Genomic DNA, 45,798 nt, shown 5'->3' with positions numbered 1-45,798 from the left:
ATCGGTAAGCAGCCCGCCGGCAAAGGCGCGCGCCTCGGCCAGCGTCTTGTTCATTTTCCAGCTGGTCCCGATCCAGAATTGCTTCGGCTGCGGCATGCGATGGTTCACTCCGTTGCGCCGACCAGGGCCCGGGCCGTCGGCTCATCGGTGATAAGGCCCTTCAACCGCGCGCTCTTCAGCACCGCACGTACTGCCTCGATCTTCGTGGGGCCGCCGGCGATGGCGATGATGCGGCTTTCTGCCGGCCCGTCCAGATCGACGGCGAGCGTGCGGGCGGTCAAGGTTGTCTCCAGCACCCGGCCGCGCGTGTCGAAAAAATGGCCGAGCATTTCGCCGACGCCACCGACGGCAGTGATCTCGGAGATTTCACGCGGCTCGATCATGCCGGTCGCCACAAGCTGGGCGCCGGCATCCGCCGTGCCGATGCCGACGAATTTCAGTCCCGCCCGGTTCGACATCTCGAATATCTCCCGCACGCCGCGCTGCGCCAGGAGTACTTCGCGGTCGTCTGCGGAATTGGCAAAAAAGGGGACCGGCATGACGTAGGCCTGTGCGCCGGTCTTTTCGGCGAGTCGGTGCATGACGTCGTGCGGATTGGCGGCATAGTTGCGGGTCAGGCCGCCGAGCAGCGAGACGAAGCGGACGCCGGCTGCCTCGAAGCGCGGCAACTGATGCACCGCGGCGGCGAGCGTGCGACCATGCCCGATACCGATGACCCTGTCTTCGCCGCGCTCCATCTCGCGACGCAGGAAACTGGCGCCCGCCAGCCCCAGCGCCCGCAGCGGCAAGCCTTCCTCGCCCAGATCCGGCGCAACCTCGCAGAAATCCAGTCCGAACCGATCGCAGAGCTGGTTCTCCAGCAGGACGCATTCGACGATAGCGCCGTCGATCGAGACTTTCACCGCACCGTCGGCCACCGCCCGGGCGATCAGACGATGCGCCTTCACCGAAGGCAACCCGAGCCGCTTGGCCACCTCGGCCTGAGTGAGACCGCCTGCATAGTGCAGCCAGGCGGCGCGGATCGCGAGCGACCCTTCCGCGTCCAGTTTACCCGGTCGTTTCACATGCAGTCCTTTATCGCGCGTTTGGGCATCATCGGCAGCCGGCTCAGATATTCAGGCTTTGCACACCGGTGTCGATATGCGGCGCCCAGAAAGCTATGCTCTCGGCGATCTGAGCGATGACCTGCCGATCCTCCGGCTCACGCTCCTTGAAACTCAGCTCCAGGCAGATCTCGTTCTCGACGGCGCCGCCTTCGGCCAAGGCCTGCAGCAGCGGCTTAGGTTGGATGCGGCCCCTGCTGTTGAACGCGACGGTGAAGGGGCGGTGTCCACCCTTGTCCATAAGGCTTTGTTTGATATGGATGATCGGCGACACTTTGGGCACCGCGCGCGCCCAGGCATAGGGATCGTAATCATCCGCATCGGCACTGGTCACGTCGCCGTGGTCGATGTCCGCCATCATCCACATCGGCACCGCCATTTCGGCTTTGGTCAGCCTGTCCTGCAGCTTCAGGCATTCGGCGATCGTCTGGCCGAACTCGCGCCCGATGCTCATCGGTTCCCAGAAGACGTATCGCAGCCCGGCACCTTTGGCATGCTCCGCCACCTCTGCCCAGCAGTCGATGGCGATCCCGATCAGCTCCTCGCGCCGGACCGGATCGTCATAATCCTTGAAGGTGAAGATGGCGAACTGGGTGCCGATGCAAACGCCGCCGAGGTCGGCGGTAATGTCGGCGAAAGTTTTGAACCAGTCGACATAGTATCGGCGAACGTCGCGGTCGGGATGACCGAAATGGTTGAGCCGGCCGTACGGACCGGTCATGCCGCTGGTGACGCGCACGCCGGTGCGCCGCAGGGCCGCCGTCATCTGCCGGGTCAGCCGCCGGATTACGGGCGCTGGCCAGCTCGGATTGATGAACTCGTGCGTCAGCTGCAGGTCGCGCAGCCTGAGGTCGCGGGCGACCGTCTCGATCAGGTCGTCTGGCTCGGCAAAGCGGTTGACCAACGGGTTGGTGTTCAGCGAAAGTGTCAGCGCCATGGCGCGTGGGTCCGGAACGTGGTTGCGGGTCAAGGTCGCATCGGATTTCACGCGGCCTCGGCCAGGTGCTCGGCGTCAAACCACATGGCGAAGGCGTCCCGTTCGGCCTCGGTGAGATGCAGGTGGTGCTTGGTGCGCCGCAGCAGGATGTCGTCGGGCGTGCGCGCCCATTCCCTGGCGACGAGATAGCGCACCTCCGCCTCGTAGAGCAGGCCGCCGTGATGACGTCCAAGGCCATCGAGCCCGGCCGCGTCTTTGACGAGGTCCCTGGTGCGCGCACCGTAGAGCCGCCCATAGTGATGGATGAGATTGCGCGGCATCCACGGATAGGTCTCGCGCAGACCGTTGGCGAAGGTCTCGTAGTCGGCGTTGGGGATTTCGCCGCCGGGCAGCGGCGCGGTCTCGGTCCAGTCCCCGCCCATCTTCGGGAAAATATGCTTCAGCCGGTGCATACCGCGCTCGGCCAATTCGCGGAAAGTGGTGATCTTGCCGCCGAAGACGTTGAGCAGCGGCGCGCCGCCGCTCTCGTCGAGGTCGAAGACATAGTCGCGCGTCACGGCGGAGGGATTGCCCTTGCCGTCATCGAACAGCGGCCGCACGCCGGAGAAGGAGTAGAGCACGTCCTGGCGCCGCAGCTTCTCCTTGAAATAGCGGTTCACCGCCGCCAGCAAATAGTCGATCTCGGCCTCGTCGGCCCTGACGTCCTCGGCGCGGCCGCCATAGGCGATGTCGGTGGTTCCGATCAGCGCCATGTTCCCCTCATAGGGATTGATGAAGATGACGCGTTTGTCATGGTTCTGCACCAGATAGGCATTGGCGCCCTGCCAGAACTTAGGCACGATGATGTGGCTGCCTTTGACCAGGCGCACATTGCGCGACGAGTTCGATCCCGCGACTCGGCCGATGACGTCCGAAACCCACGGACCGGCGGCATTGACGAGACAGCGGGCGCGAAAGACGCGCGTTTCCCCCGTCATCGCGTTTCTCGTCGTCACCATCCAGGCGCCATTTTCACAGCGGGCGGAGACGGCAGGCGAGCGGGTGAGCACCTCGGCCCCGCGTTCGGCGGCGCCGACAGCGTTGAGCACCACCAGCCGCGAATCGTCCACCCAGCAGTCGGAATATTCGAAGCCGCGCGTATATTGGTCGAGCAACGGCGTTCCTTCCGGATCGCGCTCGAGGTCGAGCGTGCGCGTGCCTGGCAGCCGCTTTCGGCCGCCCAGATGGTCGTAAAGGAACAGGCCGAGCCGCACGAGCCAGGCCGGCCGATCCTGCGGGCTGTGCGGCAGCACGAAGCGCATCGGCCAGATGATATGGGGCGCGGCCTTGAGTAGAACCTCGCGCTCGATCAGCGCCTCGCGCACCAGCCGGAACTCGTAATATTCGAGATAGCGCAGACCGCCATGCACGAGCTTGCCGGAGCGCGAGGACGTGCCCTCGGCAAGGTCGTCCTTTTCGCACAGCACGACCGACAGGCCGCGGCCTGCTGCGTCCCGCGCGATGCCGGCGCCGTTGATGCCGCCGCCGATGACGAAGAGGTCGACCGTTTTCGGCTCAGGCCCCATCCTATGCTCCTTGCGGCGTTTCGGCGGCAGCCGTGTTGCGGCGCTGGGCGGCGAGCATGTCCCAGGCTGGCACCAGGGCATGGCGTGCCGCGCCGAATGCGGGAAATAGCCCGTCATAGACACTCATCAGCGCCGGATCGGGCGCCTCGGCGGGCCCGAGCAGCGGCGTGATCCAATCGGCGATGCAGGCGCCCATGTCGGGGTAGGCGCCGATGGCGACCGCCGCCATCATCGCGCAGCCGGCGGCACCCGCCTCCTCGCGCGATGAGACGCGCACCGGCGCGTGAACCGCCGCCGACAGGATGCCGCGCAATCCTTGCGAGCGGGCCGCGCCGCCCGACAGCCGCAACTCCGACGGCAGCTCGCCCATGGCAGCGTAGCAGTCGCGCATGGCAAGCCCCAGTCCCTCGATGACGGCACGCACCAAGCTCGGGTAGCGATGGTTGACAGACAGGCCGACGAAGCCGGCGCGGGCGTTGGCGTTGACGAACGGCCCGCGCTCGCCCGCCTCCGAAATATAGGGGTGGTAGACGATCTGGCCGGGCTGGCTGTCGCCGAGCCAGTGATCGATGCGGGCGACCAGATCGCGATGACCGGCCTCCTGTCCGAATTCCTTCAGCACATCCGCGGCAAGACCGAGAACCCAGTCGATGTTGAGCGTGGTCGCCATGTTGGTCTGGACCTGCGTCACCAGATCCGAAACCGGGAGGGTGATGACGTAACCGGAGCCCTCCTTGTTGAGGTGCACGGCGCCCGTCGGCACGGCGCGCATGTGGACGCCGGTCGAGCCCACGATCGAGCAGGCGACATCCCCCTCGCCGCCGCAGACCCCGGCGCCGAGCGCGGTCATGACCATGTCGACATAACCGAGGCTGACGGGAGTGCCGGCTTTCAGTCCGGTCTCGGCCGCTGCCGCTGCCGTCAGCGGATGGGTCACCATGGTGCCGTCGATGATCTCGGGCAACAGCTTGCGCCGGCCGGAAAGGCCTAGCGCCTCGATGACGGCGTCGTCGTAGCGGCGGGTACGGAAATTGCCGAAGGTGAAACTTGATTCCGAAGGATCGGTGGCGCGCACGCCGGTCAGGTTCAGATAGAGCCAGTCCTTGCAGTGCAGCGCCACTTCGGCACGGTCGAGAAGCTCGGGCGCGTGCCGGTCCATATGGGCCATCTGACTGCCTTGCTGGCAGGTGTTGAGCCCGGTTCCCGTCGCCTCAAAACGGGCGCGGCTAAGCGGGCCGGCAGCCAAGCGCTCGACGGTGGGCGCCGCGCGGGCATCGAGCCACAGCCATGCGTCGGCGACCGGCGTGTCTTGCCGACCGACGAGCCAGGTGCCGTCGCCCTGCGCGGTCACCGCGAGCGCCACGGTGCGCGCCACTAGGTTTTCAACCTTGTCGCCGAGCCCTCGAAGCGCAGCGGTGCAGTCGCGCCAAGTCTGGGAGAGCGACTGCGTCGCCGAACCGTCGGCGCCGGACGCGTACCGGTTCGGAACCGAAGCGGACGCGATCTGGCGGCCGTTCAGCTCGAAGGCGACCGCCTTGATCACCGACGTGCCGGAATCGATACCTATGATGACGTCAGCGCCGGCCACGGATCTCTCCGCTTCCGATGCGACCATGCCTGGATCGGCAACAGGGCAATGTCCGTCTCCTCCTGATTTCCCGCCCGAAGCCCGCGGCGAACGGGGTGGCGGCGAAGATACGCCGTTGTGCACTCCTCCGTAACGGCACCTACTCAGTTCACTCTAAGTTATCACGGAAATAACACAATGCATGATTTTTTTTGCAGACAACGAAAATTTTTTCAGCTACGCTGATATCAGTCAGGAGGGAACTCAATGATCCGCCCTCCGTCGTCTCCGGCAGGCGGACAGGAAAGCGGACAAACGGCGACCGAATGCTTCAGCCTTGTTTTCAACTTGCGCTGCAGCACAGTACGGCGTGCGTAACAATGATATAAGTCAATCGTTTACCTCTGATAAATTGACCGCCGCAGCATTTTTCTGCCGTGCCTGCGAGATGGATCATCTCAATGATCGGCCATAGGATCAATCGAATGCGCGAGGCTGTTCCGAGAGATGCCGGTTTGAAAATCGTATGGCTAAAAGCCCCTTTCGACCGGTCACAATCGGCACCGAAGCGGAATTCCGATCTATCATGCTTGACGCAAAATATAACACGAATATAACATGTCGGTCGTAGAATGGACGTCAATGCAGCGGGAGGAAGACGCCTCATCGCCGGTCAAGGGTGGAGGAAATCGATGCAAGCAATGACCCGACTATGCCGTATCACCATCCGGCGGCAGGCCTGCGTCGTGCTTCCGCGACCATCGTTGCATCGGCCCCTGCCCGCCTCGTTTCATCGTCGGCAAGGCTCTGAATGATGAATGCCATGTCGACCCCGAAGGCCCCCGCCGCGCCACGCCGCAGTCTCACGATCGCGATCGGTCTCGGCGTCGTGGTCCTTGCCGCGATCGCGCTCGACACGAAGGTGGTCCGGATCGGATCGTCTGCCGACGTCGGCCAGGAGGCGTTTTCGCCCGACCGGTTCGGCGAAAAGGAGTTCCCGCGCATCCAGGCCTTCGTCGTCGAGCACGCCGTCAACGCCGCCACCTTCGGACCGGCGGTGATGGCCGACAAGAACGCGGCCGCCAAGCAATACGGAACCGCCTCGTCGACCGGCGCGATCATCCCGATCAGGCTGACGGCGGTGGCGGGCGAGGCGAAATCCGGCGTCTACGAGCTCAAGGCCGACGGCGTACCGGCCGACATCCATATTCGCGTGCAGGCCGGCCCGGCCATCAACGGCACCGATCTGCGCGATGCGACGGGTGACATCGTCTTCGGCAAGTTCAAGAACCAGATCGAATACCAGGACGCCGGCTCGGGCATCAACCGCGCCATGAAGAAGGCGACCCTCGACGCTATCGACACCGCCGGCCTCTCCGGCAAGACGCTGGAGATCTTCGGCGTCTTCCGCCTCATCAACCCTAAGAACTGGCTGATCACGCCGGTGAAGGTCACCGTCAAATGAGCGACGCTGCGACCTCCCGGACGGCCGGCGAAGTGGTTCTGGCGGCGCGCAACATCGCCAAGTCCTACAACGGCGTGAGGGCGTTGAAGGGCGTGAATTTCGACATCCACCGCGGTCAGGTGACGACGCTGTTCGGCGAGAACGGCGCCGGCAAGTCGACGCTGATGAAGATCCTCTCCGGCGTGGTGCAGCCGACCTCCGGCGAGATCGTTCTCGACGGCCAGCCCATCGTGTTTTCCTCCTCCACCGACGCGCGGAACCACGGCATCTCGATCATTCATCAGGAGCTTAGCCTCGCGCCCAATCTGTCGGTTCGCGACAACATCTTCATGGGGCGCGAGATCACCGGCCCGACCGGCGTCAACTACGCCGAGGAGGAACGCCAGGTCCGCAGGCTGCTGGCGGAACTCGAGGAGGACATCGATCCACTCACCCCTGTCGAGGAACTGCGCCTCGGACAGCAGCAGATCGTCGAGATCGCCCGCGCGCTTTCGGTCGACAGCCGTATCCTCATCATGGACGAACCGACATCGGCGCTTTCCGCCACCGAGGTCGAGGTGCTCTTCAGCGTGATCCGCGACCTGACCGCCAAGGGTGTGTCGATCGTCTACATCTCGCATCATCTGGAGGAGGCGCTGCAGATCACCGATCATGCCGTGGTGCTGCGGGACGGCAACATGACCGCCTACGCGCCGCGCGCCGATATCGATCTCGAATGGATCGTACGCAACATGGTCGGCGAGAACTATGATCTGGGCAGTCCGCCGACCGGCCATGATTTCGGTCCGGTCATGCTCTCGATCCGCGAACTGACCGTGCCGGATCCGGCCGGCGGCGGCTACAACGTCGTCGATCGCATGTCGCTCGACGTCAGGGCCGGCGAGATCGTCTGCATCTATGGCCTGATGGGGGCCGGCAGGACGGAACTGCTCGAGACCGTCGCCGGCAAGCTGAGTGCGACGTCCGGCGAGATCGTGCTCGAGGGCAAAGAGATTTCCCACCTCCCCATCGGCGAGCGCATCTCCCGCGGCCTTGCGCTCGTGCCCGAGGATCGCCAGCGCTACGGTCTCGTCCAGACGATGTCGGTCGGGCAGAATCTTTCGCTCGCCTCGATCATGGAATTCACGCGCGGGATCTTCACCTCAGTCAAGCTCGAGCGGGCGCTGGTCCAGAAATCGATCCGGGACGTGACGGTCAAGACCGATGGACCGGACGTGCCGATCGGGTCGCTATCCGGCGGCAACCAGCAGAAGGTGGTCATCGGCAAGATGCTCGCCACCGATCCTAAGGTCATCCTGCTGGATGAACCCAGCCGCGGCATCGACATCGGCGCCAAGGCCGAGGTGTTCCGGATTCTGGCTCACCACGCGGCGGCCGGGCAGGCCGTCGTGTTCACGACATCGGAAGTCAACGAATGCCTGTCGATCGCCCACCGCATCATCATCATGCGGCGCGGGCGGATCTCGGCCGAGTTCACTTCGGACATCACCAAGGAAAAGATCATGGCCGCCTCGGGCGAGGCCGTGGCGGCCTGAGCGGAGCACGGGAAAAGAATAATGACGCAACCGAGCGCCAATGGCATCTCTTCCCCGGCCGCGGCCGTGAGGGGGACGACAATCAGCCCGATCAAGCTCTTGCTGAAGGGCCGCGCCTTCTTCGCGCTGATCGCCATCATCATCGTCTTCTCGTTTCTGTCGCCGAACTACCTCACCGTCTCAAACCTGCTGATCATGTCTTCGCATGTCGCCATCTACGGCATCCTGGCGATCGGCATGCTGGTGGTAATCCTGAGTGGCGGCATCGACCTGTCGGTGGGCTCGATCCTGGCGCTGTGCGGCGTGGTTGCCGGCGCGCTGATGCAGGGCGTCGAACTGACGCCGCTCGGTGTCATCCTGTTTCCACCTGTATGGGCGGTGGTCGTGCTGACCTGCGCGCTCGGCGCCTTGCTCGGCGCGCTCAACGGCATCCTCATCGCCTGGTTCAGGGTGCCCGCCTTCGTCACCACGCTGGGCGTCATGTACATGGCGCGCGGCATCGCGCTGCTGCAGACCAACGGCCTCACTTACAACAACCTCGCCGGCCGGCCGGAGCTCGGCAACACCGGTTTCGACTGGCTGGGCTTCAACCGGCTATTCGGGGTGCCGATCAGTGTGCTGGTCCTGGCCGCCCTCGCCGTGCTGACCGGGCTGATGCTCAGCCGCTCCTCCTTCGGCCGCTGGCTCTATGCCGCGGGCGGCAACGAGAACGCAGCCGACCTGTCGGGCGTGCCTGTCAAGCGGGTCAAGATCACGGTTTACACACTCTCCGGGATCCTGTCGGCCATCGCCGGCCTAGTGCTCTCTTCGCAGTTGACGTCGGCCGGGCCGACCGCCGGCACCACGTACGAGCTGACCGCGATCGCGGCGGTCGTCATCGGCGGCGCCGCGCTGACCGGCGGCCGCGGCACGGTGCGCGGCACCATGCTGGGTGCCTTCGTCATCGGCTTTCTTTCGGACGGCCTCGTGATCATCGGCGTGTCTTCCTACTGGCAGGCCGTCTTCACCGGCGCCGTCATCGTGCTCGCAGTGCTCATGAACACCATCCAATACGGGGCCCGCGGCATCCGACAGTGACGCCGCGCCCCGCCCAAGAGCTTCTCCGGGACCGCAAGGAGACTGTGCCGGAAAGAAGGCCGAGACCAATCGGCAACCGCAATCCGAAACCGCAATCTGTACAGGGAGTGAGAGAAATGATCGATAAGACCAGAAGGATCCTGTTGGTCGCCGCCGCGGCGCTGCCGTTGATGGCAAGCCAATCCTGGGCGGCCGGCTTGATCAGCATCATCGTGACCGATCCGGCCAATCCCTATTGGCTCACCGAAGGCCAGGTCGCCAAGGCCACGGCCGAGAGCCTCGGCTACACCGCCAATGTCAGCGCCCACAAGGGCGACACCAACACCGAAAGCACGATGATCGACACCGCCATCACCAACAAGTCGGTGGCGATCATCCTCGACCCAGCCAATGCCGACGGTTCGATCGGCGCGGTCAAGAAGGCAATCGCCGCCAACATCCCGGTCTTCCTGGTCAACGCCGAGATCAACCAGGACGGTCTCGCCAAGGCGCAGCTCGTCTCCAACAACGCCCAGGGCGCCGCGATTGGCGCGCAGCAGTGGGTCGAGGCGATCGGTGACAAGGGCAACTATGTCGAGCTGTTCGGCAACCCGGCCGACAACAACGCGGCGACGCGCTCGAACGGCTACGAAACCGTGCTCACCCAGTATCCGGATCTCAAGAAGGTCGGCAAGGAAGTGGCCAACTGGGACCGCACCCAGGGCTACCAGAAAATGCAGTCGCTGCTGCAGGCCCATCCCGACATCGTCGGCGTCATTTCCGGCAATGACGAGATGGCCCTCGGCGCCATAGCGGCGCTGAAAGAAGCCGGCAAGCTATCCCAGGTGAAGGTCGGCGGCTTCGACGGCTCGCCGGACGCGGTCGCCGCCGTCAAGGCGGGCGAGATGCAGTACACGGTGCTGCAGCCGGTGGCGGTCTTCTCGGCCGAAGCCGTGAAGCAGGCCGACAAGTTCATCAAGACCGGCTCCACAGGTGCTGCCTCCGAGAAGCAGCTTTTCGACTGCGCCCTGATCACCAAGGACAATGTCGACAAGTACACCGGGCCGTTCACGCTCTCCCAGTGAACCTTCGGACTGGGGCGCGCGGCGTTGCGCGCCCTTTTTCCTGCCGCGCAAAAGGCATTCGATGCGCAAAACCCTGCCCGCCCCCGAGGTGCCCGCTTGCCATCGGCGCCAGATGTGCGAATGGCATCGGCAGGAGAGGCTTGGATGACAGATCGCGAGATTCGGCCCGAGCAGGCCTTGAAGACCCTTGCCGGGGATCAGGTGCCCGCCGACAGCCGCCACGCGCGCCAGCTGGCGCGCCGCCGGATGATTGCCGAGGCCGTCATGGTCGAGGGCACGATGCGCATCGAGGATCTCACCGAGCGCTTCGGCATCAGCCTGATGACCGCGCATCGCGACTTGGACGAACTGGTCGAGAAGGGATTGCTGCGCAAGACGCGCGGCATCGTCTCAGCCGCCCCGACCAGCCTCATCGAATCGAGCGATGCCTACCGCTCGTCGCGCCAGGCGGCGGAGAAGCGCGCGATCGCGCAGGCAGCCGCGGCCTTCCTGGAACCTGGCCAGGCAGTCTTTTTCGACGATTCCACCACCGTCCTGCAGCTCGTTCCGCACCTTGCCGCGCGCGTGCCGCTGACGGCGATCACCAATTCCATCACCCTGATGAACGCGCTCAAGGACACGCGCGACATGACGCTGCTCGGGCTCGGCGGCCAGTTCTACAACTGGTGCAATGCCTTCATGGGGCCGGTGACGGTCACGGAGATCCGGCGGCTGCGGGCCGATCGCGTCTTCATGTCAATGTCGGCCATCACCGACGGCATGGTGTTCCACCAGTCGCCGGAAATGGTCGAGACAAAGCGCGCGATGTTCGACAGCGCCGCCATGCGCATCCTGCTGGCCGATCACACCAAATTCGAGCGCCGGGCGCTGCATGCCATGTGCGCGCTGAACGAGTTCGACGTCATCATCGTCGACGATGGAACTCCACCGCGGCAGGTCGAGGAGATGAAGGCTGGCGGCATGACGGTCGTCGTCGCCGCCGCGCGACCAGAAGATGTTACAGTCGCCTGATTGTAACATCCGTTGATGTTAATTTCACATGATGCTATGCGAGAACCTCAGGAGATGCACGCGACGTGCATGGCGAGGAACGCATGCCCTGTCTGCTGGGGATCGATAGCGGCCTGACCGTCACCAAGGCGGTGGTTTTCGACGAGGCCGGCGCGCCGCTGGCCGTAGCCCGCCGCCGCTTGCCGCAGATCATCTCCGAACCGCGTCATGTCGAGCGCGACATGGACGAGCTGTGGCGCGCCGCCGCCGAGGCAATTGCGGAAGCGCTCTCCGGCTGCGGCAGGCCGGGCTCGGACATTGCTGCCGTCGCCGCCACCGCGCATGGCGACGGGCTCTATATGCTGGGTCGCGACCGCCGACCGCTCGGACACGGCATCCTGTCGCTGGACAGCCGGGCCGGAGAGGTCGCCGCCCGCTGGCAGACCGACGGTACGGCCGCCAAGGCGTTGTCGCGGACCGGCCAGACGCCGCACGCCTCGGCGCCATCTTCGCTGCTGGCCTGGATGCGCGAGCGCGAGCCGCAGCGCTTTGCCCGCATCGGCCATGTGCTTGCCTGCAAGGACTGGCTGCGCTTTTGCCTTACGGGAAGCCTGGGCACCGACCTCACCGAGGCCAGCACCTCGTTCACAGCCGTCGACAGCCAGGCCTACGCGCCGGACATCCTGCAGATCTTCGGTCTCGAAGCGCTCGGCGACGCGCTGCCGCCGGCGGCGCGGCCGGACGAAATCGTCGGAGCCGTCACGGCGCAGGCGGCCCGATCCACTGGCCTGCTTGCCGGCACCCCGGTCGTGGCCGGCCTGCACGACGTGACCGCTTCGGCGCTCGGCATCGGCGGCTATGGCGAAGGTGTAGTCGCGATAGTTGCCGGCACCTATTCGATCAACGAGACGGTCTCCACCGCGCCGCGCATCGACGCCCGCTGGTTCTGCCGCAACGGCTTGAAGCTCGGCGAATGGAACAACATGTCGATCTCGCCCGCATCGGCGGCAAATTACGACTGGTTTCTCGACACACTGTGCGGTTCCGAGCGGGCGGCGGCCGAAACCGACGGACGCTCGATCCACACCATCGTCGGTCCGGAAATCGAGGCGGCGTTGGCGCGGCCCTCGACGCTGCTCTTCCATCCCTATCTGTTCGGCTCGCCGCATGGCCCGGCCGCCAGCGCCGGCTTCCTCGGGCTGCGCGGCTGGCATGACCGCGGCGACATGCTGCGTGCGGTGATCGAGGGCATAGCCTTCAACCATCGCGTCCACGTCGATGCGCTGCGCGAAGGTTTTGCCCCGCGCGAGGCGCGGCTGACCGGCGGCATTTCCCGCAACCCGGTCTTCGCGCACATCTTTGCCGATGTGCTCGGCATGCCGATCACGGTGACCGAGACGGAAGAAGCCGCCGCATGGGGTGCTGCGCTCTGTGCCGGCGCCGGCGTCGGCCTGTTCGCCTCGCCGCGGCACGATCCGCGCGACGTCGCAGCGCTTGGCCGCACCTACCGGCCCTCCCCCGAGCGCAGCGCCGCCATGGACAAGCGGTACCGGCTGCACTGCGACATCGCTGACCGCCTGGCGCAAGCCTGGCCGTCAATCGAAGCGCTGGCGGAAGGGGGGGAGCGATGAACGCGGACAATCGCCGGCAGGACATTGCCGACTATGTCATACAGCATGGCGAGGCGCGCATCGACGAGCTCGTGACGGCATTCGGCGTCTCGCGCATGACCATCCATCGCCACGTCGACGAGCTGGCGCGCCAGGGTGTGCTGCGCAAGCTGCACGGCGCGGTGAGCGCGCAGCCGTCCGGCGTCTATGAAAGCCTCTTCCGTTTCCGCGAGACGCATGCGGCGGCGGCCAAGCGGGCGCTTGCCCGCGCGGCCCTGGCCGAGATCGAGCCGGGTCAGGTCGTGCTGCTCGACGATTCGACCACCGCCAACGCGCTCGGCCCGCTCCTGCCGCAGATCGCGCCGCTAACCGTCGTCACCAACAGCCTGTCGCTGGCGGAGCAGCTGGTGGACAAGGACGAGCTGAAGCTGATCCTGCTCGGCGGCGAATACCATCCGACCTACAATGCCTTCATTGGCCATATTTGCGAGAACGCGCTGCAGAAGATCAGGGTCAATCTGCTCATCTGTTCCGCTTCGGCGATCGACAAGACGGCGACGCTGATCCAGGACCCGCAGGTGGTGCGCGTGAAGCAGGCGATGGCCGCGGCGGCCTCGCGCAGCGTGCTGCTCATCGATTCCTCCAAGTTCGGCAAGTTAGCGCTGCACCTGTTTGCGGACCTCACCGACTTCGACCTGGTGCTCAGCGACGACGGCCTTCCCGAAGAGGTCGCCGGCAACTTGCAGGCGGCCGGGGTCAATCTCAAGATCGTGCCGGTGCAATGACCGGGACGACACGCGATGTCGATGTCCTCATCATCGGCGCCGGCATCAACGGCGCCGGCCTGTTTCGCGATCTGTGCGAACAGGGTCTCAAGGTCGCGATCGTCGACAAGGCGGATTTCGGTTCCGGCACCAGCGCTGCGCCGTCGCGGCTGATCCATGGCGGCATCAAATATCTCGAAACGGGTGAGCTGGGCCTCGTCGCGCAATCGACGCTGGAGCGCAACCTTTTGCTGCGCAATGCCCCGCATGCCGTGCGCCCGCTGCCGACCGTCATCCCGATCTTTTCCTGGTTGACCGGCATCGGAGCCGCGCTGCGCACCCTTTTCGGCAGCACGACCGCGCCGCGCAGCCGTGGCGCACTGCTGATCAAGATCGGCCTTGCCATGTATGACTTCTACGGCGCCCGCCGCCGCGTCATGCCGCGGCACAGCATGTGGTCGAAGGCGCGGGCGCTGAGCGAGATACCGCCTTTGACACCGGGCATCGTCGCCGCCGGCACCTATTATGACGCCACCGTCCGTCATCCCGAGCGGCTGGTGCTTGAACTTCTCCAGGATGGCGTCAGGGCCAGCCCTCAATCTATGGCTCTCAACTACGCGCAGTTGCTGGGCAGCGACGGCAGCGTTGTGCGCTTCGCACTGCCCGACGGCGGCGAGTTTGGTTTCCGGCCACGCATCGTCGTCAATGCGGCTGGGCCATGGATCGATCATGTCAACGCGGCGCTCGGCGCGCCGTCTCGGCTGATCGGCGGCACCAAGGGCTCGCACATCGTGCTCGACCATCCCGAGCTGCTGCAGGCGCTGAACGGCCGCATGATCTATTTCGAGGCCAATGACGGCCGCATATGCCTGGTGTTCGACTATCTCGGCCGGGCACTGGTCGGCTCGACCGACACCCGCGCCGCCGAACCCGACGCGGTACGCTGCGAGGATGATGAAATCGACTATTTCCTGGCAAGCTTGCGCGAGCTCCTGCCCGGCCTTGCCTTTGGGCGCGAGCAGATCGTCTATGCCTATTCCGGCATCCGCCCGCTGCCGGCATCGGACGGCACTGCGCCGGGCCTGATCAGCCGTGACCACTCGGCGCCCGTCATGGAAAGCGAGGGCGACCGGACCTGGCCGATCATCTCATTGGTAGGTGGCAAGTGGACGACCTTCCGCGGTTTCGCCGAGGAGGTGGCGGACATGCTGTTGTCCAGGCTTGGCCAGCCCAGGCGGGTGAGCACGCAAAGCCTCGCCATCGGCGGTGGCCGCGACTTTCCGGCCGATGCAGCCGCGCATGGCCGCTGGATCTCCGCCGTCACGGCTGAGACAGGCGCGTCGCCGGCCCGCGCGGAAGCAATGCTCGACCGCTATGGAACGACGGCCCATGTCATTCTAGCGCACGAAGCTGGACGGCAGGCCGAGCCGCTTGCCGGCTCATTCGAATACACGCAGGCGGAAATTGATTGGTTGGCGCGCAACGAACGCGTCGTCCATTTGGCAGACATTGTCATGCGACGAACGGTGCTGGCGATCACAGGCCGGCTCAATCGCAGCAGCCTTGCACAAATTGCCGACACGGCAGCGGCCGCGCTGGAGTGGAATGCCGAACGGCGTGAGAAGGAGCTGGAAGCGACTTCAAAGGAACTCACGGAGCGGCACCGATTTTGCTTTCAATAGCCGAGCTCCCATGACGGTCGATGCCGACGAGTTGAGCCGTGCCTAACGGCCACCGCGGCGGCGGCCAAAAGCCGCAAAGCCGCCGTGCCACCCTCCCCAACCGACCGCATCAAGATCGGCAATGCGGACGCGAGCGGCCAAAGCGCGCATTTCGTCGTTTGGCTTCATCTTCAGGTCGACGAAGGCGGCACACAGACCGGTCAGGAATTGGTGGTGTCGGTGCCATATGACGCGCAGATGACATTCGACGGTCTCGCCACCCAGGCTTTCGAGAAGGCGCACGCCATGCTTCGCGCCTGCTGCGAGATTGACGAGACCATGTGGTGGAAGCAGTTCAACCGCAGCCTGGCGCCGCTGCCCGAGTGGACGCCCGGCGCCCAGTAGTGGCAGGCGCCGAACCAAGCGCACTGAGGGCGGGTTCGATTTCGCATCGCCTGCCTCTGGCCCACGACGAAGTCCGGCATTGTCACCCTGCGATGCCCGCTCCGGGCGAAGGCAAAGCTCTGCTTGAATGGCCGACGTCAGGCGCAAAGCTGGGCGCCAAACTCAGGCAGCCGTTGTAAACTGCTCCTTCGACCTTCGAGATAAGAAAAGGCGAGCAGATTGAAGACGTGCTCGTCTTTTCTGGATAGCTATCTGGAGGCGTTGAGCGACGCGGCGTTGTCACAGCTTTGGGTCCCAATCCAAGGGGGCAATCACGATGAAACGCGATTGCCTTTTCCCAAACGGCTCTAACTACCAGGGCGCTGAAAAGTCAGCGAGCTGTCCGTTAATCCCTGCGAAGATGGTGGACCCAAGTCGCGCCTTTGCTCCAACGCCCTCAAAATCCTGATCTAATAATGATTGTGTTGAATGCGTTTCGCTGATTAGCTGTCTTGCATAAGTCCGGGACAAGGTTGGCAATGTTGTCCGGGGAGGACCGCGATGCCGGTGCTTGAAGTTCGCCATGTTTCCAAGAACTTTGGAGCCATCCAGGCCCTGACCGACGTCAGCTTCCAGGTAGAGCGGGGCGAAGTCGTGGGTCTCATGGGGGACAACGGCGCCGGCAAGTCGACGATAGTCAAGACAGTGGCCGGGAACTTCCCGCCGAACGACGGCGAAATCGTAGTGGACGGCGAGGTTTGTCAATTCCACAAACCCGTCCAGGCCCGTGCCAAAGGAATCGAAGTCGTCTATCAGGACCTGGCGCTTGCCGACAATCTAACGGCCGCGCAGAACGTCTTTCTTGGCCGTGAGATCAAGAAGGGCTTCTGGCCGATCAGGGTGCTCAATAAGCAGGCGATGATCGACCGCTCGGCAGCGCTGTTCGAAGAACTCAAATCGGAAACCCGACCGCGCGACCTGGTCAGGAAGATGTCGGGTGGGCAGCGCCAGGCGGTAGCCATCGCACGAACCCGGCTTTCGAACGCCAAGCTGGTGTTGATGGACGAGCCGACCGCCGCAATCTCCGTACGCCAGGTGGCGGAAGTGCTCGAATTGATCCGACGCCTCAAGGCGCAAGGGGTCGGGGTCATGTTGATCAGCCACCGCATGCCTGACGTTTTCGCCGTCGCAGATCGTATCATCGTGCTGAGGCGAGGTTCGAAGGTTGCCGACAAGCAGGTCGACAACACCTCGCCCGAGGAAATCACCGGACTAATAACGGGGGCCATCCGTGGCGAATAGTGCTCGGCAGTCGGTTAGCGTCAGGGAGTCGCTCGTGGAAACCAGCCGCCCGGCCATGGCGGACTTCATCCCGACCAAGGAGAAGACGGCACTGCAGCGTGTGGTTTCAAGTCAGCCATTCTGGGTGACAATCGCGCTCATTGCTCTCGTCATGTTGATGACAGCCATCGAGCCGAGCTTCGGCACCTCCGAAAACGTCGCCAACGTCACGCGCAACTTCGCACCTTTCGGCCTCATGGCGCTCGGCATGACGGTGGTGATCATCACCGGTGGCATCGATCTGTCGGTCGGCTCGATCATGGGCCTAGTGGCCATCGTCGCCGGCCTGTTCCTGACCTGGCACTATCCTTGGTACGTCGCCTTCGCTATCGGCCTTTTCTCCGGCCTGGCCTGCGGCGCGGTCAACGGGTTCTTTGTTGCTTATGTCGGAATGCCGTCCTTCGTGGTCACCCTCGGGATGCTGTCCGTGGCGCGTTCGCTGGCGGTCGTGTTCTCGGCCAACCAGATGCTTTACCAGTTCGGGCCCGATGCTCCGATCGTGAAGGCGATCGGCCAGGCGAGATGGCCACTGCATGGGCCGCAGGACTGGGCACCGCACTGGATACCGGGACTGTCGTCGCAGTTCTGGACCATGGTGATTCTGGCCCTGATCGTCGGCTTCGTGTTCAATTTCACTGCCTGGGCCCGACATCTGTTCGCCATCGGTGGCAACGAGGAGGCCGCCCGGCTTACCGGCGTGCCGGTCGACTGGATCAAATTCCAGGCCTATGTCTTCTCGGCTTTCACCGCCTCGCTCGCCTCGCTGCTGCTGCTTGGTTACAACGGCTCGGCCATCAACGCCATGGGCCAAGGTTATGAGCTGCGCGTGATCGCCGCGACAGTCATTGGCGGAGCCAGCCTCATGGGCGGCGCCGGCACGGCGTTCGGCGCGATAATCGGTTCGGCCTTCCTCGAGGTGATCAGGAATGCACTCCTGATGGCCGGCATCGATTCAAACTGGCAGGGTGCCTTCGTGGGCGCCTTCATCGTTCTTGCGGTTCTTTTGGGCATGCAAACCGGCGGCAGATCGATGCTCGCAGCGTCGCTGGCAGCCTTGATGCCCAAACGAAGCCGTTAGAAACCCGCCGGCGGGAGGCCTGCGGGATCACACCAAAGGAGGAGAACGTCCCATGAAAAAACATCTGCTCACGGCGGCCGTGGCGCTTGGCGCAATGGTGCTCGCCGTTTCCGGCGCCCAGGCGAAATACACCTTCGCCCTGGTGCCGAAGAACATGAACAATCCTTTCTTCGACCAGGCACGCGACGGCTGCAAGAAAGCCGAAGCCGAATCGAATGGGGCCTTGGAGTGCATGTATATCGGCCCCGGAGAGCATGGCGGCGGCGACGAGCAGGTACAGATCGTGCAGGACCTCGTTGCCAAGAAGGTGGACGGCATCGCCGTGTCGCCATCGAATGCCGCGGCGATGGCAGTCGCGCTGCAGGCCGCCAAGGAAGCCGGCATCCCGGTCCTCACCTGGGATTCCGACCTCCTGCCCGAGAACAAGGATCTTCGCGCCGCCTATATCGGGACCCACAATTATGAGATCGGCGTGAACCTTGCCAAGCTTGCCATGCAGATTAAGCCCAAGGGCGGCACGATCTGTATCCAGTCGGGCGGCGCGGCGGCGGCCAACCACAATGAGCGCATGCAGGGCATTCGCGATACGCTTTCGGGCACCAAATCGGCAGCCTCGCCCGGGGACCGGCTGACGGGCCAGAATGGCTGGACCGAAATCGAAGGCTGTCCGCTCTATACCAACGATGATTTCCCGCTTTCGGTGCAGCAATTCGAGGACATCATGGGGAAAAACCCGAACCTCGACGCATTCATCCCAACCGGTGGCTTCCCGCAGTTCATCCCAGACGCCAACCGAGCTGCGGTAGCCCCGTACAAGGACAAGATCGCCTCGAAGGCCCTGGCCCTCGTCGTCGCCGACACGCTTCCCGTCCAGATCGATCAGATGAAGGAAGGTCTCTCCCTTGGCCAGGTCGGCCAGCGGCCGTTCGAAATGGGCTACAAGACGATGATGGCATTGAAGGATATGAAGGACGGCAAGGCTCCGCCGGCTGACCCGACCTACACCGGCCTCGACGTCTGCACTCCGCAGACGGCGGATACCTGCGTCGCCAAATAGGGCTTTGGGCGGGAGGAACTCCCGCCCTTTCGTTGGAGCGAGATGCGGCTAAACTGAAGCATTCTCATCTCGCTCCAGGGGTTTCAATGTCGGAATTGTTCTCGCTCAACGGCCGTGTCGCACTGGTCACGGGTGCTTCGCGCGGCCTCGGCTTCGCCATGGCCAAAGCACTTGCGGAAAACGGTGCGACGGTAATCGTCAACGCTCGCGGCATGAACGCCCTCTCCGCGGCGGCGGAAAGGATCGGGGCCGAAGCCCTGCCGTTCGACGTTACCGACGCGGCGATCTCAAGGGCGGCGCTCCAAGGGATCGTCGAACGCCGCGGCCGCCTCGATATTCTGATCAACAACGCCGGCATCCAGCATCGCAGGCCTTTGGTCGAATGGGAGGACGAGGATTTCGACCGTGTGATTGCGGTCAATCTTTCGGCCTGCTTTCGCATGATGCGTGATGCAGCGCGCCTCATGCTGCCAAACAAATTCGGGCGCATCATAAACACTGGATCGGTTGCGGCGATCCTTGGCCGTCCCACCATTCACGCCTATGTGGCGGCAAAGGCGGGCCTGCACGGGCTGACGCGCTCCGCCGCCGCCGAAATGGGCCGTCACGGTATAACCATCAACGCGATCGCCCCCGGCTATTTCGCCACCGAGCTCAATACCGCGCTTATCAACGATGAGGCTTTCACCAAGTGGGTCGAAGCACGAACCCCTGCCGGCCGCTGGGCGCAGCCTGAGGAACTCGGCGGAGCCGTGGTGTTTCTCGCCTCTAACGCTGCCGCTTACGTCAATGGACATGTGCTGACGGTTGACGGAGGTCTATCGGTTTCCCTCTGACTTGCGAACCGCAGCCCGTCAGAGCCTATTCCGGAAGGCATTGTCGGCTTCGACGTCACGGCCGCGCGAAGGTGGCGGATCAGGTGCGGTGTTATTTATACCGGCTCGCCCGCCACGATCGCGAGCTGGTTTGGCAGGCGATTTTCGGAACTCGACGCTGATTCATCTGTCGTCAGGTCGAGGGCCACTGAAAGACCGTTCGCACCCTCGACGGGCCGCCTGTCTATTCCCGCGATTCGGCTGATCGACCCCATTATGAATGATCACGAACTCGTCACCGCCTAGTCTGGCAACAGTGTCGTCCTCGTTGTGGCTGTATTGAACACTGATCGACCCCTACGGCCAGGTGAATACCCGTGGAATGATATGTCACGGCCTCTGCGATGCCGAAACAAGCTCCGCTTTCAAGCGCGCCGTCTCCATCCCGACTGCGATGAAACGGCGCGCATGGCGGGCAAGCTCCATATTATCGGTCCACAGATTGCGCCAGATCGCTGTCTTCCTCGACAGGTTCTCGTCGACGATCTCCGAAGAGAAGGATTCGAAGCTGAGATCGTCGTTGTAGCCTATAGCCGTCAGCGCGTCGAAGATCGCGGCGAAATCGATGCTACCGGTGCCGAGAAAGCCGCGGTGGCTCTCGCCGATATGGACATAACCGATCTTCTTCGCGGCATGGCGGATGGCCAGCCCGACATCGGCCTCCTCGATGTTCATGTGGAAGGTGTCGAGATGCAGGAAGATGTTGTCGGAACCGGTGTCCTCGATGAAGGCCAGCCCCTGCGCGGCGGTGTTGAGCAGGTTGCTTTCGAAGCGGTTGACGATTTCGAGGTTGAGCGTGACTCCGGCCGCCTTGGCGGTTTCCGCGACCCTGGCGAGTGTCGCGGCGCTGCGGTTCCACTGGTCACGCGTCGGCGCCTCGGTTTGCAATCCGTGGCTGGTCGAGAGAATGCCGCCGACTTTTTGGCCGCCGAGATCGCGCGTGAGCGCGATCGTGCGGTTGAGGATCTCGACACCGCGGGCGGCGACGGCCTTGTCGGCGCTGGAGATGTCGCCCTCGGCCGGCAGGCCGATGCTGATGGCGACGCCAAGGCCGAGATCGGCGATGCTTTTGGCCAGCTTGCCGATATCGACATCGGCCGGATCGAGATAGGAGAACTCGATCAGGTCGAAACCGGCTTCTTTCGTGTTGGCCAGCGTGCGTTCGAGATCCGCCTGCGCCGAGCTCGCAGACCAAACGAAAGAGTGGATTCCAATACGCGACATGATCATCTCCATCCGATGGATAGGGCGCGGCCGGGTCGAACGACCCAGCCGCGCCAGCCTTGGGAGCAGCGTTAGCGAGCCGCCGTCCAGCCTTTGTAGTCCTTCAGGTTCTCGGCGGTGATCAGCTTCGGATCGAGCAGCACGGTCGGCTCGGCCGGCTTTTTGCCGGCAAGCACCTCTGCCGCCATCGTCAGCGACTGACCGGCCATGACATAGGGATCCTGCGAGGCTGAGGCCTTGATCATCGAGGTGCCGGATGCGAACTCCTTCTCGATGTCGGGGGCGCCGTCGACCGCTGTGATGATGAATTCCGAGCGATTGAGCTGCTTGGCGGCGAGCTGCGCGCCGATCGCCGTCGGGTCATTGATGGCGAACACCGCGTCGATTTTGTCGAAGCGAGTGAGCAGCGACTGGAACACTTTCAGGCCGCCGTCGCGCGAGCCTTCGGCGTTCTGGTCATCAGACAGGATCTTGATGTCCGGATGCTGCGACAGCACGTTCTTGCAACCCTTGACGCGCTCCAGGATCGAGGACGAGGCCGGGCCGTTGAGAATGACATAGTTGCCTTTGCCGCCGGTGTGGTCGACCAGGTACTGGCAGGCTTCCTCCCCGGCCTTGACGTTGTTGGTCATCACGGTGACGTCGGCGCCTGGCGCCGAGACGTCAAAGGCGGCGACCACAATGCCGGCCGCCTGCGCCTTCTTGACAGCGGGCGCGATCGCCTTGGCATCGACTGCATTGAGCATGATGACGTCCACGCCTGCGGCGATGAAGGAATCGATCTGCGAGACCTGCTTGTTGAGGTCATAGTCCGCCGACACCGACGTCACCTCGACCTTGGGATTGATCTTCTTGGCCGCGTCCTCGATGCCCTTGATGGTGGCGACGAAGAAGGGATTGCCGAGCAGGCCGACCGAGATGCCGACCTTGTTTAGGTCCTTGGCCGATGCCGGCGCGATGACGAGGGCCGCGAGGGCTGCGCCGCAGAGCAGTTTGGCGATGGTCTTCATTTACTTGCTTCCTCCGATTGCCCCGCGCCTCTCACGGTGCGTTACACAATCCGGCTCGTCTGGGCCGGCGACCAAGGTCAATCACGTTCTTGCTCCGGCCTGCAGCCGGTAACGGTCGAGGGCGACCGCCACGATGATGACCAATCCTTTGATGATGTACTGCCAGATGTCCGAGACACCGGCCAAAATGAGCCCGTTGGAGAGCACGGCGATGATCAGCCCGCCGATCAGAGTGCCCCAGATCGAACCGACGCCGCCGACGAAACTGGTGCCGCCGAGAATGACGGCGGCGATTGCATCGAGCTCGTAGGACTGGCCGAGTTGCAGGCCGTTGGCGGCGTAGAGCCGCGCCGCCGACATCACGCCGCCCAGGCCCGCGAGCAGGCCCGACACGCCGTAGACGAAGAGCAGCACCAGCGGCACCTTGATGCCGGTGAGGCGCGCCGCCTCGGCATTGCCGCCCACGGCGTAGATCCAGGTACCGAGCACGGTGCGTTTGAGCACCAGCCAGGACAGCACCACCACCGTCAGCGCGATGATGACCAGCCAGGGAACCCCGAACAGCGAGCCATTGCCGATAAAATCGAAAGGCAGATCGGGATTGAAGACTGTCGTATCCTCGCCGAGCAGGCGGGCGACGCCGCGCACGGCGGTGAGCGAGCCCAGCGTGACGATGAAGGGCGGCAGCCTGATGTAAGCGATAAGCAGCCCGTTGATGATGCCGAAGCCGAGGCCGAGCAGTATAGCGGCCGGAATGCCGAGCATGCCCCAGTCCGGCACCAGCGACACCAGCACCGCGACCATCGCCGAGGCGGCGAGGATCGAGCCGACGGAGAGGTCGATCCCGCCGGTGAGAATGACGAAGGTCATGCCGGCGGCGAGCACGATATTGATCGACGACTGCTGGGTGACGATGAGCAGGTTCGTGCCGGTGAGGAAGCGTGGATTGATGAACTGGAAGCCGACGGCAAGCAGGAGCAGAACCGGCAGCATGCCGAGCGCGGCGAAGGCCGTGCGCAGCCGCCTGCTCCTAACCGCTGCCTGATCCGCCGCCTTCGTCGCTGCTGAGCTGTCGATCATCGCTGGGCCGCTCCCGTCGCAAGTTCCATGATCTCTTCCTGACGCAGCGGCCTGCCTTCCGACGCCGTCACCTCGCCGGCGATAGTCCCGTCGCGCATGACCAGCACGCGGTCGGCCACCCCGATCACTTCAGGCAGTTCGCTGGAGATCATCAGGATGGCGATGCCCCTGCCGGCGAGGCTGTCGATCAGCCGGTAGATTTCCGACTTGGCGCCTACGTCGACGCCACGCGTCGGCTCGTCGAGGATGACGACCTTGGGTTCGGTCTCCAGCAAGCGGGCAAGCAGCACCTTCTGCTGGTTGCCGCCCGACAGCGACCCGGCATTGGCCTGCGCCGAACGGGTGCGGATCGACAGGTCGGCGATGGCTTTGGCGGCACGCCGCTCGGCATTGGCGAAGTCGCGAAAACCGCCGGCCCGCGCATCCCTGGTCAGCACGCCCATATTGATGTTGTCCGAGATGGACATGTCGAGGAACAGGCCGAGTTCCTTGCGGTCCTCGGTGAGATAGGCAATGCCGGCATCGAGCGCTTCACGCGGCGAAGCGATGGCGATCGGCTTGCCGTCGAGCTCCAGCTCACCTGTGCTGCGCCGGTCGGCGCCGAAGATGAGCCTGGCGAGCTCGGTGCGGCCGGAGCCGACCAGCCCCGCAAGCGCCAGCACCTCGCCGTGGTAAAGATCGAACGAGCAGTCCTTCAGCAACCCGCCGTCCGACATGCCGCGCACCGACAGCGCAACCCGGCGCTGGCTGTCCGGCGGTCGGTGATCCTTCTTGTAGAAGGCCGAGAGATCGCGGCCGACCATCATCGAGACGAGGCGCGAGGCGTTGAGATCGGCGCGTTCCAGAGTGCCGACATAGCCGCTGTCGCGCAGCACGCTGACGCGGTCCGCGAGCTGGTAGACCTCCTCCATACGATGGCTGATATAGATGATGGCGATGCCTTGCGCCTTCAGCGTGGCGATCACCTCGAACAGCCTATCGGTCTCGCGCGACGTCAACGAGGTCGTCGGCTCGTCCATAACAATGATGCGAGCGCTGGTCGATAGCGCGCGGGCGATCTCGACCAGTTGGCGCTCGCCGAGCGACAGGCTAGAGACCAGGGCGCGCGCGGAAAAGGAGACGCCGAGCCGCTCGATGATTTCTTTGGCGCGACGGTTGCACTGGTCGCGATCGACGATGCCGAACCTGCGCGGCTCGTTGCCGAGGAAGATGTTCTGTGCCACCGTCAGGTTGGGTGCAAGCGACAGCTCCTGGTAGATCACGGCGATGCCGTGGGCGCGAGCTTTGATCGGGTCGCCCGTGGCGACCGGCGCTCCGTCGATCAGGATCTCGCCGCCGGGATCCGGCCGATAGGCACCGGAAAGCACTTTCATCAGCGTCGACTTGCCGGCGCCATTCTCGCCCATGAGCGCATGCAACTCGCCGGCATTGACGGTGAGCGACACGTCCCGCAGCGCCCGGACAGGACCGAAGGTTTTGGAGATATGGCGCATCTCCAGCACCGGCCTTTGCGGCGCGACATGGGCGGCGGCGCTCATTGCGCACCTCCTGCCGCCGCGCCGGCGATGTGGCGCCCGGCAATGAGGTCGCGCCAGTCGTTGCGGTAGCGGTCCAGGCCCCTGAAGTCCGCGGCGCGTACCGGCTCCGGCGTATCGGCGGCGAATTCGCGGCCGATGCTTTCGAATGCGAGCGCCGCGGCGCCCGTGGCGCTGCCTTCAATCGTGGCGCCCTGCATGAAGGATTGCCCCGGCCGCAGTGCGGCCAGGAGAGCGGCAAGCAGCCCATCGGCATTCAGTCCGCCATCAACGATGACCGTATCTCGCGAACGGATCAGGTCGAGCGACAGATCGATCATCAGCGCCACATAAAGCAGCGCCGCGGCCGCGCGCTGCCCGGCATCGGAAATGGGCCCGACGATTTCGCCTGTCCGGCCCGGCAGCGGTCCGCCGGGGGCAAAGCTCGGCAGGGCCATGGTGCCGGCGTCGATCGTCCGCTGTATCGAGGCCGGCGCAATCGCGCCCTGCCAATTGCCGCTGATCACAGCGAATTCGCGCCCGCCCATGAAGCGGATCGTGGGCACCGGGCCGCCATCGACATCGACATTGACGAGCATGTCCCGTTCACGGTCGAGCGCCTCGAGCGGGCAGTCGGGGTTGAGCACGATGACCCAGGTGCCAGTCGATACAACGGTGAGCGGCCCGAGCTCCTGCCGCCGATAGGCATGCAGCGCGGCGTTGCTGTCATGGACGCCATTGTGGATGGCGACCGGCCTGCCGGCCCGGCCAAGCCGCCGCTCCCCGGTGACCACGCCGGCGCGCGCGAAGACGGGCATGTGGCCGCGCCAGCCTTCGGCGTCGACCAGCGAGGAGAAGTCGCGCCTGCGCGGCGCCCACAGATGCGAGTGGCAGCCGAGATAGGAGACTTCCGAAACGGCGCGACCGCCAAAGCGCCAGCTCCAATATTGCGGGTAGCCGAGGATGGCCTTCGCCGCCGAAAAGGCGTCGGGCTCCACTTCCTTCAGCCACAGCATATGGCGGCCGTAATTGAAGCCGAGCGGCAGGCGCGGCGAGAAGGTCTCGGTGTAATCGGGAATGCGGGGATCAATCCGCGCGGCGATGTCGGCCGGCGGCTCTTGTTCGTAGTCGAGGATCGGATGCGTCAGCGCCGTATCGCCGACTAGAGCGAAGGTGCAGCCATGGCCGGACACCATCAGGCTTTCGATGCCATGACCGTCAACGGCCCGGTTGACGGCGTCGAGCGCCCAATCATGCAGCGCTGCCTCGTCGAGCACACTGAGGCCGCCCTTGCGTATCCATTCGGGCTTCGTGCGCTGTTCGCTGAGGATGCGGCCGTCCTGGCCGAAAACGAACAGCTTGGAATTGGTCTTGCCGAAATCGAGTACCGCCACCTTCACTGGACGGCCCCCGATGAAGGAGCGATGCGCACGGCGACCCCGGCATCCTCCAGCATGCGCGCATCGGCGTCGGAAAGGCCGTCATCAGTCACCAGCGTGCCGATGCGCGACAGCGGCAGCGCGACGTTGCGGGCGTGAATCGACAGCTTGCGGCTGTCGGCCAGCACCACGATCTGGTCCGCGCACAAGCTGAGATCAATGATCGAGCGCACCAGCAGCGGATGCGATTCCAAAACGCCCTCGGGGCCCAGTCCCTGGGCGCCGAGAAAGAATTTCGAGGCATAGAACGGCACGGCCTGGGTGAGTGAATGGATTATGCCGGGCTCGCGGTGCAGATCGCCGCCGGCAATCGTCAGGCTGCAATGGCCGTGATCGCCGAGATACGCAGCGAGCGGCATGGAATTGGTAAAAAGGCGGATGTTGCGGTCGGCAAGCTTGACGCCGAGATGAAAACACGTCGATCCGCCATGGACGATAACCGCATCGCCATCGCGCACCATGGTGGCGGCGACGGCGGCGATCTGCCGTTTGGCATCGACTGCCAGATCGCGGTTCTCGTCATAGGGCCTGGCATAGGCGATGCCGGCCTGCGATGCGCCATCGAGCGCCGAAATGCCGCCATAGACTTTCCTGGCCTCACCGGCCTCGTCGATCTTGTCGATGTCGCGCCGGACTGTCGCCGCCGAAACGCCAAGCCGCTCCTGCAGCTCGCGCACCGAAGCGAACGGGCGGTCCCGCAAGAGCTCGACGATCTGACGCTGGCGGCCGGAGTCGCTCAACTCTTTCCTCCCGATGATGCCCTTTTGCACGGCATTTGGTGCAACTTACTCAACATCGGGCGAATTGCAAGCCGATTTGATCATACTAGATCACTATTGACGTAAGTCGCTCGGGTCTGCGATATCAGCGCCAACCGCGCTCCCGCGATGGGGAATTGTTCAAGACCGCCGAGCCGTTGGAGGAAGCCATGCCGACCACGACCGATGCGCAGGAAATGGCTGCCCTGCGAGCGCTTTCGGCCACCATCGGCGCCGATCCGCATCTGACCCAGGCAGCCGGCGGCAACACATCGCTGAAAGCCGGCGACACGCTATGGATCAAGGCCTCCGGCACATGGCTGAAGGACGCTCTGACCGACGACATCATGGTGCCGGTGGCGATGGGTCCGCTCCTCGAGGCGGTCGAACGACGCGATCCGACCGCGGACAAGCCGCAGGCATTTGCGATCGGCGCCCTCAACCCGCGCGGCTTGCGGCCGTCGATCGAGACCACCGTGCATGCGCTGATGCCTCAGCGGGTGGTGCTGCATGTCCACTGTGTCAACACGATCTCGCTCGCCGTCCAGACCGATTGCGAGGCCGAGGCCACGCGGCGTCTCGATGGCGTCGCGTGGGCTTATGTTCCCTATCGCCGGCCGGGCCTGCCGCTTGCGCAGGGTATTGCCGAGCGCCTCAGGCCCGGGACCGACGTGCTGATCCTCGGCAATCACGGACTGGTCGTCGCGGCGGAGACTGTGGCCGAGGCGGAGCGTCTGCTGTATCGGGTGAGATCGCTTCTGGCGCGTCCGGCGCGGGAGACGGCGATCCCGGATACCGCGGCGCTGAGAGCGCTCGCCCGTGACAGCGGCTACCGGTTGCCGGCAGAAGCCGAGGCGCATGCAGTGGCGCTCGATGCGGACAGTTGCCGCATAGCAGAGGCCGGCAGCCTCTATCCGGACCACGTCATCTTTCTTGGCCCTGGCTCCGCGGTGGCAAGACCGGGCGAGCAGGTCGCCGACGTCGTTGCCCGGCTAGGTACGGACCCTGTCGCGATCCTCTTTCCGGGCGCCGGCGTGCTGATGCGCGGCGACGCAAGCTCCGGCGCGGACGCCATGCAGCGCTGCCTCGCGGATGTGACCGCGCGGGTCGACATCACGGCGCGGCTGAATTATCTCACCGCCGCCGAGAATGACGAGTTGGTCAACTGGGATGCCGAGCAGTATCGCCAGAAACTCAACACTGCGGTTTAGGCGAATGGTGTCGCTTGCATTAGGCATCGACATCGGCACGTCCGGGTCGCGCGCCGTCGCGATGCGTCCGGACTTCTCCATCGCCGCGAGCGCCGCCGTGCCGCTCGAGCGCTTCGGAGCGAACGACCGCGATCCCGCCGTGTGGTGGTCCGCGGTCGGAACGACATTGCAGGAGTTATTCTCGCAAATCGATCGCAGAGCGGTGCGAGCGATCGCCGTCGACGGCACGTCCGGCACCGTGCTGCCGGTCGATCGCGTCGGGCGGCCGCTGGCCGAACCGCTGATGTACAACGACAAGGTTTCGGATGCCGCCATACTCGCCGCAATCACCGATGCGGCGCCGGAGGCAAGCGCCGCGCATGGAGTTACGTCCGGTCTCGCCAAGGCGCTCTGGTTCCAGCGCCTGCCGGACATCCATGCCGTGCTGCATCAGGCAGACTGGATCGCCGGACAATTCTCGGCTCGCTTTGACGTCAGCGACGAGAACAACAGCCTCAAGACAGGCTACGATGCCGAGGCGCGTCGCTGGCCGGAATGGATCGCGGCGACCGGCATGCGCATGGAGCTTCTGCCGACCGTCGTCAGGCCGGGCACCCTGACCGGCAGGCTTACGGCCGCCGCCGCCGATCTGTTCGGGCTGCCGCGCGACGTCGCGGTGGTTGCCGGCACCACTGATGGCTGCGCCTCTTTCCTGGCGACGGGCGCGGCGACCGCCGGCGACGGCGTCACCGCGCTTGGATCGTCGCTGACTATCAAGATCCTGTCCGACCGGCCGATTTCGGCGCCGCGCTACGGCATCTACAGCCATCGGCTGGGCGACGCCTGGCTGGCAGGCGGCGCGTCGAACACCGGCGGCAAGGTGCTCACGCAGCATTTTTCGCTCGCGCGGATCGTCGAGCTCAGCGCCGCGATCGATCCCGCGACGGAGACCGGCCTCGACTATTATCCGCTCGGTTCGGCCGGCGAGCGTTTTCCTGTCGCCGAGCCAACACTCCAGCCGCGTCTGCTGCCCCGACCCGAATCCGACGCCGACTATCTCAAGGCGATGCTGGAGGGCATGGCGGCCATCGAGGCGCTCGGCTATCAGAGGCTCGCCGAACTCGGCGCGCCGAAGCTCACCTCGGTCCGAAGTGTCGGCGGCGGCACTGCCAATGCTGCCTGGACCGCGATCCGGCAGCGCAAGCTCGGCGTCGAATTCCTGCCGGCCCTCGCCGACGAGGCTGCGGCAGGAACGGCAAGGCTGGCGCTGGCCGGCGCAAAGGAAGCGGGGCTGCTGTGAGCGCGAGACAGGCCGTACATCTCGACGGGATCGCAGCGCTCGCAGAGCGCTATGACGTGTTCCTGCTCGATCAGTTCGGCGTGCTGCATGATGGACAACAGCCCTATCCCGGCGCGGTCGAAGCGCTGTCGGCGCTGAAGCGCGCCGGCAAGACGGTGACGTTGATCTCGAATTCCGGCAAGCGGGCGGAGCCCAACGAAAGGCGGCTGTTGAAGCTTGGTTTCGAAGCGGGAAGCTGGGACCATTTCGTCTCATCCGGCGAGGTGGCCTGGCGCGTCTTCAGGAATATGACGAACTTGGGCGAGCTGCGGGCTGGAACAAGATGCCTGCTGATCAGCCGCGATGGCGACCGTTCGGCAATCGAGGGCCTGCCCCTTGTTCTGACCGAGCGCGGCGAGAACGCCGAGCTGGTGCTCATCGCGGCCAGCGAAAGCGACCGCTACGACCTCGATCACTACCGCGGGCTTCTCGGCCCGGCCGCGGCACGGAAGATACCGTGCTTCTGCACTAACCCGGACCGGATCATGCTGACCGCGATCGGACCGCGTTTCGCCGCCGGCGAGATCGCCGATATTTATGAACGCCTCGGCGGCAGCGTCACCCGTATCGGCAAACCTTATCCGGCGATCTATGAGGCCGCGCTGGCGCTTTCGGGGAATCCGGCGCGCGGCAACGCGATTTGCGTCGGCGACAGCGTCGAGCACGATATAGCTGGAGGACGTGCTGCCGGCGTGCCGACCGCGCTGGTCAAGTCGGGTATATTGGCCGACAGCGGCGACCTGACCGCGCTTTTCGAAGAGCTTGGCGCGTGGCCCGACTTCACTCTGGACGCGTTTCGCTGGCGTTGACGGGGAATTGCAGCATCGATTTTGATCCGGAATGTAGGCGGCGGTTCGCGGTCTTCCTGCGAGAACGTTTGCCAGATGGCGAGCCTCGGCTGATCGTAGCGTGGCAAGCTTGCGGCTCCGTTGCAAATTTCAGTCCCGGCACAGAAACTGGCGCAAAGAGCTTTACGCCGCGGCGATGATTTCAAGCTGTTCAGCAATAGACGGATTAAGACTGTAGGCGTATCTCGCCTGTCGTTTGCGCATCATGTGGATCATCTCGACCCGGCCAGGGTTGCAGTCGCGCTTGCGAACGACTCGAAGCCGAGCATCGGCCGCACCCGGCGAACGCCGTCTCCAACTTTCGCGGACCGAGCCGGGTGAGCGCACTATTGTCGATGCCGGCCTATTGCTCGCATTCTCGGGCACGTCCACCATGCGGTCCAACCCAGACCCGTCCGGAGCAAGTTTATAGCGTTTCTTCACAGCCACATCCTCTTTGACCAACATGGAATGAGAAGACGCCGAAAAGCGGCTGAGACCGCCGACGTCGTCGCGACTTTCTCGCCAACCGCTGGCCGAACTGAACTGGTTTCGACGATTTTCGCTTGCAAGATGTTATTGGGCGAAGCGCCCCCTGAACTTGTTATGTACTTCTGCGCCGAATCAACGACATACTGAGCCAGGGCCTATCGCAACGGAGTTTGCTGGCTACATGGCCCCTTGCGCTCCGACGATCGTCGACATCCCCCAAGCCCCCCACCCGCTCGGCGATCGTCGTTCCTCTCAATGTGGTCTGCAAAAAACGCGCGCTGCCGTTCCGAAGAGCACAGCTCCCTGATCCAAGAAGCGAGCTATTCGGAGTCGGGTTTAATGCCGACCGTGTTGCCGTCACCATGCACCGCGTAGCGGTCCCAATCGTTGGTCTTGCCAGGCGTTTCGGCGGCCGCTTCCCGTTTTGCTTGACCAGTATCTTTGGGCGGCTGGTGCTGCTGCTTTTCCGTATGTTTAGATTTGTCGCCGCGGGGCATGCAGACCTCCTTAGGGAGGCACCAAATTTCTTAACCGACAGGCCAACGAACAGTTCCAGGTTGAACCCACCACTGCGCCTCGCGTTGCAAGCTCAGAGGAAGCCACGCAGGGAGACAAGCGATGCCTCGGATCGCGACCTTCAACGTCAATGGCGTCAACGGCCGCCTGCCGGTGCTCCTGAGGTGGCTTGGCGAGACCAGCTATGACGTGGTTTGCCTTCAGGAGCTGAAAACGTCCGACAACAAATTTCCGGTAGAGGCCATCCGAGGCGCCGGCTATGGCGCTGTCTGGCACGGCCAGAAATCCTACAACGGGGTAGCTATACTGGCGCGTGGGAGGGATCCGGTCGAGCGCCGCCGCGGCTTACCGGGCGATCCCGATGATACGCACAGCCGCTATCTGGAGGCCGAGATCGACTCGTCGTCGGCTGCATCTATCTACCCAATGGCAATCCGGCACCAGGCCCAAAGTTCGATTACAAGCTCCGCTGGTTCGAACGTCTCATCACCTACAGCAAATCGCTGCTAGGCGAGCGCACCGTCCTTTGTGGAGACTACAATGTCGTGCCCACGGAGATTGACGCCGTAGTACCTGCGCGATGGTTGGGAGATGCCGTTTTCTTCCCGGAAAGCAGGAACGCCTATGCCCGCATGGTGAGCTTGGGCTGGGTGGACGCGATGCGTCGGATCCATCCGGGCAAGGGCATCTACACCTATTGGAATTTCTCCTATCGCGGAGGCTACGACCGAAGCTCCGGCCTGCGCATGGATCATCTGCTTGTAAGCCCGTCACTTGCGGAAACGATTCAAGCTGCAGGTGTCGATGTCGAGACCCGTGGGTGGGAAAAGCCGAGCGACCACGCGCCAGCCTGGATTGATGTGGGCGGACAAAGCAGGTCGCGCTGACCCATTCCTGCGCCTTCGGCCCGGCCTTTGCGCCTTTCCTCAGATCGTGGTGGCCGCTGCCGGATAGATCACTGACCCGTCGTCTCGAAGAACCGCGCCAGCCGTTGGTACGGCCTTCTCGACCCGGCCATTGCCCATCAGGTGGAAGACCTCTTCGCCATGGGCGAGAAGATAATCAGCTATAATCCGGCGGTGGCACCGCCACCAGACCGCCTCCGAGCACATTATCGCGCAGCGACGCGGCCGGAGTGCGAGCAGGCGATCGAGTCCGCTTCGAAATTCCGCCGAGAACGCGTAATCCGCGTAGTGGTGGAAGCTTTGGTTTCTCCACGCGCCGTTCGTTTCGGGCGGAACCTCGTCCACTTTGCCGCGGCGCCCGCCGAGCGGCACCACAATTTCATAGGCGATCTGCGCCTCAGCGAGTGACGTAGCCAGGCGTTCGCTATCGAACTGCGGGTAGGCGCGGGACCCGGGCAGACGCCTCACGTCGACGACGATGCCGATCCTCCCCTGCCGAAGGATATCGATGAATTCCTCAATTTTGCGGTTCGAATGCCCGACGGTGAAGAAGGGTATATGCGAGCGGTTGGTCGACTGCTTGGAATGCATCCTACATGACGTGGCGGCCGCTTCATTGTTCCAAGCACCCCAGGGTTAGACCAAATCTCGGGACGAGAACTGAACTGGCCGGATACGGAGCATCTTCGGTCGCCGTGATCCGCCATGGCTGCGCCACAGGAAGCTAGAGGGTGCTCGAAGTCGGCTCGCGTAACTTCCTCGTGACCTGGAACGCGGGCCGGAACAATCGAAGAGACCTCCAGTTTGGGCTAGCTCAATCAGCTTGAGGCAGACCAAGTCCAATCGAATGGAGCATGCCATGAGATTCCCCCGCTGCACGACGACTGCGGCCGCCGTTTTTATATTCGCGACTTTCCCTGCTCTCGCCCAGACAAACGCAACCCCTGGGCCTACCCCGGCGACCGAGCAGCCCGGAGCCGGGCAGTTGCCGAATGTAAACGGACAAGCGGGCGGCCCGACACGTGAAATGATCCGCCAGATGGTTGACCAAGCCATCCGGGAGAGGATGCAACAGGATCGAAGCTCCGAGCTGGCCAACAATCGTCAAGAAGAGGATGACAACGCTCGGGACGATGCAGATCGTCATGGCGATCGTTGGCATAAAAACCGTGATGGCGGTCCGGCCGGTGAGCACAGGATGGCTGCACACCATGGCCCGCGTATGATGCGCGGCGCAGGAATGCGACTGATGTTCGCGTTTTTGGACACGAATGGCGACGGATCATTGTCTGAGAACGAGGTTCAGGACGCTGTCGGGCGGATCTTCTCTGCAATCGACCAGAATGGCGACGGCAAGATCGACATGGATGAGGTCCAGTCCTTCTTGCACGGCTCTGGCGGTGAAGACATGCAGTAGTAGCTCTCCCAGCAACCAGGCCAATACGGCGCTTCGCGATGCAGGCGTGCCAATCTCTGCATCGCTCGAATGGAGATGCTTAGAGGGCCCCGACAAGCACTACGCCCCACGGCGGATGGAGAATACCTATGCGGGGCACTCATTCATAAAGCTAAGCCTTGTCGAAGGCTCTCTTAGCGACTTCAGAAATTGCGGATGCTGCGAATGCTCCCGATCTTGGGCGCAGCACTAATCATTGACTGGCGGCGACGGAACTGCCCGTACGTTTCGTCGATGACGGGGGCTAACGGTCGTCCCGATATGTAGCGCTGACGCCGGCTCTGAGAGCGTCGAGATCAAGCGCCATCGGCAGTCCGGCTCAGCACAAAAGAAGCGGCGCAGCTTCCATCGGCGATCCTTGACGCCGAAACAGCCTCCACCCCGGAACAGCTTGCAAGGTAGTGTGCTGGGAGTTCTGCAAATTCGCTGAGAGGGCCCGTTACGAGAAGGTGCGCGAGGCCGGCATCGTCGTGAGCCAGGCGGTGCTGATCGCGGTGGGCATCGACTGGGACGGGCGGCGCCAGATCCTGGCCGTGGAGATGGCCAATCGGGAAAGCCGCTCGGCCTGGAAGGACTTCCTCGTGGCGCTCAAGGCGCGGGGCCTCAGGGGCGTTGAACTGGTCGTGTCCGACGATCTGCCGGCCTGGTCGCGGCGATCGGCGAGGCGATCCCGGAAGCGGCCTGGCAACGCTGCTACGTGCACTTCCCCAAGAACGCGCTCGATCACCTGCCGAGGAAACATGGCGACGACTGCCTGCAGGAGCTCAGATGGCTCTACGACCGGCGCGATCTCGCCGAGGCCAAGGCCGATCTCGCCGCGTGGCTTGCCAAATGGTCGGGCCGCTATCCCAGGCTGACGACGTGGGTGGAGGAGACCATCGAGCGCACGCTGACCTTCTTTCGCCTGCCGCGCCAGCACCGCAAGCACCTGAAGTCGACCAACATTCTGGAACGCCTCAAGGAAGAGATCAGGCGCCGCACTTATGTCGTGCGCATCTTTCCAACGCCGAAAGCTGCCCTCCCCCTTGACTCCCGTAAACGCATCTAAGAAACATATCATATGAATAGTATGAATAATAGAAAAGCCTTCAGCACGGCGCGCGCGTCGAGATCAGCAGTCGTGGTTTCGAGCGGCTCCACAGCGCTGCACGCCACCGTCGTCGAGCAAATCGGGCTCAGGATTGTGCAAGGCGACTTCCTGCCCGGCGAGGCACTGCCCAATGCCGACGATTCCAGCGAGATGCTGGGCGTCAGCCGCACGGTCCTGCGCGAGGCGATCAAGGTATTGGCGGGCAAGGGGCTCGTCGAATCGCGGCCGAAGACCGGCACTCGGGTGCGACCGCGCTCCGATTGGAATTTCCTCGATCCGGACGTTCTGTCGTGGCGCTACGCCGGCCGCGTCAGCGCCGACGATGTCCGCGCGCTGTTCGAATTGCGCCGTGCCATCGAACCGGTGTCGGCCGCACTCGCTGCCCAGCGGGCAACGCCGGCGCAGATCGCCGAGATATACGCCGCACTGGCCGAGATGGAAGCGGTAAGCGATGACGGTGACCGCTTCACCAAGCCCGACCTGGTGTTCCACCAGACCATTTTGCGCATGACCGGCAACGAGCTGATCGGCTCACTGGCTGCACTGGTCGAAACCGCGTTGGTGATGAGCTTTCGCCTCTCCAACGACAATCCGGAAGGGCAGCGCCATTCCTTGCCGTTGCACCGCGAAGTGGCCGAGAAGATCGCCGCCGGTGACGCGCTCGGTGCGCAAAAGGCACTGCTGGTACTCATCGACAATGCCGAGGACGACGTGCGCCGCAGCGTCGAGAATCGCAACAAACGCCCCAATGGTCGGAGCCGGCAATCGTGAGCGAACCGAAACGCAAACTGCGGTCCCAAGCCTGGTTCGGAGGCGAAGGCAAGAACGCTTTCATGCACCGCAGCTGGATGAAGAACCAGGGCATACCCGCCGATGCCTTCGACGGCCGCCCGGTGATCGGCATCTGCAACACCTGGTCGGAACTGACCCCTTGCAACGCCCATCTGCGGGCGCTGGCGGATCACGTCAAGCGCGGCGTCTATGAAGCCGGCGGCCTGCCGCTGGAGTTTCCGGTGATGTCGCTGGGCGAGAGCAATATGCGCCCCACCGCCATGCTGTTTCGCAATCTGGCCAGTATGGATGTCGAGGAATCCATCCGTGGCAATCCAATAGATGGCGTGATCCTGCTCGTCGGTTGCGACAAGACCACACCGTCGCTGCTGATGGGGCCGCCTCATGCAACCTGCCGACCATCGCCGTCTCAGGCGGGCCGATGCTCAACGGCAAGTTCCGCGGCCAGGATATCGGCTCGGGCACGCATGTCTGGAAATTCGCTGAGGAAGTAAAGGCCGGTCGCATGCCGGTTGCCGATTTCCTCGCTGCCGAACAGGGCCAGAGCCGCTCGGCCGGCAGTTGCATGACAATGGGCACCGCCTCGACCATGGCCAGCATGGTGGAAGCGCTCGGCATCGGCATGCCGGACAATGCCGCAATACCGGCGGTGGATTCGCGCCGTGGGGTGCTTGCCCAGATGGCCGGGCGTCAGATCGTCGATCTGGTCCACCGCGACGTGAAGATCTCGCAGATCCTCACGAAGCAGGCCTTCGAGAACGCCATCCGCGTCAACGGCGCAATCGGCGGTTCGACTAATGCGGTTCTGCACTTGATCGCCATCGCCAACCGGATCGGTGTTGATCTTAGCCTTGAAGACTGGGACCGCCTCGGCCGCGACGTTCCGACCATTGTCGACCTGATGCCATCGGGCCGGTTCCTGATGGAAGACTTCTACTATGCCGGGGGGCTAGCTGCGGTAATGGCGTCGCTTGATGAAGTGGGGCTTCTTCATCGTGACGCCATGACCATCAGCGACAAGACGATCGGGGAATTGATCGGCGGGGCGGCCAACTACAGCAGCGAAGTCATCCGTCCGTTGAGCAATCCGCTCACCAGGCAAGGCGGCATCTCGATACTGCGCGGGAACCTGGCGCCCAATGGAGCCGTCATCAAGCCGTCGGCGGCAACTCCCGAACTGATGCAGCATCGCGGCAAGGCGGTCGTCTTCGAGAACATCGAACATTTCTATGCCCGCATCGACGATCCCGAGTTGGATATCGACGCCTCATCGGTGATGGTGCTGAAGAACTGCGGACCGCGCGGTTATCCCGGAATGGCCGAGGTCGGCAACATGCCGCTGCCGGCCAAGCTGCTCAAGCAGGGCGTCTCCGACATGGTGCGCATCTCGGACGCGCGCATGAGCGGCACCGCCTTTGGCACCGTCGTGTTGCATGTGGCGCCCGAGGCCGCAGCGGGAGGCGCGCTGGCCCTGGTGCGCGACGGCGATCTCATCGAGCTTGATGTCGCCGGGCGCCGCCTGGAGTTGCTGATATCGGATGAGGAACTCGCCATCCGCCGCCTTGACTGGAAGCCGCCGGCACCACCGGAAGGCGGCTACCAGAGCCTCTATGTCCAGCGCGTGCTGCAGGCTGACAAGGGCTGCGATTTCGACTTTCTCGTCGGCCGGCGCGACGCCGGCATCCCCCGGCATTCGCACTAGAGAGGCGCGCGATAATGGATCAAATCGGCGCCTACGCGACCTATCCGAGCCTCAAGGGGCGCAGCGTCTTCATTACCGGCGGCGGCAGCGGTATCGGCGAAAGCCTGGTGCGCCATTTCTGCGCACAAGGCAGCCACGTCGCGTTCGTCGATCTGGCGGAAGAGCCTTCACGACGCCTGGTGGAGGCGATCGCGGCCGAGCGACATGCCGCACCGCTGTTCATTCCCTGTGACCTGCGCAACGTCGAAGGTCTGCAGGCCGCCATCGCACAGGCGGCACGGCACAACGGCCCGATCGAGGTACTGTGCAACAATGCCGGCAATGACGACCGCCATCAGACTAAGGACGTGACGGTTGCCTATTGGGACGACCGCATGGCGGTCAATCTGCGCCACCAGTTCTTCGCGGCTCAGGCAGTGCGCCCGCAGATGAGGGCCCAGGGCGGCGGCTCGATCATTAATTTCGGGTCAATCACCTGGATGGTCGGCGATCCCGATTGCCCTGCCTATGTCACCGCGAAAGCCGCCGTCTATGGCATGACGCGGGCGCTGGCCCGTGAGTTCGGGCCGGAGCGCATCCGCGTCAACTGCATGGTGCCGGGCTGGGTGATGACGGAGCGCCAGATGCGGATGTGGCTGGATCCGGCCGGCGAGCGCCAGATCGAGGAAAGGCAGTGCCTGCCCGAGCGGCTGCATCCCTCCGATATCGCGCGCATGGCGCTGTTCCTCGCCGCCGACGACAGCCGCATGTGCACAAGCCAACAATTCATCGTCGATGCGGGCTGGGTGTGACCGGTACTGCAGCAAGGAGAAAAGGGTATTTCATGCGTCTTGTTCAGTTCAGAATGCCGGACGGCAGCAGACGGGTTGGCCGCGTTTCCGATGACGGCAATCACCTGCACCCGCTCGAAAAGACCGGCAGCGTCCTGGAACTCGCCGAAGCGGCAATCACGCAGGGCGCGTCCATCGCGTCGCTGGTTGAGAAGCGGACGCGCGATGCGGTTGTCGACTATGACGAGATCTTGCGCGACTGCCGCGTGCTGGCACCGGTCGATCATCCGGAACCGGCGCGTTTCCTGGTCACCGGAACCGGCCTGACCCATACCGGAAGTGCCGCCGCGCGCGACAAAATGCATGTGCTGACCCATGGCGAGGACGCCGAGGAATCGGATTCGCTGAAGATCTTCCGCATGGGCCTGGAGGGCGGCAAGCCCGCCGCCGGGCAGATCGGAATTCAGCCCGAATGGTTCTACAAGGGCGTCGGCACCTGCGTCGTGTCGCCTGGCGCCGACCTGCCCATGCCGGCCTTCGCACGCGCCGGCGCGGAGGAAGCCGAGATCGTCGGGCTTTACCTCAACGGGCCGGATGGCCGCCCCTACCGCATCGGCTACGCGCTCGGCAACGAATACTCCGACCACGTCACCGAGGCTGAGAACTACCTCTATCTCGCCCACTCGAAACTCCGCTCCTGCTCGATCGGCCCGGAGCTCTTGGTCGGCGACCTGCCCGACGAAGTGCGCGGCCACTCCCGCATTCTGCGCGACGGTGCTGTCATCTGGGAGCAGGAATTTCTGTCGGGCGAAGCGCACATGTCGCACTCGATCGCCAATCTCGAACACTTCCATTTCCGCTACCCGATGCATCGCAGGGCAGGCGACTTGCACGCCTATTTCTTCGGCGCGGCGGTAATGAGCTACGCCTCCGGTATCAAGACGGTTCCCGGCGACGAGTATGAAATCCAGGCACCGACATTCGGAAAGCCGCTGCGCAACCGGATGGTTTCTGTGCCGGACGAGGGACTGGTCGTCGCCACCCAACTGTGAGGGCAGAAGTCCTGAAAACCACGGTCCACCAGAACGAAAATGGGAGATTAAAATGGGTCTGAAGAAACTGTTTGTGACAATGGCGACGATCGGGCTCGGCATCGGCCTGATGACGTCGGCGGCGCTGGCCGCGAACCTGCGCGTGCTGGCCTGGGACGGTTACGCCGATCCGGACTGGGTGAAGGACTTCACCGCCAGCACGGGCATCGGCGTCGATGTGGTCTTTATCGGCAGCGATGACGAGATCTGGGCGAAGATCAAAGGCAGCGAAGGACAGGACTTCGATGTCTTCGCCGTCAACACCGCGCAGTTGCAGCGCTACATCAAGGCCGACCTGGTGTCGCCGATCGACCTGACCAAGCTGCCGAACCAGAAGGAGGTGTTGCCACGTTTTCGTGACCTGAGCACGGTGAGCGGCGTCACCAAGGACGGCAAGGTCTATGGGATTCCGTTCTGCTTCGACTCCATCGGGCTGATCTACGACACCGATAAGGTCAAGCCGGCGCCGACCTCGATGTCGGTCCTGTGGGATCCGGCCTACAAGGGCAAGATTCTTGCCTACGACAATGGCGAGCACAATTTCTCGTTCACCGCGCTGACGCTCGGCTACAAGGATCCATTCAATCTAAACGCGGAGCAGATGGCGGCGGTCAAGGCCAAGCTGATCGAGCTCAAGCGCAATGTGCTCAGCTTCTACACCACCGCCGACGAGGCGCAGCAGATCTATCAAAACAACGACGTTGCACTGATCTGGGCCAATTACGGCCAGCAGCAGGTCAAGGCGCTGCAGAAGATCGGCGCGCATGTCGCCTACGTCAATCCCAGCGAAGGCGCGCTCGCCTGGCTCGACAACTGGGTCATTTCAAAGGGTGTGCGCGACAATGCGGCGGCCGAGAAATGGATCGACTTCATGCTGAGCAAGAAGATCGGCGCAGAGCTTTCCGAGCGCACCGGCTTCGGCAACACGGTGACGCAAACCAGCAGCGCCGGCGGCAACGACAAGCTGGTCTGGCTCAACAATGTCGAGGATCCACTCAAGCGTTCGGACATGTGGAACGAGGTCAAGGCAACGCCCTGACTTGGCTGTCCCAACTTCAGAGACACGGCGGTCCGAGACGTTTCGGACCGCCGAAGCGTAAGCGGAAGCATTCCATGAACCAGAACACCGACCTGCTGACGCTGCGGGGCGTCTCGAAATCCTACGGCATGGTTTCCGTGCTGCACGATGTCGACCTGTCGATCCAGGACGGTGAGTTCCTGACCGTTCTTGGACCGTCGGGCTCCGGCAAGACCACAGTCCTGCGGCTGATCGGCGGGCTGGAGCCGCTGACAGCAGGCGAGATCCGCCTGGACGGCCAGGACATCAGCCGCATGCCGATCAACCGGCGGCCGTTCAACACCGTGTTCCAGGATTATGCGCTGTTTCCACATATGACCGTTTCCGGCAATGTCGGGTACGGGCTTTCGGTGCGCCATGTCCAGCGCAAGGAGGTCGCGCGCCGCGTGGCAGAAGCCCTCGAGTTGGTCCAGCTCGGGCGTTTTGCCGATCGATTTCCAGCCCAGCTCTCCGGCGGCCAGCGCCAGCGCGTCGCGCTGGCCCGGGCGCTGATCTGCCAACCGCGCCTGATCCTGCTCGACGAGCCGCTCGCCGCACTCGACCTGGAGCTGCGCCGGCAGATGCAGGAATTCCTGAAATCCATCCAGCGCGAGATCAAGACCACCTTCCTGTTCGTCACCCACGACCAGGAGGAAGCCATCGGCATGGCCGACCGGATCTGCGTCATGCAGGCCGGTCATATCTGCCAGCTCGGCACGCCGCATGAGCTTTACTACAAGCCGAACTGCGAGTTCGTGGCCCGCTTCTTCGGCGAAAACAATCTGGTGGCCGGAAAACTCGGGGCGGTTGAGGGTGAGCAGCGGCCGATTGAGACGGCACTTGGCCGCCTGATCTGCTCGGTAAGCGATCAGCCGCTTCTGAAGGCCGCGCCGGATGGCGCCAGCGCCTTCGCGGTGTTCCGTCCCGAGGCCTTGCGCCTTGCAGGGTCCACGGAAAGCGACAATCGTTTTTCCGGGACCATCGCCGACCTGGCCTTCGCTGGCTCATCGACGGTCGCCACAATCACGGTGGGTACGGACAACGCCGCGCAACGGCTTCGGCTGCGCGTGCCGAGCCGGATTGACGGCAGCGCGCTGAAATGCGGCGAAACGGTCTCACTTTCGTTCGCGCCGCATGAAGGCCATCTGGTGCTGGCATGAGCAAAGCTGGATCGACACACATCGAGGAGCGGCGCTTGTCGCTGCTTGCGGCGGTGTTGGCTTTCGCTCTGCCTGTCGTCTTTGTCGTCGTGCCGCTGGCGCTCTTCCTCGTCTACAGTTTCTTTAGCGTCGACCAGGGTACGATCGTCTATGCGCCGACGCTCGGCAACTATGTCAGGTTGGTCACCGACTCGATCTTTGTGCCAGTGTTCTGGAATACTATCGTGCTGTGTGTGTCGGTGGCGATCATCTGCATCCTGATTGCTTACCCCGCCGCCTATTTGCTTACGACGCTGAAAGGGCGGTGGCGCTATGCCTTGCTCATGCTGCTTCTGGTGCCGTTGCTGATGAGCTACGTGATCAAGATCTACGCCATCCGCAGCATCCTTGGCCTCAACGGCTTCCTCAACAAGGCACTGGTGGCGCTCGGCATCCTGCAGCAGCCGTCGACGCTTTTCGTGTTCAACATGAACGCCATCCTGCTGACGCTGAGCGTGCTTTTGATCCCCTTTGCCATCCTGCCGATCTTCCTGTCGCTGGAGCGAATTCCCCAGACCCTGTTGCGCGCCTCGGACGACCTTGGCGCGAGCGGCTTGCAGACGTTCCTGCGCGTTACCTTGCCGCTCAGCTTGCCCGGAGTCGTCTCGGCGGCGAGCTTCGTCTTCGTTCTGGCGATCGGCGATTTCCTGACGCCGCAGATGGTCGGTGGGGTCAGCGGCTTCACCTTCGGCCGCATCCTCTATAGCCAGTTCGGCACGGCCTATAACTGGCCGTTCGGCGCGGCTCTGTCGGTGGCGCTTGCTGTCGTGGTGATCTGTGCAATCCTTATCGGCGAACGTTTCGGACGAAACCGGGGGACGTCAGTATGATCGCCCTGCCCCGGCCCTCCACCCTCTTCCTGGCCGCGATCACGGCGCTGGTGGCCGTGCTGCTCTACAGTCCGCTGTTCGTGCCGATCGTGTCGTCGTTCTTCACGATCTCGCATGGCGACGTCGACTGGTCGTCGCCGACCCTTTCGAGCTATCAGGCGCTGGCCGGGAACCACGACATACTGGCTGCCCTGCGCACCACGCTGATCGTCGGCCTTTGCACCGTCGTGCTCTCGGTGGTCAGCGGCACGCTGCTGGCGCTCTACTATCACGGCGGCCGCTCAGGACGCTCAATCCTGCAGTTCATCATCTTCCTTCCATTCCTGATGCCGCCGATCATCAGCGGCCTGGCGCTGCTGATCTTTTTCCGCGAGATCGGCCTCGAACGCTCGTTGCTGACGGTCGTTATAGGCCACACGGTCTTCGTGCTTGCGATCGTCTATCGCACCGTGCTGATGCGGCTGCAGTCGATGAGCCGCACGCTGGTTGAAGCATCCTATGATCTCGGCGCCACCGCCTGGCAGACCTTCTGGCGCGTAATCCTGCCAAACCTGTCGAGCGCGATGGTCGGCGGCGCCATCCTGGCCTTCGCCCTGTCGTTCGACGAAACGATGATCACCATCTTGGTCACCGGTACGCAAAGCACGCTGCCAGTCAGGCTGTGGGCGATGATGCGGCTTGGCTTCTCGCCCGACATCAATGCGCTGGTCGCGCTGATCCTGATGTTCACCGTGCTGCTGTGCGTGCTGGCCGCCCGTTTTCTGGTCCCCCAGCAGATGGCGCAGGAACGGAGCTGATCTCGCTCTGCGTGTTAACTAAAGGGCGGAAAGAAGTTGGGAGGCGTCAGGCTGCGATAGGGACCAGATTGTGGTCGAGAGGCCGGTTTCTGTGCTCGTCAAGCTAGGAGGTCCCGCCGCGCCATGGCGGCGGCGTTCTGCAAGGCGTCAGGGCGGCCGCAATGCCCCATGCGCCGGTCTGATCGAGCCGCGCGGCATGGTCCTCCCTTGCTGGTTCATCGGGCGCGACCAGCTGGCCCTGCTGCTGCCCAGTAAGGCTATAGGCGGAGATGTCAGACCCACAGAAACACCCAGCATAGGCACTCTGATTTCGCGCTGTACGGCTCAGGATACAGCGCCTCTTGAACCGCTAATTGCTCGAATTAAATCAAGGAAGCCGGCTGCCAGGAAGGGGCCGGCAGCGTTGGGTGGTTTGAAAACCGCTTCGCGACGCGAGACAAACTTGTATCCATGTTGCTCATAAGGAGGATGTGGCTATGAGGACCACTTTCGACTTTGCTCCTCTGTTGCGATCGACCGTGGGATTCGATCGCACGCTCGACGCACTGCGAGCCACGTGGCGTCGATGGACAATTGGCCGCCTTACGACATCGTCAAGTCCGGTGAGGACGACTACCGCATCAACATGGCGGTGGCCGGCTTTACGCAGGACGAGCTGACCGTCACGCAAGAGCAGAACATGCTGATCGTGGCGGGTGAGAGGTCGGGCGATCAGGAGGCGAACGGAGGATACCTGCATCAGGGTATTGCCAGCCGCGCCTTTCAGCGCCGCTTCGAGCTGGCCGAACACATGGAGGTCGTCGGCGCGAGTCTGTCGAACGGTCTGCTCATCATCGATCTGAAGCGCGCGCTTCCCGAAGAAATGAAGCCGCGCCGCATCGCCATCGCCTCGGGCGAAGCGCTGCCGAAGGCCGAGACCAAGCAGATCGAGGCAGAGAAGCTGGCGGCCTAAAGGCATTCCCGTCAGCGGTTTTCTGCAAGGCGCCAGGCGGCACGCAGGCGCCAACGGGGAAGCTTTTGAAATCGACAGAACAGAAGGGAGATAAACCATGAGTGTCCGTGATCTGATCCCGTGGGGCCGCTCCAGCAATCAGGTTCTCACGAACCTTCGAGCCGACGATCGAAACCCGTTTCTCTCGCTCCATCGCGAGGTGAACCAGCTGTTTGACGACGTGTTCCGCGGCCTTGACGGCCGTCTGCCCACATTGGGTTCGCTGTCCTCCTTGAGCGGAGCTTGGCCGAGCGTCGAAATCTCCGAAACCGACAAGGAGATCAAGGTGGCGGCCGATATCCCCGGCCTCGAGGAAAAGGACATCGAGGTGCTGCTTGACGATGGCGTGCTGACGCTGAAGGGCGAGAAGCGCTCCGAGACGGAGGACAAGGCCAAACAGTTCTCCGAACGCTTCTACGGCCACTTCGAGCGACGCATTCCGCTTGGAACGGAGGTCGAGGAAGACAAGATCGACGCGCATTTCAAGAATGGCGTGCTGAACATCGTGCTTCCCAAGAGCGCGAACGCGCAGTCGCAGGTGAAGCGCATCGCGATCAAGAGCTGACAGGAGGCGTCGGGCCGGCGACGGCCGAATCAGGCGTCGCCGGCCTGCGTCCATCGCCACCAGGGAGGGATGAACGATGCACGAATATGTCAGGCAGACACAGAATATAGGAACGACCTACGCAACTGCGACACGGCCCTCCAACGATAATCGGCGGGCGCCGCTTGCGATGGGCCGCTCGCTGTTCCCCCAGGATGCGGTCGCCCGCATTGACAAGCCGTCCCGGTCGGTCATGACGTCCGGGAGGGTACGGACGAAGGGCTGGCGGCTGACATTCGAACGGCGCGCAGCTCCCTTTATCGAGCCGCTGATGGGCTGGACGGGCGGTGGCGATACGTTGACCCAGATCGAGCTCAACTTCCCGACCCGGGAGTCGGCCATTCGCTACGCTGAGCGGCAGGGTCTCCGCTACACGGTTCAGTGCGCTGACGCCGCGGCGGATCGCAAGCGCCGTGCGACGGGCTCTGCTCATGCCTTCTCCGACGCGACGCTGAAGAAGCTCGGCCTGGAAGAGCTTCAGGAGAGCTACGGGCATGCCATCGATGGCTCTGCAAATCGCAGCGATCCTTCGGGGCCTGAAACCTGGGCGTCACCGATGGAAGTGGTGCGCGATCGGGCGCTGCCGCTCGAGGCCAAGCGCTCGATACTCATCAATTGGGCCTGGACCGAATACCTGATCGATCAGGCGACCAATGAGGGCATGCCGGAGAACAATCGGCCGTCGCGTCTCGACGAGGTCGAGCAGGCGCTGCTCGCGCTCGAGCGGCAGGTCGCGGACGGCCGATGCGCGCCGCTCGCACGCAACGCAGCATGAGGTGCGGTCATGGACTCCCTCGTCGTCTTCGATTGCGCACAGGTAATTCCGAACAGGTTCGCCTTGACGCTGGCTGCTGCCGCCCGCAGCCGGGCCCTTCACAGGGGCGCGGAGCCGCGTTCGAACAGACCGGCAGCCAGCGCGAGCGATCTTGCGCTCCACGAAATCGCGGAGGGCGCATTCACGCCGGCCGAGTTGGGACTTTTTCTCGAAGGAGAGAGCGCACCGCGGCTGCTCCTCGCCCACCGCATTGGAACAAAAGCTTCGCGGCGGGGGG

General features: G+C 63.7%; 38 protein-coding genes and 7 pseudogenes. 31 read left to right on the top strand and 14 right to left on the bottom strand.

Annotated elements, in window-relative coordinates:
* From LB528_RS30480 to LB528_RS25965, 5 genes and pseudogenes are all read right to left on the bottom strand, one after another.
* Window positions 1-96, bottom strand: a pseudogene (locus LB528_RS30480) (triose-phosphate isomerase); the annotation flags it as partial.
* Window positions 97-104: 8 nt separating this feature from the next.
* Window positions 105-1,046 carry a sugar-binding transcriptional regulator gene (locus tag LB528_RS25980; protein WP_224517383.1) on the bottom strand — a complete coding sequence of 314 codons (942 nt, stop codon included), beginning with the start codon at window positions 1,044-1,046 and terminating at the stop codon, window positions 105-107.
* A 61-nt stretch (window positions 1,047-1,107) separates the two neighbouring features.
* Entirely contained in the window at window positions 1,108-2,040 is a 933-nt protein-coding gene (locus tag LB528_RS25975) for a sugar phosphate isomerase/epimerase family protein (protein WP_224716785.1), read from the bottom strand.
* Between the two features lie 47 nt (window positions 2,041-2,087).
* Window positions 2,088-3,605, bottom strand: a complete 1,518-nt coding sequence (locus tag LB528_RS25970) for a glycerol-3-phosphate dehydrogenase (RefSeq protein ID WP_224716784.1) — start codon at window positions 3,603-3,605, stop codon at window positions 2,088-2,090.
* Window position 3,606: 1 nt separating this feature from the next.
* The gene (locus LB528_RS25965; protein ID WP_224716783.1) at window positions 3,607-5,193 is read right to left on the bottom strand and encodes an FGGY-family carbohydrate kinase; all 1,587 of its coding nucleotides are present in this window, start codon (window positions 5,191-5,193) and stop codon (window positions 3,607-3,609) included.
* A 793-nt stretch (window positions 5,194-5,986) separates the two neighbouring features.
* Here LB528_RS25965 and LB528_RS25960 point away from each other — a divergent pair.
* The 13 genes and pseudogenes from LB528_RS25960 to LB528_RS25900 all read left to right on the top strand — a co-directional run bounded on the left by LB528_RS25960 (window position 5,987) and on the right by LB528_RS25900 (window position 20,034).
* Entirely contained in the window at window positions 5,987-6,637 is a 651-nt protein-coding gene (locus tag LB528_RS25960) for a DUF2291 family protein (RefSeq protein WP_140755045.1), read from the top strand.
* Window positions 6,634-8,172: a sugar ABC transporter ATP-binding protein gene (locus tag LB528_RS25955; protein ID WP_224716781.1), complete on the top strand. Its 1,539-nt coding sequence runs from the start codon at window positions 6,634-6,636 to the stop codon at window positions 8,170-8,172. Before LB528_RS25960 ends, LB528_RS25955 begins: the two co-directional genes overlap by 4 nt.
* Window positions 8,173-8,268: 96 nt before the next feature.
* Window positions 8,269-9,249: pseudogene (locus LB528_RS25950) on the top strand (ABC transporter permease); the annotation flags it as partial.
* A 116-nt stretch (window positions 9,250-9,365) separates the two neighbouring features.
* On the top strand, window positions 9,366-10,313 hold the full coding sequence (locus LB528_RS25945; protein WP_224517250.1) for a D-ribose ABC transporter substrate-binding protein: 948 nt from the start codon (window positions 9,366-9,368) through the stop codon (window positions 10,311-10,313).
* Between the two features lie 144 nt (window positions 10,314-10,457).
* Window positions 10,458-11,324 (top strand): DeoR/GlpR family DNA-binding transcription regulator, encoded by an 867-nt coding sequence (locus LB528_RS25940; protein WP_224517252.1) that lies wholly within the window; start codon window positions 10,458-10,460, stop codon window positions 11,322-11,324.
* Window positions 11,325-11,407: 83 nt separating this feature from the next.
* A complete protein-coding gene (locus LB528_RS25935) occupies window positions 11,408-12,934 on the top strand; it encodes an FGGY-family carbohydrate kinase (RefSeq protein WP_224517254.1) in 1,527 nt (508 codons plus the stop codon).
* Window positions 12,931-13,698 (top strand): DeoR/GlpR family DNA-binding transcription regulator, encoded by a 768-nt coding sequence (locus tag LB528_RS25930; RefSeq protein WP_224716779.1) that lies wholly within the window; start codon window positions 12,931-12,933, stop codon window positions 13,696-13,698. The genes LB528_RS25935 and LB528_RS25930 overlap by 4 nt, the downstream gene beginning before the upstream one ends.
* Window positions 13,695-15,359, top strand: a complete 1,665-nt coding sequence (locus LB528_RS25925) for a glycerol-3-phosphate dehydrogenase/oxidase (RefSeq protein ID WP_224716778.1) — start codon at window positions 13,695-13,697, stop codon at window positions 15,357-15,359. The genes LB528_RS25930 and LB528_RS25925 overlap by 4 nt, the downstream gene beginning before the upstream one ends.
* Window positions 15,360-15,443: 84 nt before the next feature.
* Window positions 15,444-15,743 carry a hypothetical protein gene (locus LB528_RS25920; RefSeq protein WP_224517259.1) on the top strand — a complete coding sequence of 100 codons (300 nt, stop codon included), beginning with the start codon at window positions 15,444-15,446 and terminating at the stop codon, window positions 15,741-15,743.
* A 540-nt stretch (window positions 15,744-16,283) separates the two neighbouring features.
* Window positions 16,284-17,024 (top strand): ATP-binding cassette domain-containing protein, encoded by a 741-nt coding sequence (locus tag LB528_RS25915; RefSeq protein ID WP_140839132.1) that lies wholly within the window; start codon window positions 16,284-16,286, stop codon window positions 17,022-17,024.
* 34 nt (window positions 17,025-17,058) lie between these two features.
* Window positions 17,059-18,141: an ABC transporter permease gene (locus LB528_RS25910; RefSeq protein WP_224517261.1), complete on the top strand. Its 1,083-nt coding sequence runs from the start codon at window positions 17,059-17,061 to the stop codon at window positions 18,139-18,141.
* A gap of 52 nt (window positions 18,142-18,193) precedes the next feature.
* Window positions 18,194-19,198: a sugar-binding protein gene (locus LB528_RS25905; protein ID WP_140839134.1), complete on the top strand. Its 1,005-nt coding sequence runs from the start codon at window positions 18,194-18,196 to the stop codon at window positions 19,196-19,198.
* Between the two features lie 86 nt (window positions 19,199-19,284).
* Window positions 19,285-20,034 carry a glucose 1-dehydrogenase gene (locus LB528_RS25900; protein ID WP_224517263.1) on the top strand — a complete coding sequence of 250 codons (750 nt, stop codon included), beginning with the start codon at window positions 19,285-19,287 and terminating at the stop codon, window positions 20,032-20,034.
* Between the two features lie 369 nt (window positions 20,035-20,403).
* On the opposite strand, the gene LB528_RS25895 is transcribed toward LB528_RS25900, so the two are convergent.
* From LB528_RS25895 to LB528_RS25870, 6 genes are all read right to left on the bottom strand, one after another.
* Window positions 20,404-21,297 carry a sugar phosphate isomerase/epimerase family protein gene (locus LB528_RS25895; protein ID WP_224517265.1) on the bottom strand — a complete coding sequence of 298 codons (894 nt, stop codon included), beginning with the start codon at window positions 21,295-21,297 and terminating at the stop codon, window positions 20,404-20,406.
* 71 nt (window positions 21,298-21,368) lie between these two features.
* Window positions 21,369-22,307, bottom strand: coding sequence for an ABC transporter substrate-binding protein (locus LB528_RS25890; RefSeq protein WP_224517267.1), 939 nt, complete (start codon window positions 22,305-22,307; stop codon window positions 21,369-21,371).
* Window positions 22,308-22,388: 81 nt separating this feature from the next.
* Window positions 22,389-23,387: an ABC transporter permease subunit gene (locus LB528_RS25885; RefSeq protein WP_224517268.1), complete on the bottom strand. Its 999-nt coding sequence runs from the start codon at window positions 23,385-23,387 to the stop codon at window positions 22,389-22,391.
* On the bottom strand, window positions 23,384-24,925 hold the full coding sequence (locus LB528_RS25880) for a sugar ABC transporter ATP-binding protein (RefSeq protein ID WP_224517270.1): 1,542 nt from the start codon (window positions 24,923-24,925) through the stop codon (window positions 23,384-23,386). The genes LB528_RS25885 and LB528_RS25880 overlap by 4 nt, the downstream gene beginning before the upstream one ends.
* Window positions 24,922-26,301: a carbohydrate kinase gene (locus LB528_RS25875; RefSeq protein ID WP_224716777.1), complete on the bottom strand. Its 1,380-nt coding sequence runs from the start codon at window positions 26,299-26,301 to the stop codon at window positions 24,922-24,924. The genes LB528_RS25880 and LB528_RS25875 overlap by 4 nt, the downstream gene beginning before the upstream one ends.
* Window positions 26,298-27,080, bottom strand: a complete 783-nt coding sequence (locus LB528_RS25870) for a DeoR/GlpR family DNA-binding transcription regulator (protein WP_224517276.1) — start codon at window positions 27,078-27,080, stop codon at window positions 26,298-26,300. Before LB528_RS25870 ends, LB528_RS25875 begins: the two co-directional genes overlap by 4 nt.
* A 188-nt stretch (window positions 27,081-27,268) precedes the next feature.
* Between LB528_RS25870 and LB528_RS25865 the strand changes: the two genes are divergently transcribed.
* Genes LB528_RS25865 through LB528_RS25855 form a run of 3 tightly spaced genes read left to right on the top strand, consistent with a single transcriptional unit; the run spans window position 27,269 to window position 30,436 of the window.
* Window positions 27,269-28,309 carry a class II aldolase/adducin family protein gene (locus LB528_RS25865; RefSeq protein ID WP_224716776.1) on the top strand — a complete coding sequence of 347 codons (1,041 nt, stop codon included), beginning with the start codon at window positions 27,269-27,271 and terminating at the stop codon, window positions 28,307-28,309.
* A 4-nt stretch (window positions 28,310-28,313) separates the two neighbouring features.
* A complete protein-coding gene (locus LB528_RS25860; protein WP_224716775.1) occupies window positions 28,314-29,588 on the top strand; it encodes an FGGY-family carbohydrate kinase in 1,275 nt (424 codons plus the stop codon).
* Window positions 29,585-30,436: a TIGR01459 family HAD-type hydrolase gene (locus LB528_RS25855; RefSeq protein WP_224716774.1), complete on the top strand. Its 852-nt coding sequence runs from the start codon at window positions 29,585-29,587 to the stop codon at window positions 30,434-30,436. The genes LB528_RS25860 and LB528_RS25855 overlap by 4 nt, the downstream gene beginning before the upstream one ends.
* A 162-nt stretch (window positions 30,437-30,598) precedes the next feature.
* Here LB528_RS25855 and LB528_RS25850 read toward each other — a convergent pair.
* Together LB528_RS25850 and LB528_RS25845 are read right to left on the bottom strand one after the other, a co-directional pair.
* A pseudogene (locus tag LB528_RS25850) lies at window positions 30,599-30,759 on the bottom strand (IS6 family transposase); the annotation flags it as partial.
* Between the two features lie 507 nt (window positions 30,760-31,266).
* A complete protein-coding gene (locus LB528_RS25845; protein WP_224716773.1) occupies window positions 31,267-31,443 on the bottom strand; it encodes a hypothetical protein in 177 nt (58 codons plus the stop codon).
* Between the two features lie 121 nt (window positions 31,444-31,564).
* Here LB528_RS25845 and xth point away from each other — a divergent pair.
* A pseudogene (xth, locus tag LB528_RS25840) lies at window positions 31,565-32,349 on the top strand (exodeoxyribonuclease III).
* A 39-nt stretch (window positions 32,350-32,388) separates the two neighbouring features.
* On the opposite strand, the gene LB528_RS25835 reads toward xth, so the two are convergent.
* The gene (locus LB528_RS25835) at window positions 32,389-32,958 is read right to left on the bottom strand and encodes a DUF488 family protein (protein ID WP_224716772.1); all 570 of its coding nucleotides are present in this window, start codon (window positions 32,956-32,958) and stop codon (window positions 32,389-32,391) included.
* A gap of 394 nt (window positions 32,959-33,352) precedes the next feature.
* Between LB528_RS25835 and LB528_RS25830 the strand changes: the two genes are divergently transcribed.
* The 14 genes and pseudogenes from LB528_RS25830 to LB528_RS25765 form a co-directional block, all read left to right on the top strand.
* Window positions 33,353-33,784, top strand: a complete 432-nt coding sequence (locus LB528_RS25830) for an EF-hand domain-containing protein (protein ID WP_224517287.1) — start codon at window positions 33,353-33,355, stop codon at window positions 33,782-33,784.
* 473 nt (window positions 33,785-34,257) lie between these two features.
* Window positions 34,258-34,850 (top strand): annotated as a pseudogene (locus tag LB528_RS25825) (transposase); the annotation flags it as partial.
* 33 nt (window positions 34,851-34,883) lie between these two features.
* The gene (locus LB528_RS25820; protein ID WP_224716771.1) at window positions 34,884-35,684 is read left to right on the top strand and encodes a FadR/GntR family transcriptional regulator; all 801 of its coding nucleotides are present in this window, start codon (window positions 34,884-34,886) and stop codon (window positions 35,682-35,684) included.
* Window positions 35,681-37,407 (top strand): annotated as a pseudogene (locus LB528_RS25815) (IlvD/Edd family dehydratase). The gene LB528_RS25820 and the pseudogene LB528_RS25815 overlap by 4 nt, the downstream one beginning before the upstream one ends.
* Before the next feature lie 11 nt (window positions 37,408-37,418).
* A complete protein-coding gene (locus tag LB528_RS25810; RefSeq protein WP_318012353.1) occupies window positions 37,419-38,198 on the top strand; it encodes an SDR family oxidoreductase in 780 nt (259 codons plus the stop codon).
* Window positions 38,199-38,230: 32 nt separating this feature from the next.
* The gene (araD1, locus tag LB528_RS25805; RefSeq protein ID WP_224716769.1) at window positions 38,231-39,229 is read left to right on the top strand and encodes an AraD1 family protein; all 999 of its coding nucleotides are present in this window, start codon (window positions 38,231-38,233) and stop codon (window positions 39,227-39,229) included.
* Window positions 39,230-39,281: 52 nt separating this feature from the next.
* Window positions 39,282-40,307: an ABC transporter substrate-binding protein gene (locus LB528_RS25800; RefSeq protein ID WP_224716768.1), complete on the top strand. Its 1,026-nt coding sequence runs from the start codon at window positions 39,282-39,284 to the stop codon at window positions 40,305-40,307.
* A gap of 74 nt (window positions 40,308-40,381) precedes the next feature.
* Window positions 40,382-41,485 carry an ABC transporter ATP-binding protein gene (locus LB528_RS25795; protein ID WP_224716767.1) on the top strand — a complete coding sequence of 368 codons (1,104 nt, stop codon included), beginning with the start codon at window positions 40,382-40,384 and terminating at the stop codon, window positions 41,483-41,485.
* On the top strand, window positions 41,482-42,354 hold the full coding sequence (locus LB528_RS25790; RefSeq protein WP_224716766.1) for an ABC transporter permease: 873 nt from the start codon (window positions 41,482-41,484) through the stop codon (window positions 42,352-42,354). The genes LB528_RS25795 and LB528_RS25790 overlap by 4 nt, the downstream gene beginning before the upstream one ends.
* Window positions 42,351-43,151, top strand: a complete 801-nt coding sequence (locus LB528_RS25785) for an ABC transporter permease (RefSeq protein WP_224716765.1) — start codon at window positions 42,351-42,353, stop codon at window positions 43,149-43,151. Before LB528_RS25790 ends, LB528_RS25785 begins: the two co-directional genes overlap by 4 nt.
* 476 nt (window positions 43,152-43,627) lie before the next feature.
* A pseudogene (locus LB528_RS25780) lies at window positions 43,628-44,103 on the top strand (Hsp20 family protein).
* 97 nt (window positions 44,104-44,200) lie between these two features.
* Window positions 44,201-44,707: an Hsp20/alpha crystallin family protein gene (locus LB528_RS25775; RefSeq protein WP_224716764.1), complete on the top strand. Its 507-nt coding sequence runs from the start codon at window positions 44,201-44,203 to the stop codon at window positions 44,705-44,707.
* 76 nt (window positions 44,708-44,783) lie between these two features.
* Window positions 44,784-45,521, top strand: a complete 738-nt coding sequence (locus tag LB528_RS25770) for an NADH dehydrogenase ubiquinone Fe-S protein 4 (protein WP_224517306.1) — start codon at window positions 44,784-44,786, stop codon at window positions 45,519-45,521.
* Window positions 45,522-45,530: 9 nt separating this feature from the next.
* Window positions 45,531-45,798: DNA-directed RNA polymerase subunit omega (locus LB528_RS25765; protein WP_224716763.1), on the top strand; the 268-nt coding region annotated here is incomplete at its 3' end.

The organism is Mesorhizobium sp. CA4, from assembly GCF_020165075.1.
Lineage (GTDB): Bacteria > Pseudomonadota > Alphaproteobacteria > Rhizobiales > Rhizobiaceae > Mesorhizobium.
The sequence above is the reverse complement of the archived record's forward strand: the minus strand, read 5'-3'. Positions and strand labels throughout refer to the sequence as shown.

Coding starts and splice junctions, on each gene's coding strand:
- LB528_RS25975 (WP_224716785.1), bottom strand. CDS start 2,040: ATGGCGCTGACACTTTCGCTGAACACCAACCCGTTGGTCAACCGCTTT.
- LB528_RS25970 (WP_224716784.1), bottom strand. CDS start 3,605: ATGGGGCCTGAGCCGAAAACGGTCGACCTCTTCGTCATCGGCGGCGGC.
- LB528_RS25960 (WP_140755045.1), top strand. CDS start 5,987: ATGAATGCCATGTCGACCCCGAAGGCCCCCGCCGCGCCACGCCGCAGT.
- LB528_RS25955 (WP_224716781.1), top strand. CDS start 6,634: ATGAGCGACGCTGCGACCTCCCGGACGGCCGGCGAAGTGGTTCTGGCG.
- LB528_RS25945 (WP_224517250.1), top strand. CDS start 9,366: ATGATCGATAAGACCAGAAGGATCCTGTTGGTCGCCGCCGCGGCGCTG.
- LB528_RS25940 (WP_224517252.1), top strand. CDS start 10,458: ATGACAGATCGCGAGATTCGGCCCGAGCAGGCCTTGAAGACCCTTGCC.
- LB528_RS25935 (WP_224517254.1), top strand. CDS start 11,408: ATGCCCTGTCTGCTGGGGATCGATAGCGGCCTGACCGTCACCAAGGCG.
- LB528_RS25930 (WP_224716779.1), top strand. CDS start 12,931: ATGAACGCGGACAATCGCCGGCAGGACATTGCCGACTATGTCATACAG.
- LB528_RS25925 (WP_224716778.1), top strand. CDS start 13,695: ATGACCGGGACGACACGCGATGTCGATGTCCTCATCATCGGCGCCGGC.
- LB528_RS25915 (WP_140839132.1), top strand. CDS start 16,284: ATGCCGGTGCTTGAAGTTCGCCATGTTTCCAAGAACTTTGGAGCCATC.
- LB528_RS25905 (WP_140839134.1), top strand. CDS start 18,194: ATGAAAAAACATCTGCTCACGGCGGCCGTGGCGCTTGGCGCAATGGTG.
- LB528_RS25900 (WP_224517263.1), top strand. CDS start 19,285: ATGTCGGAATTGTTCTCGCTCAACGGCCGTGTCGCACTGGTCACGGGT.
- LB528_RS25895 (WP_224517265.1), bottom strand. CDS start 21,297: ATGTCGCGTATTGGAATCCACTCTTTCGTTTGGTCTGCGAGCTCGGCG.
- LB528_RS25890 (WP_224517267.1), bottom strand. CDS start 22,307: ATGAAGACCATCGCCAAACTGCTCTGCGGCGCAGCCCTCGCGGCCCTC.
- LB528_RS25885 (WP_224517268.1), bottom strand. CDS start 23,387: ATGATCGACAGCTCAGCAGCGACGAAGGCGGCGGATCAGGCAGCGGTT.
- LB528_RS25880 (WP_224517270.1), bottom strand. CDS start 24,925: ATGAGCGCCGCCGCCCATGTCGCGCCGCAAAGGCCGGTGCTGGAGATG.
- LB528_RS25865 (WP_224716776.1), top strand. CDS start 27,269: ATGCCGACCACGACCGATGCGCAGGAAATGGCTGCCCTGCGAGCGCTT.
- LB528_RS25860 (WP_224716775.1), top strand. CDS start 28,314: ATGGTGTCGCTTGCATTAGGCATCGACATCGGCACGTCCGGGTCGCGC.
- LB528_RS25845 (WP_224716773.1), bottom strand. CDS start 31,443: ATGCCCCGCGGCGACAAATCTAAACATACGGAAAAGCAGCAGCACCAG.
- LB528_RS25835 (WP_224716772.1), bottom strand. CDS start 32,958: ATGCATTCCAAGCAGTCGACCAACCGCTCGCATATACCCTTCTTCACC.
- LB528_RS25820 (WP_224716771.1), top strand. CDS start 34,884: ATGAATAGTATGAATAATAGAAAAGCCTTCAGCACGGCGCGCGCGTCG.
- araD1 (WP_224716769.1), top strand. CDS start 38,231: ATGCGTCTTGTTCAGTTCAGAATGCCGGACGGCAGCAGACGGGTTGGC.
- LB528_RS25800 (WP_224716768.1), top strand. CDS start 39,282: ATGGGTCTGAAGAAACTGTTTGTGACAATGGCGACGATCGGGCTCGGC.
- LB528_RS25795 (WP_224716767.1), top strand. CDS start 40,382: ATGAACCAGAACACCGACCTGCTGACGCTGCGGGGCGTCTCGAAATCC.
- LB528_RS25790 (WP_224716766.1), top strand. CDS start 41,482: ATGAGCAAAGCTGGATCGACACACATCGAGGAGCGGCGCTTGTCGCTG.
- LB528_RS25785 (WP_224716765.1), top strand. CDS start 42,351: ATGATCGCCCTGCCCCGGCCCTCCACCCTCTTCCTGGCCGCGATCACG.
- LB528_RS25775 (WP_224716764.1), top strand. CDS start 44,201: ATGAGTGTCCGTGATCTGATCCCGTGGGGCCGCTCCAGCAATCAGGTT.
- LB528_RS25770 (WP_224517306.1), top strand. CDS start 44,784: ATGCACGAATATGTCAGGCAGACACAGAATATAGGAACGACCTACGCA.